General features: G+C 41.3%; 36 protein-coding genes and 1 other RNA gene (1 of these 37 running past the window's edge). 17 read left to right on the forward strand and 20 right to left on the reverse strand.

Annotation, left to right across the window (positions count from 1 at the left end):
• Both RMX69_RS03755 and RMX69_RS03760 read right to left on the reverse strand, forming a co-directional pair.
• A partial coding sequence (locus RMX69_RS03755) for a leucine-rich repeat domain-containing protein (RefSeq protein WP_322636551.1) occupies positions 1-301 on the reverse strand: 301 nt, incomplete at its 3' end.
• A 139-nt stretch (positions 302-440) separates the two neighbouring features.
• A complete protein-coding gene (locus RMX69_RS03760; protein WP_322636552.1) occupies positions 441-596 on the reverse strand; it encodes a hypothetical protein in 156 nt (51 codons plus the stop codon).
• Between the two features lie 139 nt (positions 597-735).
• Between RMX69_RS03760 and RMX69_RS03765 the strand changes: the two genes are divergently transcribed.
• The 3 genes from RMX69_RS03765 to RMX69_RS03775 all read left to right on the forward strand — a co-directional run bounded on the left by RMX69_RS03765 (position 736) and on the right by RMX69_RS03775 (position 9491).
• A complete protein-coding gene (locus RMX69_RS03765) occupies positions 736-3573 on the forward strand; it encodes an ATP-binding protein (RefSeq protein WP_322636553.1) in 2838 nt (945 codons plus the stop codon).
• A gap of 152 nt (positions 3574-3725) precedes the next feature.
• Positions 3726-7340 (forward strand): leucine-rich repeat domain-containing protein, encoded by a 3615-nt coding sequence (locus RMX69_RS03770; protein ID WP_322636554.1) that lies wholly within the window; start codon positions 3726-3728, stop codon positions 7338-7340.
• A gap of 60 nt (positions 7341-7400) precedes the next feature.
• Positions 7401-9491, forward strand: a complete 2091-nt coding sequence (locus tag RMX69_RS03775) for a hydantoinase/oxoprolinase family protein (RefSeq protein ID WP_322636555.1) — start codon at positions 7401-7403, stop codon at positions 9489-9491.
• 5 nt (positions 9492-9496) lie between these two features.
• Here RMX69_RS03775 and RMX69_RS03780 read toward each other — a convergent pair whose 3' ends face one another.
• Positions 9497-9979, reverse strand: coding sequence for a GNAT family N-acetyltransferase (locus RMX69_RS03780; RefSeq protein WP_289795582.1), 483 nt, complete (start codon positions 9977-9979; stop codon positions 9497-9499).
• Positions 9980-10034: 55 nt separating this feature from the next.
• Here RMX69_RS03780 and RMX69_RS03785 point away from each other — a divergent pair, with 55 nt between their 5' ends.
• Positions 10035-11600, forward strand: a complete 1566-nt coding sequence (locus RMX69_RS03785; protein ID WP_322636556.1) for a hydantoinase B/oxoprolinase family protein — start codon at positions 10035-10037, stop codon at positions 11598-11600.
• A gap of 3 nt (positions 11601-11603) precedes the next feature.
• Here the strand turns inward: RMX69_RS03785 and RMX69_RS03790 are convergent, their stop codons facing one another.
• Together RMX69_RS03790 and RMX69_RS03795 are read right to left on the reverse strand one after the other, a co-directional pair.
• Positions 11604-12419 carry an alpha/beta fold hydrolase gene (locus tag RMX69_RS03790; RefSeq protein WP_289795584.1) on the reverse strand — a complete coding sequence of 272 codons (816 nt, stop codon included), beginning with the start codon at positions 12417-12419 and terminating at the stop codon, positions 11604-11606.
• A 55-nt stretch (positions 12420-12474) separates the two neighbouring features.
• Positions 12475-12867, reverse strand: a complete 393-nt coding sequence (locus RMX69_RS03795; protein WP_322636557.1) for a carboxymuconolactone decarboxylase family protein — start codon at positions 12865-12867, stop codon at positions 12475-12477.
• A 222-nt stretch (positions 12868-13089) separates the two neighbouring features.
• Here RMX69_RS03795 and RMX69_RS03800 point away from each other — a divergent pair, with 222 nt between their 5' ends.
• The gene (locus tag RMX69_RS03800; RefSeq protein ID WP_322636558.1) at positions 13090-13506 is read left to right on the forward strand and encodes a (2Fe-2S) ferredoxin domain-containing protein; all 417 of its coding nucleotides are present in this window, start codon (positions 13090-13092) and stop codon (positions 13504-13506) included.
• A gap of 148 nt (positions 13507-13654) precedes the next feature.
• On the opposite strand, the gene RMX69_RS03805 is transcribed toward RMX69_RS03800, so the two are convergent.
• The 3 genes from RMX69_RS03805 to RMX69_RS03815 form a co-directional block, all read right to left on the reverse strand.
• Positions 13655-14317, reverse strand: coding sequence for a nuclear transport factor 2 family protein (locus tag RMX69_RS03805; RefSeq protein ID WP_099102184.1), 663 nt, complete (start codon positions 14315-14317; stop codon positions 13655-13657).
• A gap of 432 nt (positions 14318-14749) precedes the next feature.
• Positions 14750-20176, reverse strand: coding sequence for an AAA family ATPase (locus RMX69_RS03810; protein WP_322636559.1), 5427 nt, complete (start codon positions 20174-20176; stop codon positions 14750-14752).
• Between the two features lie 185 nt (positions 20177-20361).
• Entirely contained in the window at positions 20362-20898 is a 537-nt protein-coding gene (locus tag RMX69_RS03815) for a nucleotidyltransferase family protein (RefSeq protein WP_289795588.1), read from the reverse strand.
• A 193-nt stretch (positions 20899-21091) separates the two neighbouring features.
• Between RMX69_RS03815 and RMX69_RS03820 the strand changes: the two genes are divergently transcribed.
• The 3 genes from RMX69_RS03820 to cobO all read left to right on the forward strand — a co-directional run bounded on the left by RMX69_RS03820 (position 21092) and on the right by cobO (position 23975).
• Positions 21092-22360, forward strand: coding sequence for a plasmid pRiA4b ORF-3 family protein (locus RMX69_RS03820; protein ID WP_322636560.1), 1269 nt, complete (start codon positions 21092-21094; stop codon positions 22358-22360).
• 138 nt (positions 22361-22498) lie between these two features.
• Positions 22499-22942: a GFA family protein gene (locus RMX69_RS03825; protein WP_322636561.1), complete on the forward strand. Its 444-nt coding sequence runs from the start codon at positions 22499-22501 to the stop codon at positions 22940-22942.
• A 355-nt stretch (positions 22943-23297) separates the two neighbouring features.
• Positions 23298-23975: a cob(I)yrinic acid a,c-diamide adenosyltransferase gene (gene cobO / locus RMX69_RS03830; RefSeq protein WP_322636562.1), complete on the forward strand. Its 678-nt coding sequence runs from the start codon at positions 23298-23300 to the stop codon at positions 23973-23975.
• A gap of 321 nt (positions 23976-24296) precedes the next feature.
• Here cobO and RMX69_RS03835 read toward each other — a convergent pair whose 3' ends face one another.
• Together RMX69_RS03835 and RMX69_RS03840 are read right to left on the reverse strand one after the other, a co-directional pair.
• Positions 24297-25127, reverse strand: a complete 831-nt coding sequence (locus tag RMX69_RS03835; protein WP_322636563.1) for a peptidoglycan-binding domain-containing protein — start codon at positions 25125-25127, stop codon at positions 24297-24299.
• Between the two features lie 386 nt (positions 25128-25513).
• Positions 25514-26065, reverse strand: a complete 552-nt coding sequence (locus RMX69_RS03840) for a 2'-5' RNA ligase family protein (RefSeq protein WP_322636564.1) — start codon at positions 26063-26065, stop codon at positions 25514-25516.
• Between the two features lie 113 nt (positions 26066-26178).
• Between RMX69_RS03840 and RMX69_RS03845 the strand changes: the two genes are divergently transcribed.
• The 5 genes from RMX69_RS03845 (at position 26179) to queF (ending at position 28038) form a co-directional block, all read left to right on the forward strand.
• Complete coding sequence (locus RMX69_RS03845) at positions 26179-26445, forward strand: YciI family protein (RefSeq protein WP_289795594.1); 267 nt, start codon at positions 26179-26181, stop codon at positions 26443-26445.
• Positions 26446-26482: 37 nt separating this feature from the next.
• An RNA gene (gene ffs / locus RMX69_RS03850) (signal recognition particle sRNA small type) lies at positions 26483-26579 on the forward strand.
• 25 nt (positions 26580-26604) lie between these two features.
• Positions 26605-26991, forward strand: coding sequence for a phasin family protein (locus RMX69_RS03855; protein ID WP_322636565.1), 387 nt, complete (start codon positions 26605-26607; stop codon positions 26989-26991).
• A 157-nt stretch (positions 26992-27148) separates the two neighbouring features.
• Entirely contained in the window at positions 27149-27550 is a 402-nt protein-coding gene (locus RMX69_RS03860; protein ID WP_322636566.1) for a hypothetical protein, read from the forward strand.
• A gap of 107 nt (positions 27551-27657) precedes the next feature.
• Positions 27658-28038, forward strand: a complete 381-nt coding sequence (gene queF, locus RMX69_RS03865; RefSeq protein WP_322636567.1) for a preQ(1) synthase — start codon at positions 27658-27660, stop codon at positions 28036-28038.
• 37 nt (positions 28039-28075) lie between these two features.
• On the opposite strand, the gene pstS is transcribed toward queF, so the two are convergent.
• The 3 genes from pstS to RMX69_RS03880 form a co-directional block, all read right to left on the reverse strand.
• Positions 28076-29155 carry a phosphate ABC transporter substrate-binding protein PstS gene (gene pstS / locus RMX69_RS03870; RefSeq protein WP_322636568.1) on the reverse strand — a complete coding sequence of 360 codons (1080 nt, stop codon included), beginning with the start codon at positions 29153-29155 and terminating at the stop codon, positions 28076-28078.
• A gap of 209 nt (positions 29156-29364) precedes the next feature.
• On the reverse strand, positions 29365-30762 hold the full coding sequence (locus RMX69_RS03875; RefSeq protein ID WP_322636569.1) for a cytochrome c biogenesis protein: 1398 nt from the start codon (positions 30760-30762) through the stop codon (positions 29365-29367).
• A gap of 30 nt (positions 30763-30792) precedes the next feature.
• Positions 30793-31533 (reverse strand): cytochrome c biogenesis protein CcdA, encoded by a 741-nt coding sequence (locus tag RMX69_RS03880; RefSeq protein ID WP_322636570.1) that lies wholly within the window; start codon positions 31531-31533, stop codon positions 30793-30795.
• Positions 31534-31715: 182 nt separating this feature from the next.
• Between RMX69_RS03880 and RMX69_RS03885 the strand changes: the two genes are divergently transcribed.
• The 3 genes from RMX69_RS03885 (at position 31716) to RMX69_RS03895 (ending at position 39410) form a co-directional block, all read left to right on the forward strand.
• Positions 31716-38828: an AAA family ATPase gene (locus RMX69_RS03885; protein WP_322636571.1), complete on the forward strand. Its 7113-nt coding sequence runs from the start codon at positions 31716-31718 to the stop codon at positions 38826-38828.
• Positions 38829-38965: 137 nt separating this feature from the next.
• Positions 38966-39178, forward strand: a complete 213-nt coding sequence (locus RMX69_RS03890; RefSeq protein WP_322636572.1) for a hypothetical protein — start codon at positions 38966-38968, stop codon at positions 39176-39178.
• Positions 39171-39410 carry a hypothetical protein gene (locus RMX69_RS03895; RefSeq protein ID WP_099101018.1) on the forward strand — a complete coding sequence of 80 codons (240 nt, stop codon included), beginning with the start codon at positions 39171-39173 and terminating at the stop codon, positions 39408-39410. The genes RMX69_RS03890 and RMX69_RS03895 overlap by 8 nt, the downstream gene beginning before the upstream one ends.
• Here the strand turns inward: RMX69_RS03895 and RMX69_RS03900 are convergent.
• The 5 genes from RMX69_RS03900 to bchH form a co-directional block, all read right to left on the reverse strand.
• Positions 39399-46058, reverse strand: a complete 6660-nt coding sequence (locus RMX69_RS03900) for a HAMP domain-containing protein (protein WP_322636573.1) — start codon at positions 46056-46058, stop codon at positions 39399-39401. The genes RMX69_RS03895 and RMX69_RS03900 overlap by 12 nt on opposite strands.
• 451 nt (positions 46059-46509) lie before the next feature.
• Positions 46510-46734 (reverse strand): hypothetical protein, encoded by a 225-nt coding sequence (locus RMX69_RS03905; protein WP_289799914.1) that lies wholly within the window; start codon positions 46732-46734, stop codon positions 46510-46512.
• A gap of 7 nt (positions 46735-46741) precedes the next feature.
• Entirely contained in the window at positions 46742-46981 is a 240-nt protein-coding gene (locus tag RMX69_RS03910) for a PIN domain-containing protein (RefSeq protein ID WP_322636665.1), read from the reverse strand.
• Between the two features lie 132 nt (positions 46982-47113).
• Positions 47114-47875, reverse strand: a complete 762-nt coding sequence (locus RMX69_RS03915) for a hypothetical protein (protein WP_322636574.1) — start codon at positions 47873-47875, stop codon at positions 47114-47116.
• Positions 47876-48165: 290 nt separating this feature from the next.
• Positions 48166-51873, reverse strand: coding sequence for a magnesium chelatase subunit H (bchH, locus tag RMX69_RS03920; RefSeq protein WP_322636575.1), 3708 nt, complete (start codon positions 51871-51873; stop codon positions 48166-48168).
• Between the two features lie 582 nt (positions 51874-52455).
• On the opposite strand from bchH, the gene RMX69_RS03925 reads away from it, so the two are divergent.
• A complete protein-coding gene (locus tag RMX69_RS03925) occupies positions 52456-53397 on the forward strand; it encodes an N-acetylmuramoyl-L-alanine amidase (RefSeq protein ID WP_289795603.1) in 942 nt (313 codons plus the stop codon).
• Positions 53398-53963: 566 nt separating this feature from the next.
• On the opposite strand, the gene RMX69_RS03930 is transcribed toward RMX69_RS03925, so the two are convergent.
• Together RMX69_RS03930 and RMX69_RS03935 are read right to left on the reverse strand one after the other, a co-directional pair.
• Positions 53964-55547 (reverse strand): mechanosensitive ion channel family protein, encoded by a 1584-nt coding sequence (locus tag RMX69_RS03930; protein ID WP_322636576.1) that lies wholly within the window; start codon positions 55545-55547, stop codon positions 53964-53966.
• 429 nt (positions 55548-55976) lie between these two features.
• Positions 55977-57671, reverse strand: the 3' portion of a protein-coding gene (locus RMX69_RS03935; protein ID WP_289795605.1) for an EAL domain-containing protein. 525 nt of this gene lie beyond the right edge of the window; only the last 1695 of its 2220 coding nucleotides appear in the window; its start codon lies beyond the right edge, outside the window — the gene reads right to left on this strand; it ends in the stop codon at positions 55977-55979.

Here is a 57671-nt window from a genome sequence, read left to right on the forward strand (position 1 = left end):
GCAGACTGCTCAGTTGATTACTGCCCAGGTCGAGGGTTTGCAGGTTGGTGAGTTGGCCAATTTTCGATGGCAGACTGCTCAGTTGATTGTAGCGGAGGTCGAGGGTTTGCAGGTTGGTGAGTTGGCCAATTGCCGGTGGCAGACTGCTCAGTTGATTACTGCGGAGGTAGAGCGATCGCAGGTTGGTGAGTTTGACAATTTCCGGTGGCAGGGTTGTTAAGCCTTTGCCAGAAAGGTTTAATTTTGTCAGCTTTTCTCTGGCAGCTTGTTCAATAATTTCCAGCAGTTTTTCGTTAGTCATTTCAGGTTTTACAGAGGCGATGCCTGACGACGAGTTGCTGCTTAGACGCGCAGCAGGAAAATTAAACTAATTAATAATTTAGCCTGTATCAAGGATTGGATTGTGGCGATCGCAGGTTCCCACGCTTCTAGACTCGACCTCAAAACTTCACCATTCCACCTTTGAACACCAACTGTCGAGCAAAAACAGCGATCGTTCCACCTTTGAACACCAACTGTCGAGTAAAAACAGCGATCGCTCCACCTGTGAACACCAACTGTCGAGTAAAAACAGCGACCGCTCCACCTGTGAACATTAACTAAGGTAATTTTCTCTGGTGATATACTAAACACCTAAGTATGATTCCTTACAAAAAGTTTTTGTGCAGAAGATTTAGTAGATGGGAACTCTAGCTAATAAGCTTAATTACAGTATCCCACCGAACACTGCTAATCATGTCCAACTTTGCTCATTCCACATTGGGCCAATCTTCTTACCCTCGCTTAACTAGAAGCTTGAGTGCTGTTGAAAGTTGGGGCTTTGGTTTGACAGCTCATATTTCTTGGACAGCATTGGTTCCAGCGATTCATGCTGCTCTAGGTTCCCAAGCTATTTTTGTTTGGATACCTGCGGTGATTTTTGGAATGCTGCTTAATTATCAGGTAAAACGCTTAGGTATGCATTTCATCAATGTAGCTGGAGGAACACCTAACTATGCTACCAAGCTACTGCAAAATTACCCAGGACTAGCTCGTTATGCAGCAATTGGATATCTCCTCAATTGGGTTTCCTACCTCTCAGTTAATACAATCGTACTCAGAGACTTAATTAAAGTAAATTTGGAGCCGCTGGGTATTGCCTGTCCAGAGATATTTCTAGATATTAGCTTTACACTGTTACCCTTTATCGTGGCGTTTAGTGGGACTCGCGCCCTGAGTATTTTACATTTGTTTTTTGTCATTCCAGCCTTTGGATTGCTAATGACCTTCTGTGTGCAAGGTCTTGGCTGGTTAACATTTTCTCCCGTTAGTCCTGGGTTTTTTCCTAGCAGTTGGTCATCTTTGAGCTTCGTGGATTGGGCAAAGTGGTTCTTTTTTGTCACTTATGCAACCTACAGCTGTGAAACAGCTTCTTCCTTTGTTGCCGATAGCCGCAACCCAACTCAAACGCTGCGCTTTCTAGACATTGCCGCTTGGATGATGCCACCCATCTTTTTGGGGGGTTCTTGGGTAGTAATGCGATTAGCAACAAATCCGAATCTTAAAGACAATGCTTTTTTGAATCTTGTGGCTGCTTCCCAGCCCTTTTGGGGAAGATTCGCTGGTATCAGTATTTCTTTTTTGCTAGTAGCAGCTTGTCTACTCGGTTCGGCAACGGTGGTTTCTAATTGCCCGCGAATTTTGTATCAACTGGCTTTAGATAACCATATTTCGCCAGTATTTTCCGTTGTCTCCCATCGGGGTGTGTTTGTCCCAGCATTGACATTGACACTGGTATTGTGCTTAATCTATCTGATTTGGGGAGATGTGGCGCGAATCGTCGCTGTTGGTAACATCGGTTGGTTTGTCTCATTTATGTTACTGCATCTGGGGCTTTGGCTGCGGCGCGATCGCCCGGAAGTTTTGTTCCCCCGCATATCTCTAGCCATTCTGCTGTTAGAAGTTGTAGTGCTGTTGGTAGGCGGATTTGCCTGGGGTTGGCTTAACTTGCTAATTGGGTTATTATCTCCCATTGCTGTCATGGGCATAGATGCAGTGATTCGCCGTGTAGACTTCCCTGCATTCCATCCTAGTTGGTGGATGCGACGATATCGTACCCGCCCTGTAGTCATTATCAAAGATTCAGTAATTCTTCAAGTGAGCATCCTGATTTTTTTACTGTGCAGCGCCGTGGGAGTTGGCTGGTTATTTGGCGTCAAACTTAATAATGTGGGAACTGCGGGCGGTGAGAATATATTTGTAGTGCTACTGATGAGCGTGGCATTTGTGGGAGTAGCGATCGCTTGTTGGACAAGTTTACCGCAAGTGGTGGCGATCGCAGAAGCCAGAGAAGCTGCCGAACACTTGTTTACTGTTGCCCAAGATGGGATTTTAGTCGTAGATAATCAAGGCATTATCCGGCAAGCTAACCCAGCCACCGAATCGTTTTTTGGTGTTAACCCATCTGAGTTGCGGGGAAATCACCTTAACAAATGGCTACCTGCATTAGTATCCTATCCAGAGCAGTGGACAAAGCGTAGCGAACAAATTTTAATCGGCAATGGGAAAAACAGAACTCTGGAAGTTTCCATCTCAGATAGACCTCATCAAGATTTTCAGGAATATGTCGTCATTCTCCACGATATTACCCAGCGCAAACAAGCAGAGCAGATATTGCGATATTCAGAAGCACAATTGCGTCAAGAAGCAAAGCAGCTAGTATCTCAATTGGTGCATAGTGAAAAAATGTCGAGTTTGGGGCAGTTAGTAGCAGGTGTAGCGCACGAAATCAACAACCCAATCAATTTTATTTCTGGCAATGTCGGCTATGCCAATCAATATATCCAAGACTTGTTGAGACTGTTGCAACTATACCAGCAAAACTATCCTAATCCAGTAACGGAAATTCAAAAACAAACAGAAGCAATCGACTTAGATTTTCTGATTGCAGACTTGCCCAACTTGCTAACTTCTATGAAAGTTGGTGCGGAACGAATCACAGAAATTGTCTTATCTCTGCGAAACTTTTCCCGCTTAGATGATACAGAGATGAAAGCTGTGAATATCCATGAGGGTATAGATAATACATTAATGATTTTGGAACATCGCCTCAAACCTAAATCTTCTACCAATCTAGCAATTGAGGTGATTAAAGAATATGGCGACCTGCCATTAGTAGAATGTTATGCTGGACAACTGAATCAAGTATTTATGAATCTTTTAGCAAATGCGATCGATGCTTTAGAAGAGGCTGTAGAAAATGGGCTTGCCGTGAGCGAAGCCGAACGGGAGCGGGAAGTAGGGGAAAAAGCGCTTTCTACTCCCCAGATACACATTCAGACTAAACTTACTAACGACAATCAGGTAGTTATTTGCATTGGCGACAATGGGATAGGCATTCCCGAAAAGGTACAAAAACAATTATTTGAACCATTTTTTACTACTAAACCAGTTAATAAAGGTACTGGGTTAGGTTTATCTATTAGTCATCAGATTATCACTCAAAAACATCAGGGAAAATTAGAATGTATTTCTGCTCTTGGAAAAGGAACAGAATTTGTAATTGTAATTCCGTTAAATCAACAACCTATCTAATTGTCAATATTATTTGACGTGGTTAAATTTTCACCCTTAGCGTTGCTAGAATGTTAGGCTGAGATTTTCTGGCTAAACCACCTGTATAGGCTGTTACCTAGAAAAAGTCTGGCTATTACTCCGATTTTGGTAGTGAGAAAAAGGATTTGGTCATGGCAAGAGATAGAGCTTATTGGGAAGCAGAACAGTGTATTGAACAGGCACGGCAAGAGGGAGCAATAGAACTTGATCTCAGCAACATGGAACTGACAGCACTGCCAGAGGCGATCGCATCCCTGACTCAGTTGCAAAAGCTTAATCTCTCCCACAACCAACTGAGCGAACTACCAGAGGCGATCGCATCCCTGACTCAGTTGCAACGGCTTTACCTCGACAACAACCAATTGACGGAACTGCCAGAAGTGATCGCATCCCTGACTCAGTTGCAAAAGCTTAACCTCTCCCACAACCAACTGAGCGAACTACCAGAGGCGATCGCATCCCTGACTCAGTTGCAACGGCTTTACCTCGACAACAACCAATTGACGGAACTGCCAGAAGCGATCGCATCCCTGACGCAGTTGCAACAGCTTAATCTCTCCAACAACCGACTGACCCAATTGCCAGAAGCGATCGCATCCCTGACTCAGTTGCAACAGCTTTACCTCGACAACAACCAATTAACGACATTGCCAGAAGCGATCGCATCCCTGACTCAGTTGCAAAAGCTTAACCTTTCGGATAACCAACTGAGCGAACTGCCAGAGGCGATCGCATCCCTGACTCAGTTGCAAACGCTTAACCTCTCCAATAATCAATTGACGGCATTGCCAGAGGCGATCGCATCTCTGACTCAGTTGCAACAGCTTTACCTTTCCAACAACGAACTGACCCAACTGCCAAAAGCGATCGCATCCCTGACTCAGTTGCAAAATCTTGACCTTTCCAGTAACAATTTGACGGTATTACCAGAGGCGCTCGCATCCCTGACCCAGTTGCAAAATCTTGACCTTTCCAGTAACAATTTGACGGTATTACCAGAGGCGATCGCATTTCTGAACCAGTTGTACGAGCTTAACCTTTCCAGCAACCAATTGACGGAACTGCCAGAATCAATCAAGAATCTAACAAAACTAACTTCACTATCATTTTCTGAAAATAAATTTGTCTCGTTTCCAAACGTAATCACGAGCTTAGAAGGTTTGAGAGAACTCTATGCGATCAACAATAAAATTGAGCAGCTTCCCAATGAAATCGGTAATTTAACACAGTTAAGAAAACTCTACTTAGGAGGAAAGCGAATTTCCTCTTACCAAATTTTTATAGCAAACATTCATGGAAATCATCTGACATCACTGCCTCACAGTTTTACTAAACTAACTCAGTTAGTTGAACTTAATCTTGACCAAAATCCCTTGAACGCTGAACTAGCTGCGGCATATGAACAGGGACTTGATGCTGTCTTGCAATACCTGCGGGCAAAAGCAGAGGAGCAGTTAACGCTAAATGAAGCCAAGCTGATTTTAATCGGTGAGGGTGAGGTCGGCAAGAGTTGTCTGTTAGGAGCGTTGCGGGAGGATAAATGGGTGGACGATCGCCCCACGACTCACGGAATTGAGATTAAGCCTGTAACCGTCACTGCTCCTGACAGTGGCATAGAAATCACGTTGAATGGTTGGGATTTTGGCGGTCAACGAGTTTATCGACCGACGCACCAGTTGTTTTTCAGTGCGCCAGCCGTGTATCTAGTGGTGTGGAAACCACGAGAAGGCCCCCAGCAGGGCTTCGTCAAAGAGTGGATTACGCTGATCAAAAATCGAGAACCAGATGCAAAGGTGTTGGTCGTCGCAACCCACGGCGGCCCCGGACAGCGACAACCGGATATTAACAGACAAGAAATTCTCGATCAATTCGGCAAAGATACGGTAATTGATTTCTTCCATATAGACAGCAAACCCAACCAAGATACGACACATTGCACTGGGCTTGCAGAATTAAAAGATACTATTGCTCGTGTCGCTGCATCTCTTCCCGAAATGGGGCGTTCCGTTCCAGCAAAGTGGCAACGGGTGCGGGAAACCTTACAGACAAGTGACAAAGCCTATCTTCCCTACGATGATGTTATTGCCATCTGCGCTGAACAGGGAATCGATGATGAGCAAGCAGAACTGTTCCTTCGCATCTCCCATATATTAGGGCATTTCATCCATTACCATTACGACCCAACACTACGCGATATCGTCATCCTCAAACCCGACTGGTTGGCAAAAGCGATCAGCTTCGTGCTAGATGATGAAACGACACGCAAACGCAACGGTTTGGTGGAATTTGAGCATCTGGGCCAGTTGTGGAGCCATCCCCCATTTGCAGGCGAAGAAGGCTACCCCTCAAAATTGCATCCAATCTTTCTGCGGCTGATGAAACGCTTTGATCTATCCTACAAAGTGGTTTTCGATCCATCAGAAACTAGCAATACCAGCCTCATTGCTCAACTCGTTCCCGACACACGCCCGGAGCGATTACCCAATTGGGAAGAACAACCGGAAGCGGGAGACAGACAACAGGTGCAAATCTGCCGCATTGTGGATAGTCGTGGACAGTTTGCAGTTGCAGAAGGATTATTTTACCAGTTGATTGTCCGGTTGCACAAATACTCACTGGGGCGGGCTAATTACGAAAACAGCATCCACTGGCAACGGGGCTTAATGCTTGACAACGATTACAACGGTCGGGCATTGCTGGAGTATGTTGGCACTGATGTAAAAATTACAGTACGGGCAGCTTATCCCGAAAGGTTTCTGTCCTATCTTACAGAAGAGATTAAATGGCTAGTCGAGAATTTCTGGGAAGGATTGCGTTGTAACGTCATGGTTCCCTGCATTGAAACTTGCGGTATGAATGCCCCTGGAAACGGACTGTTTGAGGTACAAAAACTAATTGAAAGCAAAAAGAAAAATCGCCATGAGTTCCCGTGTCCCATTTCCGGGTGTGGCGAATGGCAAAACATCGATCAATTGCTGAATAATGCGCCAACTGCTCAACCCCCATCCCAAGAAATTGGCATTGAGCAGTTCCGATACATTGTGAAAGACGAGTTAAACGTCATCCGCAAAGATTTGGTTATGTACGATCGCCTAGATCAAGCACGTTTTCAGGTATTATCTCAAGAGCAACGTACCATTTTAAGCCAGGTCGATCAGCAGTTTGCAGAACTAATGCAGATGCTCACCGATGAAGCAAAAGACGGCCCGCGCCTGTTTAGCTTTAAGCCTATCGATCCGAAATTTTTCGATCGCCCCAAATGGATGAGTGCTAAGTTTCAACTCACCCTTTGGTGCGAACACGCACGTCAGCCACTTCCAGCCTTAAATCCCAATGACAAGAAAAAGGGAGTCTATGAATTGGACTTGCCGCGTGAGTGGTTCACCAAGGCAGTCCCCTATCTCAGAATTTTGACCGGAACTTTGAGCTTAGTTTTACCTGTGGCAGGTTCGGCAACTAAATTTATACTGGATGATACTACCTACAAAGCCATTGAAGAACAACTCGATTTGGGACAAAAAAGCATCGAGTCTACTTTGAAGGGAAGTGATATGGCTTTGGCTGGAAAGTCCAAGAGCGATGCCTCATTCTTGGAAGGCGATGCAATCCGCGCCCAAGGCTCGATTTTGCGAGAATTACACGCCTTATTGAAAGAAAAAGATCCTAGTTTTGGTGGTCTAGTGCGGGTGCAGAACAAACGCCGTGAATTTCTCTGGGTTCATCCTCAATTTGTAGATGAATATTAATTGACAACAGATATTTAGAGCTATTTCCTAATTTTTTATGATTATACAGGAAACAGAGTAATGTTGAAAATTTTTGCTGACCGTGGTGGTACATTCACAGATATTGTTGCTGTTACTAATAATCAAGCAATTATCGATAGACTTTCAAAACATACCGAACGTTTTTTAATTGTCCCTCTGCCTAATCAGCAATGGATTATAGTCTACAAACTACTTTCAGAAAATCCCGAACAATATCAAGATCCAGCTATCCAAGGTATTCGAGATATCATGGGTATTGCTAGCAACGAACCCATTCCTACTGAAGCCATAGAAGTGGTAAAAATGGGGACAACAGTAGCAACAAATGCGCTATTAGAAAGGAAAGGAGACAGAGTTGTTCTTCTGATAACTAAAGGATTTAAAGATGCACTGCGAATTGGCTACCAAAACCGTCCTAACATCTTTGCCCGTCATATAGTTTTACCAACCATGCTTTATGAGCAGGTTGTTGAGATAAACGAACGCTACGATGCTTATGGAAATGAATTAATACCGATAAATATTGAACAAGCCAAAAGTGACTTACAAGCAGTTTACCATACAGGAATTCGGAGTTGTGCTATTGTTTTTATGCACAGCGATCGCTATCCTAAACACGAACAACAAATAGCCCAGCTTGCCCAAGAAATCGGCTTTACCCAAATATCTGTATCCCATCAAGTTAGTCCCTTAATGAAGTTGGTTAGCCGGGGAGATACAACAGTAGTCGATGCTTATTTAACTCCTATTCTGCGCCGCTATGTAAACCAAGTAGCGAGCCAGTTACCCAACGTCAAATTAATGTTTATGAAATCTGACGGGGGGTTAGTTGCAGCTGAACAATTTCAAGGCAAAGATAGTATTTTAAGCGGCCCGGCTGGCGGGATTGTCGGCGCAGTACAAACTAGTAAAAGGGCAGGTTTTGAGTTAGTTATTACCTTTGATATGGGAGGGACAAGTACAGATGTTGCCCACTTTAAAGGAGAGTACGAACGACAACTAGATTCGGAAATCGCTGGGGCGCGAATGCGAGTTCCTGTATTAGCAATTAATACTATTGCTGCTGGTGGTGGTTCAGTTCTCTTTTTTGATGGTTCTAGTTATCGTGTTGGCCCTAAATCTGCTGGTTCAAATCCTGGCCCTGCTTGTTATCAACGTGGCGGGCCATTAACGGTTACTGATGCCAATGTAATGTTAGGTAAAATTCACCCACAATATTTTCCCTCAGTTTTTGGCATTGATGGCAATTTACCTTTAGATAAAGATATTGTTATTCAAAAATTTACCCAATTAACCCAAGACATTCAAGCCGCTACATTAAATCATTGTACTCCCGAACAAGTAGCCGCAGGATTTATTGCGATCGCAGTGGAAAATATGGCAAACGCAATTAAAAAAATCAGTCTGCAACGGGGTTATGATGTCAGCCAATATGTGCTTTGTTGTTTTGGCGGTGCAGGTGGGCAAGTTGCTTGTTTAATTGCCGATACTTTGGGAATGAAAACAATATTTTTACATCCTTATGCGGGAGTTCTCTCTGCTTACGGAATGGGATTAGCTGATGTGCGAGCAATTAGAGAAGGAGGAGTTGAACAACCTTTAACTCAAGCATTAATTCCTAAATTACACCAGTTAATGGAATATTTAGAAACTCAAGCTAGAAGTGAAATAAATGAAGCTAATACTCAAACAGAAATAGTCCAAAAAGTCAACTTGAAATATGAAGGGACTAACTCTACTTTGACCATTAGCTTTGCCGATAATGTGGGACTTATGCGACAAGAATTTGAGGTTGAACATAAATCCCGTTATGGTTTCATTCAATTAGAGAAAACTTTAATTGTCGAATCCGCTTCAGTGGAAGTAATTCAGAAGATGGAAACTCCCGAAGAATCCTTAATTACTCGTACACGTTCTATAGATGAAGCGCCCGAAGCTGTTGAGATAGTAAAGATGTTTACTGCTGACAGATGGTATGATACGCCTGTTTATCGGCGAGAAGATTTACAACCAGAAGATAGTATTAATGGGCCTGCGATCGTTGTCGAAAAAATTAGTACAATTGTAGTTGAGCCTAACTGGCAAGCGAGATTAACTGAGGACAATCATTTAATTCTACAGCATCTATAAACCGCTTATACAATAAGTATTTGTGGTGTCCATGTTAAAAAACAGCGATTACCTTTTTGCTCCGTAATTTTTGCACCTAGCTTATTATAAAAACAAAGTCCGCGGATGTTGCGAACATCAGCATTCCAAGCAAGATGAGTGCAGTTAAGATCCTTTGCAACTTGAGCTAAATAACTCATTAACGCGGCTCCTGCTCCCTGACTTCTCATATCTTCATCCACATATAAATCATCAAGCCAGATACTTGGTTGTCCTACAAAAGAGGAGTATCTAAATCCATATAAAGCGAACCCAACCACACGCTCTGAGGTTTCTGCAAATAAAACGTAAGAGAAAGGTACTGTTCCAAAAATTGTTTTACGTATTTTATCTTCAGTAACTTGAAGTACACCAGAATAAGCACCAATGTTTCTATCAAACTCAGACTTTTTTTGGATAAAGGAAAAAATTAGTAATACGTCATCAGGTGTAGCAGAGCGAATCTTCATTGGACTACTTGAAATCACTTTGGTAGATAATGATAGCAAAGAATAAGAGTAAAATATGTACACAGCAATGCAACCAGATCCCGTCCGTTTAGAAATATTCAAAAATCTCTATCAATTTATCGCCGAACAAATGGGTATTGTGTTACAAAACACAGCCACATCCGTGAATATCAAAGAGAGACTGGATTTCTCCTGTGCTATTTTTGACTCTTCTGGGTTATTAGTAGCAAATGCCCCCCATATTCCTGTACATTTAGGCTCAATGAGTGAAAGTGTTCGCAGTTTAATTAATGATAAAGGCGAGACTCTAAAATCAGGAAATGTCTATCTATCTAATAACCCCTATAATGGCGGAACCCACCTTCCTGATGTAACTGCAATTACTCCTGTATTTTTGGAAAGTAGTGAAAATACTCTATTCCCTACCCCCCTATTTTTTGTTGCTTCTCGCGGACACCAAGCAGATATTGGTGGAATTACTCCCGGTTCTATGCCTCCACACAGTACCACAGTAGAAGAGGAAGGAATTCTCTTTGATAATTTTCTCTTAGTTGAAGAGGGAAATTTTCGAGAATCAGCAGTCAAACAGCATCTCTCAAATCATACTTATCCGGCTCGGAACCCTGACCAAAATCTATCTGATTTAAAAGCACAAATTGCCGCCAATGAACGAGGAGTTCAAGAACTGCGGAAAATGGTTTCACAATACAGCCTTGATACTGTTCAAGCTTATATGAAATTTGTGCAAGCTAATGCTGAGGAGTCGGTTAGACGTGCGATCGCAGTTCTCAAGGATGGCTCGTTTACTTATAAAATGGACGATGATGCACAAATTCAAGTTAAAGTAACGATTCACCCAGAAAACCGCAGTGCTACCATCGATTTTACAGGAACTTCTCTACAACTAAATAGTAATTTCAATGCTCCCAAAGCTGTAACTCAAGCAGCAGTCTTATATGTATTTCGTACTTTAGTTGATGATAATATTCCTCTCAATGCCGGGTGTCTTAATCCTTTAGAAATTATTATCCCGGTTGGCTGTATGCTCAACCCAACCTATCCAGCCGCAGTAGTCGCGGGTAATGTAGAGACTTCTCAAACTATTGTTGATGCTTTATATGGTGCTTTGGGTGTTATGGCTGCTTCTCAAGGAACTATGAATAATTTTACTTTTGGTAATCAGCAATATCAATATTATGAAACTATCTGCGGCGGCTCTGGTGCAGGAATTAATTTTGATGGTACTGATGGTGTTCATTCTCACATGACTAACTCCCGCTTGACCGATCCAGAAGTTTTAGAAACCCGTTATCCTGTACTATTAGAAAGCTTTAGTCTTCGCCCTGACAGCGGTGGCAAAGGAAAATATTCGGGTGGTAATGGAGTTGTCCGCCGCATTCGATTTCTAGAACCGATGACAGCTAATATTCTCTCTGGTCATCGGCTTGTTCCTCCCTTTGGATTAAATGGCGGGGAAGCAGGAAAAGTAGGACGAAACTGGATACAACGTCAGAATGGAATTGAAGAGAATTTAAACAGCACAGCAACAGTAGAGATGAAAACGGGAGATATTTTTGTCATAGAAACTCCTGGCGGTGGAGGCTTTGGTAAATTCTCTTAAGAATCAAAAATTGCTATAAGCTGGCTTCAATTTCCCCAGAAAATTGAGCATGGCTGCAACCACAGCATCCGGCGACTCAATCAAGAAGCCGTGACCACCACGTTCGATGACTACAAGTTCGGCATTGGGAATACCTTGAGCAAGTTGTTGAGAAAACTTTAGCGGAGTGAGAATATCTTGTTTACCAACCATAACTAAGGTAGGACAATGAATTTGTTGGAGGCGGTTTATTGTGTCACTACTAAGGATGGCTTGGCTGTGATGATAGAGTGAATGAGTTGCAGGTGGGAAAGGATATCTGATCGCAAATTCAATCAGACCTTCAATCATGTCAGGAATTGAGTAGAACGCATCTGTAAATATCCAGGGCAATATGACTTTTTCATAAAGTTTTAGGTCTACATTACTAGGAAGTTCGCCCCAAGTCTCGATGATGCTGTTGAATAATGCATCACCTTTTGCTAAAGATGAGAGTAGCATCAGACTTTTTACCTTTTCAGGGTGTGCTAACACTAGTTCTTGGGCTATCTGACTACCCATTGAATGACCTGCTAGATGCACCCGATCAATTCCGATGCGATCGAGCAATGCTGCAACGTCACTAGCCATCTGCTTCAGACTATAGGGGTTTTCGGGAGCAGAACTTCTCCCCATACCTCGGTTATCCAAGCGAATGACTTGATACTGCGAAACCAGCGATGGCATAATCAGCGACCAATAAGCATGATCGCAAAGAAAGCCAGCTATTAATAGTAAAGGCTCACCCGTTCCCTTAATATCGTAGAACAAATCAATCCCGTTAATCTGAACCTTGGGCATAGTAAATGATTCTGCTAAACCTTATTTTTAAGTAGGGATAGACAAGACTAAACTCCTACGTCTTGAATTTCTCGTCCACCGGAATCTGATAGCCATTGGCGAGGCGATTGGTCATATTGGCAGTAGCTGCGATCGCCATTAGTTCCCCGAACATAGTATCATTCATACCCTTGGCACGCGCTGCTGCTGTGTGCGAGGCAACGCAATATTCACAGCCATTCGTCGCACTCACAGCAATATAAATCAGTTCGCGCATCAGTGGATCGATCTCACCAGGGCTAACCATCACTTCTTTTAACGCTTGCCACGTTCGTTGCAGAGTGGGAGGATGGTTGGCTATGGCTTTCCAAAAGTTATTAATGTAGTCATTCTGACGTGTAACGCGGATGTCGTCATACACTGCACGTACTTCGTCGCTGGCTTCTTCGTATTCAATCAGCTTAGTCATATTTTAATTCCATGTAGTTTCCCCAGCGAGTGGGAACCCCTAGATTGTAATACTGAGTTGCAATTAAAGATAGTAAGATCATGTCCCCTTGGCGTCTATAGGTGAAAATTCTACATCCCCTACAAACGACTTGGCATAGACTAGCATTTCTTGGGCGATCTACTAGAACAGACTAAACAGGAAATTTACACTATCTTGTCAGATAAATAGGTAGGGTAGTCCATGAAAAAATTCCTACAGCGTATTAAAGCATTATTCAAACGTATCCTTAAGAGGTCTGCATCCAATTCTCAGCAACCATCGCCTCTAATAAATACTCGATTAGAAACTTCTATTCCAACCGTTTCTCCCCGATGGAAGTCTGGTTTGGTGCTTGTGTGTTCGCAATGTGCAAACGAGCAGTTAGGCTCAACTGCTTCCGAAGCCTTAGAGAATTGGTTGAAATCTCGTTTAAAGTTTGAGGGATTATGGGGTGATTTTCGAGTAGTTAGCACCAGTTGTTTAGGAGTTTGTCCCCGTATGGGCATTACTGTAGTTATTGTAAGTAATCGAAGTCACGGGAATAGTCCATGCTTAATTGTAAATCCTCGGAGCGATCGCGAACTTCTCTATTCATATATCAAGCAGAATAAAGACTGACTGCAAAGGTTGTTTATCTTGCACTATATTTTACTCAAGTGGCAAATAAAAAAGGGTGTGAATATTTTAATTCACCCCTTTTTTCCGGTCATAAGGGAGGTAAAGAATACTTATCCAACCCGTATTAGTGTTATTCCAATCTCAAGAATTATTCTTTTAAACGAGGTATATTTGGTCTGACAAAGGTAGCTGAGGAGTTAGCACTTCGGGCATTAGTGCTTGAAGAAGCAGTAGTTGGCGAACTGAGATTCAAGAAATCGATGAGTTTAAGGGTACGATTACGAATTTTCCAGCGTCCATTTCTATTGACGACTTGATCTTCATAAGTGCCATTAGCAACATCAATGCTGGTTTCCGAGCGTTTGTGAGTCGCATGGAGGTAAGAAGTCATCGTTGCTTGATTATTTTGAACTGAAATGTTTATTGTACCCATCAAGTGTTGAGTAGCTGTATAACCATTTCCTTGAAATACTGAATAGACAAAATCTGCCCAAGAATCTGTCCCATAATTTGTTTGAGTTGCCCCATCAGGAAAAATGGCGGTGAGGACTGAATCTTGAGTAAAACAATCCCGATAAATATTTTTTCCTTCTTGGAGATTTCCTCTACCAATAGCGTCAGTTCCCAGAGCGTAACAGGATGTTAATTTTTGAATTTCTAGTTCTGCGTTAGGTTGAGCCGCACTTGCTAGTTCAAACTTACCTCCAACAAACAACACAAGAGTGACTGCAAGCACAATCAAGGTTATACGATTTAACAGGAACGAAATAGCCTTTGAAACTATTCCCCCATTTTCTCTTCTTTTTTCCACAAGATGACTTCCTTAATTATTTATGATTTTCGCATCTTGTACTTTCCCACAAACTAAAGTTTAGGCTAATAATTTTTAGCTTATGAAAACTGGCAATATGCTTGCATATTTTGCTAGCAATTATGTTTTATATCTGCTAGAAAAGCTCTTTTCTAGTAAATTACAAAGCTAGTATGTACAAGAATTGATGTATACAATTAGTTATAACAGTTAATCAATGAGATACAAGTGTTAATTGTAACTAAGTTTGTGTTGATTTGATTAAGTAATAAAGTTAGCACTTACATACTTCGATTAACAGCAAAATGAATTTCAGTTTGCCAATTTTCAGAAATTAAATAAAATTACTCTAGCAATCCTACAAAATTTGTGATATGCTCCTCAACTGCTTGGAGAAGGTGAGATTCTGCGGCTACAACTATCAAAAGTTCCTTATTCTCCCAAAATGGGAATAGAAATTATAAATTGTGTCCCTTGTCCCAAAACTGATTCACAAGTCAAATTTCCACCATGATTTTCAACTATAATTTGCCGACTAATAGATAATCCTAATCCCGTACCTTTTCCTACACATTTGGTAGTAAATAAATTCTCAAAAATACAGGATTTTACTTCTTCAGGCATTCCTTTGGCATTATCTTGAATCTTAATTACCACCATGTCATTATCTACTTGTAGATAAGTCTCAATAGTAATAATATTAGGATGCTTTTCTTCAATTTCTAAAAAATCACGGCCGATATTTGCTTCTTCTAAAGCATCGATTGCATTAGCAATAATATTCATAAATACCTGATTTAATTGTCCCAAATAGCATTTTACTAATGGGATATCTGCATAATTCTTAATAATTTTAATTGCTGGACGATTATGATCAGCTTTCAGACGATGTTGTAAAATCATCAAAGTACTATCAATACCTTCATGGATATTAGCTAACACTTTAGAGGTAGTATCAGCACGAGAAAAAGTACGGAGAGAGGTACTAATATTACGAATGCGCTGTGTCCCCACTGTCATACCATCAATCATTTTAGGTAAATCTTTTATCAGGAAATCTATATCTATCTCTTCGGCTTTTTCTTCAATTTCAGCGCCAGGATTGGGGAATTTTTCTCGGTACAGTTGCAGATAGTCTATTAAATCTTTAACAATATCTTTTGCTTGGGCAATACTACCTGTAATAAAACTGATGGGGTTATTTATTTCATGTGCTACACCTGCAACTAAATTACCCAGAGAAGACATTTTTTCACTTTGGATAAGTTGTAGTTGTGCCTCTTGTAAATCTTTTATCGATTCTTCTAATTCCTTAGATTTGTCTTGCGACTTTGTGTACAAGCTGGCATTTTCTATGGCAATAGCCATTTGAGAAACTAAGACTTTTAATACCTCTACCCTTTCTAGAACAAAAGCTCCTGATGATAACTGGTTTTCTAAATAAATAATACCAGTCAGCTGTGATTGGTACATAATGGGCAAACAAAAGATTGATTTTGTTTGAGATTTTTGGATATAGATGTCAAAATTAAAAGGCTCTGTAACTATTGCATCATTTAACACAATATATTGCTGAGTTCTAAGAACATAATTAATTACAGACAGCGGTAAATCTTGATAGGTTTCAACAGGAATAGAATGTAAAACCGTCACTACATCGTCAGTAGCATTTCCAGAAGCTTCAATATACAGGTGATTCTCTTTAAGTAAGAGTAGCACTGCTTTTTGTGCGGCAGCATTTTCTAGTAAAATTTGGATCAACTTACCCAGTAGATTTTCTAAAACAATTTCATTAGTAATCGCTTGTGAAAACTTGATGAATGCATTAAAATCTAGAAAATCGCTCAAGCTGCTATTGGTAGTAGTGTTAGTGGTAATATGAGTTGTATCAATTTTTGAGCTAGTGTTTTCTATGGTAGTAGTTTGTCCTACTAGAAAAACATACTTTGATTCTAAGTGTTTAACTTTAGCGATCGCACCCCAACGAATATAGGCATAATAGGCTTTAGTTATATAAGTTTGATGAATTAATTCTTTACCTAAAGACTGATAGAATTTTCCAGCTAACTCATAGGCTAAAGCTTCTTCTTGGAGAAAACCGTTTGCTTGAGATTTGGCAATCGAGTTTTCATAATAGTCCATTGCTTCAAGCTTTTGACCCAAAACCTGATACCGTTCTGCCTCGACGAGATAAAATCTGTGTAAGTGATTGGTGGGAGCATGAATAGCCCAGAGTTCCATCTTTTGCTGATTAGCTTGGACTTTTTCTAGAATAGCTTGCTTCTCAGACTCTTTAGCAGTATGATATACTGCTAAGTGGGCTAAAGAATCGTAAAAATAAAACACTGGAACAACAAACAAGCCTGTAACACCACCTAAAGATTTTTCTGCGATCGCAGCATTTTCCACAGCTTTAAAATACTCCCCAAATATGTAAGAGAGCATTAGCTTATTAACAAATAAGTGGTTAATTGTGTAAAGGTCATTTACTTGCTGATGAATTGGCAGCATACTTTCCTCGTCGTAAGCTTCTCCAATTAAACAGTCCACATTTTCAAAACTTCCTTTCAAGTTCAGAACTGTTTGCAAATACACTGAGTTCCAAGTGAAAGCTACTTGTTGCTTGATTTTTTTCAGCGAATCACAATAAGCTATCAGTTCTTTTTCTAGAACCCAAAGTTCCTTACCCAGCCAAAATGAATGATAGGGATAAATGTAACCACAATAACCAGCATATTCTAAATCTCCAGTCTCCAGACCACTAGAATATCCTGACATTGATGATGTTAATGTCTCTCTAATATGCTCTTTCCAATGCATAACATGGGCACTAACAACCGTCAGAATTTTCGCCTTGAGTTCTTCAGCATTAAATTGTGACACCAGACGTGAAGCTAATTTTCCAAATTTATAGCCAGAATCAATTTCTCCTTGAACTCCACAAAGAAGTAATCCATAAAGACTATAACCATAAGCAGATACAGCTGTATTTCCATACCTTAAGGACAAATTGACCATTTTACAAACAATAATTGGCATCATTGCCGGAGCAGTTTGAAAAGCCGCAGGGAGAACTCCCATTAATATTCTCATAGCTGCAATCTTGTTAGGATCGGTCATTAATGGTAAATTAATTAAATCTGCGATGGCTTTCCCTTTCAAAGAAACAGCAATTTCATCCATCCCCTGTTGAATATCAGTTGATGTCGGTTCGTCTGGAAAACTTATTCCTAACAATTGCAGAATTGATACTGCGGTTTGAATAGCTTTCAATTGCTTGCTTTGAATGATAGAAGCGATAATCTGTACTTCATAGACTTTCACTTTATCTAAAAGAATTTTTGCTTCTTGCTGCACCACCTCAGCCCATTTTTGCATCTGCTCAAAATCACCGCCCAGATAGGCTGCCTCTGCGGCTCCTTCATATAAACCAATGGTTAAGGTATATTCCGTTTGCCAAGCGTCTATATTTAAAAGCTCTATCCCATTTGTGAAGTATTTAAGAGCAGCTTCGTAAGCTGTAGAAGCTTTAGCTTTTCGCCCTGCAATTAAATTTAATCGTGCCAATTCAGTTTTTTCAGACTGCTCTATCAGGTTAACAATACCTACATTTAACTGATTGACGATATCAAAAATATTAGCTTCTATTTCCTCTTTAGGTATATTTTTAAGAAGCAATTGCCCAATTCTCAGGTGAGTAGATTTCTTAAGTTCTTCTGGAATTAAGGAATATGCTGCTTGCTGTACTCTATCATGCAAGAACTTGTAACCCACCCGTGAAGTGTCGAAATTTAAATTAACCGCTTCTTCTTGATTAAAAACTAAAGGAATGCGGTAAGCTTCACTTAAAGGCAGAATTAATCCCGCTTGCAAAGCTGAGTGTAAATCATTTGCTGTCAAAGAAGGTGATTTTTCATTGACTATCGATAAAACATCCAAACTAAATCTGTCACCCACACAAGCTGCTAATTTTAAAACATCTTGAGTGAACTGTGGTAGTTTTTCAACTCGGCTGGCAACTAATTCAACTACATTCTTATCGGTGATTCCAATTGCTTGAATATCCTCTAGACTCCATTGCCATTTAGCATTAGCAAAGTCAAACGTTAACAGTTTTTCTTGATGAAGTGCCTGAATTAGTTGTGTTATGAAAAATGGATTTCCACCTGTTTTATTACAAATTAACTCAGCTAGTTTAATAATTTCTTGATTAAAGACTTCTGTTTGTTCATCCTGCTTCACCTCTATTTTTTGAAGAGTTTCGGCAACTAGCTGAGTTACATTGCCTAAATTTAAGGGTTGCAATACAAGATTATTAACAACCATGCCACTATTCTTAATCTCTTCTATCTTTTGGATTAAAGGATGTGCTGAACTAACTTCATTATCCCTATATGCCCCAATAAATAAAAAATATTTGCTGTCTGTATCAGTTATGAGCAGTTGAATTAGATTTAAAGTAGCTGAATCTGCCCATTGCAAATCATCTAAAAAGATGACTAATGGGTGTTCTTTTTGAGTAAAAACTTGGATAAATTCTTTAAAAACATGATTGAAACGATTTTGTGATTCTGTTGCCCCAATTTGGGCAACTTCCGGCTGTGTCCCGATGATCAATTCTACTTCTGGAATTACGTCAGTAATAACTTTTCCATTTGTCCCTAAAGCTGATAATATTTTACTACGCCATATTTCTATTTTTTCATTATTCTCGGTCAGCAAATACCGCATTAAATATGCAAAGGCTTGAATTAAAGAAGCATAAGGTATATTCCGTTTTAACTGGTCAAATTTACCAGAAATAAAGTACCCTTGTCTGCGAGTAATGGGTTTATTAACTTCATTGACTAGAACTGATTTGCCAATCCCAGAATAGCCAGAAACTAGCATCATTTCACTAGTTCCAGATGTCACTCGCTCAAATGCAGCTAAAAGTTCATTAACTTGTTCTTCACGACCATATAATTTTTGAGGTATTAATAACTGGCTCAATATATCCAAACGACCTGGCACAAAATCAGTGATAATTCCCTTAGTTTCTAACTGCTTAATACATAATTCTAAATCTGCTAATAATCCTGTAGCACTTTGATATCTGTCTTCCGCATTTTTTGCCATCAGCTTCATCACAATCTCAGAGATGGCGGTAGGAATTTGTGAATTTAATGATTGTGGGTTTCTCGCTTGAACTGCAATGTGACTATAAACTACTTCTAGGGGGTCTTGGCTAACAAATGGTGTTTTATCAGTGAGCATTTCATATAAAGTCACACCAAGAGAATAAAAGTCAGTACGATAATCAAGAATGCGATTCATTCTCCCAGTTTGTTCAGGAGACATATAGGCAAGTGTGCCTTCAACGCAGTTCGGGTTATTAAATTGGGGATTTTCCTTATTGAGACGGGAGGCTATACCAAAGTCAGCGAGTTTAACAATACCTGTCTGGGAGTTAATTATGATGTTATTAGGTTTGATATCTTTATGAATAATCTGATTATTATGCAAATAATCTAAAGCTTTAGTCAGTTGAATAGCAATCTTTAAATGGTTAATTAAGTCAAGTTTTTTTGTTTGAAGCAGTTGAGATAAAGACTGACCACCAAAGTCTTCTAACAATAATCCCACACGGTTTTCAAAGGTTTCTAGACTGATAGCTTTAACTATATTGGGATGGTCTAAACCTTGCTGAATTTGATACTCATTTTTAAGGCGAGTAAAGGCTTCAAGAGTCGGATATTCATTTTTAAGCAGCTTGAGGATAACTCGCTGTTGCGTCTTTGGCGTTTGTGCTTGATAAATAATTGTTTGGATTCCTTCGTGGAGAGTCGAGTTGATTTGGTATCCAGTAAGATTTGGCATTGATTTTTGCCTGTAAAGTTATAAAATTAGCATCATCCCTGTTCTATCGTGAAAGGGGTTCTAGTTTAATTATTCCCAGTACTTAGAAAATTATTAACATTGCGCTTCAGTATCAAAGGGTTGTAAATTAAAAAGCGATTATTTCCTGGTAATGGAAACTAGCGGTTAAAATCTGACTGTAACTTTTACGCCAACCGCAGATAAGGACACTTCTGTAAAAATCCAGATGCCTTATTATGGGCATCCAAATTATGAGTATGCGTTGGCGTAGGTCGAATAATGCCACCAAATAGGTCATCCAACCCGTAAGGTGTGAAAAATTGCCATTGTCCTTGAGCATTTAGTCGAACTCCCACAGCAGTAGCGGTGTGCAGCCAATCTGCGATGCCATCCTCTGTACTAGTATAAGGTCTGCTACCAAGACGCCAACGAGCAAAACTGGCTTGATTTTTGACATCAAACTCGTCATCAGGAAATTGTTCTGTGAGAGTCGCCTTTGCCACTAGTTCTTGAGAACGGTTCCCCTCTATATCAAAGAATGCAATATCGAAATCTTTAATAATTAATCCACAGTCATTGCCAAAAATTGAAGACCAAACGGTGTTTCGGACTGCACCCCCGGCTAACCACCAGTTAGGTAGATTTAGTTGAGCGATCGCAGGTAATACTGTATTAATACGTGTATCAGCTAAAATCATCTGTAGGCGAGTGTTACTATTCATATCAAATTTCTGGGATTGTCAAGTAGAAGGTGAAAATATTATCATTCACATTTCATTAAACTTACGGTGTTAATAGTCCTGTTGTGACACTTGGCAGGTCAATGTTTATCAGGAGAACTTCGTAGTCATAGTATAAAGAAAACAGGTTAAACAGAAGGTTAAATTGTGAATTGAGAATTTAGAATTTTTATTTATGGAAGATTTATTTGCGCGACTAGAACGCACACTCAATCCTGAACTGCCTTCCTTAACAGAGTCACAACAAAAACTCCTACAAGAACTCAGTATTGATGAAAATCAACCCGGTACGATTTTGCATGACTTTCAAACTCTGATAGATTTCTTGCAACCAAACGGAGTGGAAGTTAGTAGTATTAATAACCTTCTACCGCTAAAAGTCCTATCAGAAGTTAATTCTCGGTTAAGTCACCCAATTGAAACTAAACTCAAACGCCCCCTACAGAAATCATACCCCTACATTAATGGACTATATCTGTTATTACGCAGTTCTGGAATAGCCCAAATTAGATCCCAAGGGAAGAAGCAGGTTTTAGTTTTAGATGCAGCAACTTTGCAATCATGGTCAAGCCTCAATCTAACAGAACGTTATTTCAACTTATTAGAAGCTTGGTTGATTTGGGGAAATAACGAAGTTTTGGGTGAACATCAAGATTCATTAGGTAATTTATTTAGATGTATTCAACTTTGGCCCCGCGTTCCAGATAAAGGTTTAAAATTTCCTAAATATGAAGATCAAAACAATATTAGTTATTACCCCGGACTGCATAATGTTGCCCTGTTAGAGTTATTTGGATTTTTATTTATCAAACATGGTAAACCACAAGAAGGCAAGGGGTGGCGTATTACTAGTTTACAACGCTTACCCTTTGGTGATGCTCTGTTGCAATTCCTTTTTCCATTGGGGATACGAGGAGAATTACAGGATGATGTGAATGTGAGTTTTGGAAAATTACAGTCACATTTTCAACCATTTTTTCCAGAATGGAAGCATAATTTACTTGTTCCTAAGCAAGGCTTCACCGATGGTATTTATATTTTCAAAGTATCTCTTTTTAAGGCTTGGCGACGCATTGCCATACCAGCAAAAAAACCATTAAGCTGGCTAGCAGAGATAATTCTTGATGCTTTTGACTTTGATTACGATCACCTGTATGAGTTTAGTTATAAAGACCATTTTGGGCGCATCATAAAAATCGGTCATGCCTACATGGAAACACCCCCATTTGCCGACCAAGTGCAGATTGGTGATTTATCTCTAGAACCGGGTGGTAAAATGACCTATCTTTATGATTTTGGCGACAATTGGAAATTTGATGTGCAGTTAGAAGCAATTAATCCACCTGATAACAAAATCAAAAAACCGAAGATTTTAGAAGTTCACGGAAATGCACCTCAACAGTATTGGAGTGAGGATGATGAATCGGATGAATATGAAGAATGAGAAAGATTTAGGAAAGTTTAGATAATGAAAAGTTTCTCGTATTCTCATATTTTCTGTTTCTGTCTATTAAAACCCGCTTTAAGATTGAGATAGTTTTAGTTACAATAAGGTGATACAAATTGTTAGGAGATAAAACCTGTGAGCCTTCCATATACTGGAGGTTGTCAATGTGGACAGATTCGTTATGAAATTAATGCTGAACCGTTAACACTTTACCTATGTCACTGTCAGGAGTGTCAAAAACAATCCTCTAGTGCCTTTGGTATGTCTCTTACAGTACTACGAGATGCTGTTGTAATTGTTCAGGGAAAACCGAAATCTTGGACTCGGAAAAATGATAGCGGACGTGAGGTAAATAACCTATTCTGTGGCGACTGCGGAACGCGATTGTTCCATGAAAGGACTTACAATCCAAATACTATCAATGTCAAAGCTGGAACCTTAGATGATACCAGTTGGTTACGCCCAGTAGGTAACATTTGGACACGCAGTGCCCAGTCATGGGTGATAATTTCAGACCAATTGCTCAACTATGACGGGCAACCAGAAGATACGCAGGCTTTATGGGAAAAATGGAAATAACAACATCCATAAATGCATAACTCATGATATTAGACATCATACTTATGATACTTAAAGTATCTAACTCATTACTGTACTAAAGAAGATAATAATCATAAAATTTTACTGGTAAAATGCTTTAATGAACATATTAGATTATTTAAAACAGTAATAGTAAACTCAAATTATAAGTTCAGTTTGTGTATCATATATAGTTCCACTTGTCTGCAAATCATTAATAAAGCTAACACACTATTAATATTTCACATGAAAAATTACTGGATATTTTCAATCAAGTAATGTAAGTGAAATTGGATAAGTAAGGCGATTTTGGTTCATTTTCAACACTTTTAACAGTTATTTCTAGACAAGCTTGATGAAAAACGATACACCGCGAGAATTGAACCCAGACCAAGAAATTGGACGCTTGATTGATGAGGTAATGTCTTCATCTCTGACTGATGAACAGTACCGCAAAAAAATGCAGCGACGCAAAGAAGTGCAAGACAGGCGCATAGCAGAAGCTGTACCAGAAAAAGGATTAATTATTGTAAATACTGGTAACGGTAAGGGTAAAACCACTGCGGCTTTGGGGATGGTGTTGCGATCGCTCGGTCATGGGTATAAAGTAGCGATCGTTCAATTCATCAAAGGTAGCTGGGAACCTTCCGAAAAAAGGGTTTTCAGCTATTGGGAAGACCAGATAGAATTTCACGCAATGGGCGAAGGCTTTACTTGGGAGACTCAAGACCGCGATCGCGATCTTGACAAAGCTAGCGCCGCTTGGGAAAAATCATTAGAATACATCCGCAACCCAGACTTTCATCTAGTGTTGTTAGACGAAATCAATATCGCCCTTAAAATGGCTTACTTACCTGTAGAAGACGTTTTAGCCGGTTTGGCACAAAAACCCGCTAACAAACACGTTATTCTCACAGGTAGAGGCGCACCACCTGCTTTAATTGAGCGTGCTGATTTAGTAACTGAAATGACCCTAGTTAAGCACCCTTTCCGCGATCAAGGTGTCAAAGCACAACCGGGAATTGAATATTAAATCAGAATTCAGAATTCAGAATTCAGAACTCAGAACTCAGAATTGTTAAAAAACCAGGTTTCCGACTCAGCAGAGATTCAGAAACCTGGTTTTTAATTCTCGTATGTCATACCAATTTGAAAAAAGAATGCAACAGATAATAGATATCACCAACCCTGCTGCCTTACTAAGGGGTGCGCTATCAGCGCAGGTGAGCTTATGTGTCGTAAACATTTTTTGAATTGGTATCAGATGTGGAAAAGCAGATTACGCCTATACACAGCAGATTTCAAGTTGGAGATACAAAGTTTTAGTTCTGAATTCTGCTGTAAGTCCCATTTGTTACTTCTTATTCCAAAGACTTAAAAATGCTTGAGATATGGCTGGGGTAATCTGACTTTGTAAGTGATTTAGTGCATCACGATGGTTTGCATTATTGTCATCATAATAAGTAAAAAGATTCGTCAGCTTAACAATCTCAGGATTTTGATCGTTTGTCCCCCTCCATTTGTTAGTAACTTTGTGTAAAACGTCCTTGGGTAAATTTTGTTGTAAGTTATTTAACGCTGCAATGAAAGAAGGATTTTGAGGATTTTTTTTGAATTGAAAGCACAAATCTATCAGCTTTAGTTGTGACTGAGGCGGAGTCTGGGGTTTATCTGTGAGACTTGGTTGCTGTAGAATTTGCCGCTGTTCAATAGTAGCAATCCCATTTTCAGTTAAACCCTGAGATTTCTGAAATTTCTTGACTGCTGTATAAGTAGCTGGTCCATAAAAAGGCTTGTTTGGAGGAATTTCGGCATTGGTTGCAAAACCGTGAAACTTCAATCTATTCTGAAGCCCTTTGACTGTTTCTTCCATGACAGTTCGAGTCTCTGCATCAGCATTACCATTAACCACAAGTTTTTGTGAATACTGTTTCTGAAACTTTTTAATAGCTTCTTCAGTAGGATCGTCTGTCAAAGAGTTGTTATTCCGCTTCCAGGGAGCAAATTTAGTGAGATCCGGCTTAGGATCAATCTCAGGAGCTAAATATCCCAATCCGATCAATATATGACGGATGACTTCAGGGCTACTAACGGCCATACTTTTTGGTTCCTTTGCGATTAAACTACCATTTAATGTATCTGGTTTTACAAAAATTAGGTAAGTAGAAATAAATAAATCTAACATTTCTTATTTGCAAGGCGTTCTAAAAGTTAAGCGATGTGTGACGACAAGCTGCAACTCTTTGAGACGTTCGATGTATGCGACTACAGAGAGTGAAAAAGAAAGAGATGCGATCGCTTATTCTCAACTATTAATGATACTACGTGTTACGGACACACAGATGTGCGCAGACAATTTTACAAAAGGCTTCAGGTAAATATTAGACCTCTTGCAAAAGTGCTTTTTGCAAGAGGGGGAAAAGGGTAAAGGTTAAAGGGGAAGGGGACAATACAGAACCTTTTCCCCTTCCCCCTTACCCTTTTCCCGACTTATGCAAGAAGTCTATTGGATATTATCGTCAAGGTAGCTTCAATATCAAACAGCGCCAGCGGCCATCGCAAAAACATCGCTCAATTACTACCAGAGAAAAAAGCAAACTCCCGTTTAATATTCCAGCGCTTCCCGTCGTGAAGCAGCAAGGTTAATTTGTCAGCAGTAAACTCAAAATGCAACTGACGATTTTCAAATTCTGGCCAAGCAGCTTTGAAATTCTGCTTTGTTAAATCCCGAAATGCAACCGTTAAATGGGGTGCAAAAGGGCGGGTTTTAGAAACCTTGTCAACAATTTGCAAGTTGCTTTCTGTATAAGCCATTAAATCAGCTTGCAAAGTTAAAAGCTCTTGACTTCTGATGACATTAATGTATATGACACGAGGTGCAAAGGCATCAAACCCTTTGAGTGTAATTGCTACTGGCTGTTGTCCACTGGCAAACTCCTTCAAGGATGCTTCTAACAATGGTAAGTTAGCATCTGCCCATTCAAAGGGCGGTTGCAGGGTAATATGAGGCGGAGACTTTAGCGCCCCGCTACTAGTATAGCGATCGGCAAAATACTGCTTAATCTCGTTGGCGTAGTCTTGAATATCTTGCGGTGGTATGAGGGCGACAAAAAAACGACTCATATATCTATATTAATTAGTAAATCGTTATAGTTCGTGTATATTGCTACTCAAATGCTACTCAAAAATAGTCATAACTAAAGCAGGATGTTGTTGTAACTGGAGTTAAGAAGCCAATGCCGTGGTTTGTAAAAATTGAAGAAGGGAAAGTTGATAAACCTACCTTTGACCAATATGTACCTGCTCACAAAGCCTACATTCGGGAACTGATTACTAAAGGACACAAAGCGCGAACAGGCTATTGGGTAGAACAAAGAGGTGGAATGTTGCTATTTGAGGCTGCCTCAAAGGAGGAAGCAGAAGCGATTGTAGCTGATGACCCCTTGGTAAAACACGGCTGCGTCAACTATCAGCTTTATGAATGGCGAATTGTTATGGAATGACACACACTTACTGAATTTTAATGTTATGCTTATTGAAGACCTGGATCTATGCGATCGCAACACCCAAATCTTGTCAGAACCGGAAGGTAGCAGCAACACGGGAGGCTTGTGGTAGGCGTAGTCTCCGGGTCGCCCTATTTTTAGGAGCGGTCAGCAACCATGCCTGGTTTTGGAGATATTGTTCAAAAAGCTTTTTACCTCGGTGTTGGGTTAGCTTCTTACGCAGGTGAGAAAGCGGGGGGAAAATTAGCCGAAGTGCGATCGCAAGTCCAAAAACTGGCAGATGAAATGGTGGCAAAGGGCGAAATGAACACAGAAGAAGCCCGCCGCTTCGTTGAGGACATGATGAAGCAAGCCCAACAAGCCCAACCATCTGTTGAAACCTCGTCAGAAACGCCCCCTTCTCAACCTCGCCGCATTGAAATTTTAGAGGAAGATGAAGAGCCAACGGTAAAAGAGGCGTCAAATGATCAGAATGTAGATAAATTGCGCGATGAAGTGCTAAAGCTGCAAGACGAGTTAAAACGATTGCAACGCGATCGATAAAAAGCATTGTTTGAGCGCAATATTAAGTAATAAGTGGCATTTTGACATGACACTTCGGATAAAAACTTGATAAGATACATTGCCTAGTGTGTATTTTAGTGCTTCAAGCCAGATAACACAAAGCGTCCTGTTTATAGCCTGCAAAGGTGTCAAGTTTATGGAACAGTGGCAAAAAGATTTAGTAGAAATCGTCGAAACGGTGGCTGATGAAGTAGAGCGCTTCTTCCTGGGAATGAGTGAAGTAGTAGACGCATTTTTTGAGCTAACGGAAGAAGTCAGCGAGCAAGTACACAATAATATTGTTACGGAAGTCGATCAGTATCTACAGGATTTGGCTGAACCGATGTTAGAAGCTTACTGGGAACTGGAAGACATTGTAGCAGATGTAGATCCGGGTTTTCCTTATTCAGTTGAACCTACATCTGAAAAAAATCCTGCCTGTATCGGTTGTAGTCACTACCACGGTCAAGTTTATGGTGGTAATTTATTAGTTTGTGCTATGCATCCCCACGGTTGTGAAGATGAGAATTGTCCAGACTGGCAGAAGGAAGAGTATTGAGGGGGAGTTAGGAGTTAGGAGTTAGGAGTTAACAAGCTACAAAATTACTAAAAGGACGTAAAGATAAGTAGAATAACTAATGACAAATGACAAATGACAAATGACAAATGACAAACCAAGAAATGAAGTATGGCGAACGCGACATTGCAGAAGGTAAACTAATTACCTTTCTGAATCCGCGCGTGGGGAGGCGATATAACATTAACATTACTTTGCCGGAATTTACTTGTAAATGTCCCTTTTCCGGTTATCCTGACTTTGCGACAATTTATGTTAGCTATGTGCCTGATGAACGGGTAGTGGAATTGAAGGCACTCAAACTTTATATTAATAGTTACCGCGATCGCTATATTTCCCACGAAGAATCTGCCAATCAAATTTTAGATGATTTTGTGGCTGCTTGCGATCCGTTGGAAGTCACGGTGAAAGCAGATTTCACGCCTCGCGGTAATGTACATACTGTAGTTGAAGTGCGTCACCAAAAGTAACATCATTGCTGATGAGTGCAGATGGCATTAATCGGCTTCATTCAGCAATTTTCTTCACGGCAGATTGCACTTGAAGCACAACTTTTTTTGATAAAGGAATATATCCAAGTTCCAAACTGGATTTTTGCCCGTCAATCACAGCCCAATTCACAAAGTTTTTCAGTGCTTGAGCTTTGACTCGGTTGGGATATTGGTGATAAGTTAAAAGCCAGCTGTAAGTGACAATGGGATAGGACTCGGCACCTGTAGGATCGGTGATAAAAGCAATCAAGTTATCACCTGGTAATTTCACTGCTTCTAAAGTTTGTGCTACAGATTCTGGTGTCGGCGCAATATAATTACCAGATTTATTTTCTAAAGTAGCCACAGGAAGCTTATTTTGTTTGGCGTAAATGTATTCTACATAGCCAATAGCTCCTGGTATCTGTTGAATCAGGGCGGTAACACCTTCGTTACCCTTTCCACCAACTCCCACTTGCCATGCTATCGATTTACCAGCCCCAATTTTGCTTTTCCATTCTGGACTTATGGCGCTTAGGTGTTGCGTAAACACGCTTGTAGTTCCACTACCATCAGTTCGGTGTACAACCTGAATTGGTAAATCGGGCAAACTTACACCTGGATTAGCTGCGGCTATTCTAGGATGATTCCAATTCGTAATTTTTCCGAGAAAGATATCTACGTAAACTTGGCGTGGTAGCCTGAGAGCAGGTGGCACATTGACTTGAGGCGACTGCTGTGAAACTGTTGTGAGGTTATAAGCCAGCACAATAGAACCGGCAGTTATTGGCAAAGCGATTACTCCCCGTTTTATCTTGGCTGCTTGTTCCTTTGTAATTCCCACATCACTAGCTGCAAAATCTACAGTACCGTCGATGAGCTGTTGCACTCCAGCGCTGCTTCCTATAGCTTGATAGTTAATTTCTATATTGGGATTTTGCTGGTTGTAATCTGAAAGCCAGCGCTCATACAAAGGTGCGGGAAAACTTGCCCCAGTACCAACAAGGGAAACACGCTTTACGTTTTTCTGCTCGCCAGCGCAAGAAGCAATAGTCAACAAGATAGCGATTAAAGGTAGAAGGCAAACCCGTCCCTGAGATTGAAGTTTAGCAGACATAGAAATTTTTTGTTCCAATTTTTAATAAATACCTCTAGTAATTTCCTAATTTGTAGGCGTGTGGACGTAATTAATTGTAAATAACTTTGAAACGCAGAGGGACGCGGAGGTTAACGCAAAGTTACGCAAAGTAATCTTCTGCGTTCCTCTGCGATTTCCTTCTCTGCGAGACGCTGCGCGAACGCTAATGCGAATGTGCCCCTTTGCGTTTAAACTTCAATCGCTGCCTCTTTCTCTTCACCTTTTGGCTGTGAACTCAGCCGATCTAAAATCTCTAAAACCTCTTGTTCAAAGGCAACTTGAGCGCGATTAGTTTTGCCACCTACATACAAGCGATCGCCTTTTTGCAATGCCCATATTTGCGAATGAGAAAAGTAACTCATCACCACACCCAACATGAGCAAGCCAAACCCTGTGTAAACAATTGGGATGCCTGGATCGGCTTTAATTTGTAAGCCAGTGCTACCAATGACATCCAAAATTTTCAGCTTCACGCCATTAACTTCGGTGAACATCCCCGCGCGGACTGTATCAACAAGTTTGCCAGTGGCATCATAAATTAATACCATCCCTTGCAAATCTTTCGCTAACAGGGAGACACCTTCACTCAAATCTGGTTTAGTCGGAACCCAGGTTCCCCAAATCCGCCCGTTACCGTTGGTGTTCAATTGCGCCATTGGAAGCTGAAAAATCGGGCTGTTGTTAAATTGGACGCGAACACCTGCAATTCCCCAATCAGTTTGATAGAAAGTTATGCCATGATAGCGCAGAGGCTCGTTGACAAAAATCTTCTTGTGGTCAACTTCCTTTCCCTGATTATTCAAGACAGACATATCTGAATAAAATTGATTGATGCCACCAGATGGAGTGTAATCAATCCAAAAACGATTGACGCGCACAGACCAATCTTTCGGGATTTTTGCAGCTAAAGGGCCAGCATCGACAATATTTGTCACTTGAAATGTATCGCCACTGGCAACCATTTCCTGAGCCAGAAACCCAGTCATTGCCCCCCAAATTCCCCCTAGCAAAATACCGACAATGCCAATATGAACGATAATTGGGCCGATGCGTCCAACTATTCCCTTACGGGCGTAAAGGAGATTTTCTTTTTCTTGATTTGGAAAAATTTTATAACGGTGTTTCTGTAATATTTCGCTGAGAGAATTTAGGGAACCAGTATCTAGTTCTGCACTTAAAGCTAATTTTTGAAATTGTCGTGGTTCTTCGTAATATTTCCAGCGCTGGGCAGCTTTTAAGGCTGGCAACTGACGGGTAAATGAACAAGCAGTTAAGCTAGTACCAAATAAGATGAGTAATGCTAGGAACCACCAGGTACGATATACGTGGTCTAATCCAACTACTTGAATTACCTTCCAAGTTAAGAAACCAAATAAAGCTGGATGTTCTGGGTAGTTGGCTTGGTAAAATGCAGGTGACTGACCTTGCTCAATGACAGTACCGGTGGAGCTAAAGATTGCAATCAATAGCAGTAGTGCGATCGCTAGTCGTAAGTTAGTCAGTACGGGCAAAAGCTCTTGACGTAAGAACTGCCCAGGTATCGCCCACCATTTTAATTCTTTGGACGCTGAATCTTCTAAAGTCATTAGGTGTAAAAGCTAACAAAGGTATTGATATTAAAAACTGCCAAGGGGAATCCGAGAAATTAAGGAAAATACACCGAATCCTACCAATAGTGCCCCACTAACTGGATTAATCCAGCCAGACCAGCGACGCAATTCTAGTAATTTTTTAATGGAAGCTGTAAAAGTACCCGCCAAAATCAATGGTGCTACATAACCGGCTGTATAAGAAAGTAGCAAAACAGCACCTAAAATTAAGTCTTGTGTATTGGCAATCCAACCCAGTAAACTAGCTAAAACAGGTGTGCTACAAGGGGATGCGACTAAGCCGAAAGTCAGTCCCAGTAAATAGGAACGCAATCCTGTTGGCAAATCTGGCGAAATCCAATTCGTTTCATTCAAGGATGGAAATTGTATAGGCAGTGCTTCTAATAAGTTCAGCCCCATGAGAATGGCGATAATGCTGACGATAATCGGCAAACCAATTCCCACTTGACCGTAGACTTTTCCAACTAAACCTGCTATGATTCCTAGCCCTGCTAGTGTAGTTGCTAAACCTAAAGCAAACCAAGTTGATTGGGCAGCTGCTTGCAAGCGGCTTTTGGCTTCATAACCACCGATGTAACCAATGGTAATAGGTAACATCGAAAGCATACAGGGTGTGAGACTGGTGAACAAACCAGCGGCAAAGATGATACCAACGCTTACCACGCTAAGGTGTGTTAGTTGGTTAGAAACGACGATGTTGGCAAATTGTTCTAGTTGGTAAATTTGGGTTTGCAGGTTATCAAACATGGGGAGTCTCTGAGCGGGAAATGCTTACTCTGCTTGAATTTTAGCTTACTTTTGGTTTTTGAGTCAGGATAACCAAATTATCCAAACCTAATATCATCTAAATTTCATCTGCCCAAGGAAATGTATTTAAAATACAATTAAGCTCGGATTATCCCTGAAGAAGCACGGCTGGAGTGTTTGGCATGATGATTGCATTACCCGGATTTCAAATTGTCACTTTGTTAAAAGCAGGGGTAAAAGCAGTCATATACCGTGGAATTAAGGTTAAGGATCGGTGTCCGGTAATTATCAAAGGGCTACGTCCAGAACAGTGTACACCCAATAATATCGAACAACTCAAACATGAGTATGCGATCGCACAAAGGTTAAATACCGCAGCAGCAGTCAAAGCCTACGCCTTAGAGATACACCAGGGAATCCCTTATTTAATTATGGAGGATTTTCAGGCGCGATCGCTCGATCAATTGCTAGACCAATTTCAACAGCCTGTGCCGTTTTTGAAGATTGCGATTGAAATTACTAGCAAACTTGCACAAATCCACACTCATCACATTGTCCACAAGGATATTAAGCCGCAAAATATTTTAATTAACCTCGAAACTAATCAGGTCAAAATTGCCGATTTTGGAATTGCTGCCTTCATTCCATACCAACAGCAAATAGTTAGCAGTTCCAGTCGAATTGAAGGCAGTCTACCTTATTTATCACCTGAGCAAACTGGGCGGATGAATCGAGGAATTGACCATCGCAGCGATTTGTATTCTCTGGGAATCACCTTTTATGAGATGCTCACAGGTCAGCTACCATTTCAAGGTAAAGACCCCTTAGAGTGGGTGCATTGTCACATTGCCAAATCTCCACTATTCCCAAGCAAGCTCAACTCTGATATTCCCCAAATGCTATGTGAGATTATCATGAAGTTGCTGTCGAAGGTTGCAGAACAGAGATATCAGAGCGCTTTAGGTTTGCAATTTGATTTGGAAAAATGCTTAAAGCAATTGGAGATAACTGGAGAAATTCCATCCTTTGTTTTGGGTGAGCAAGATATCTCAGAACGCTTTCAAATTCCTCAAAAATTGTATGGGCGAGAACCAGAGATTGCCAAGCTTTTACAAGCATTTGAGCGAGTTGTTAATCAAGGTAAACCAGAAATTGTGTTAGTTTCTGGCTATGCTGGCGTTGGTAAATCAACTCTTGTGAAGGAGATTCACAAGCCCATTGTTAGAGAACGTGGGGTTTTTATCTCTGGTAAGTTTGATCAGTATAAACGAGATATTCCTTATTCCACAATTGTTCAAGCTTTTCAAACACTCGCGCGCCAAATTTTAACTGAGCCGAAAGATCAACTTGCTACCTGGAAAAAGCGCATACAAGCAGCATTAGGGAACAATGGTAAGCTAATCACAGATGTAATTACAGAAGTTGAACTAATTGTTGGAGAACAGTCTCATATACCAGAGTTGGGGCCTGCCGAATCTCAAAATCGCTTTAACTTGGTGTTTCAAAACTTTATTAGCGTCTTTGCTCAAAAAGAGCATCCACTCACTGTTTTCTTAGATGATATGCAGTGGGCAGACACCGCTACTTTGAATTTAATTCAAACTATTATTGCTGGCTCTAATATCCAATATCTCTGCTTCATCTTAGCCTATCGAAATAACGAAGTGGATATTGTACATCCCTTCAATTTGATGATAGAGAAGGTTCGTCAGTATGGAGCAAGAACGACTGAAATTTTGCTTACACCGTTGAATCTTGTCTATGTCAATCAGTTAATTGCTGATACCTTACATAGTTCAGCAGAGCAAGTAGAATCCCTTGCGAAATTAGTTAGCCAAAAAACTGATGGTAATCCTTTCTTTGTCAATGAATTTCTCAAAACGCTGCATCAAGAGAATCTACTGAATTTTGACCATCTTCAATCCCTTAGCAATGGTGGAAGTAAGAGGGGGTGGCAATGGGATATAGCTGAGATTGAAGCCCAAGGTATTACAGATAATATTGTCAATCTAATAATTGAGCGGATGCAAAAACTGCCACTTGCAACTCAACAGGTGCTTAAATTAGCCTCCTGCATCGGTAATCGCTTTGATTTAGAAGTTTTGGCGCTGGTTGGCGAACAATCTATTGAAGAAACGGCAAATGCACTTGTTGAAGCAATTTTAAGAGGATTAATTATTTCTATCGAGTCAGATGAAAGTGTTGATAAAAACTATCGTTTTTACCATGACCGAGTTCAACAAGCGGCTTATGCCTTAATTGCCGATGAATCCAAATCGGCTGTTCATCTGAAGATTGGGCAGCTTTTGCTGAAGAATGCGAATGCTGAACAAGTGAACGAGCAAATTTTTGATCTAGTCAATCAACTAAATCTCGCCGTGGATCTGATTATTGAACAAACAGAAAAAGATCAATTAGTACGATTAAATTTAATCGCTGGCAAAAAGGCAAAAGCTTCCACAGCTTACACTCCTGCGAAAAGATTTTTTAGCGTTGCCATAAATCTTTTGGCTGAAAATGCCTGGATGGAACAATATGACCAAACATTTACTTTATTTAGGGAACAGGCTGAGTGTGAATTTTTAACAGGGAATTTAGAACAAGCGGAAGAATTATTTGAGTTACTATTGCTGAAAGCAAAATCTCATGTAGAAAAATCAAATATTTATATGCTGCAAATCAGACTCTACCAAGTTGCAGGTAGATATGAAGAGGCACTGATATTAGGATTAAAAGCTTTAAAACTTTTTGGGGTGACATTACCTAATACAAATGAGGAAGTGCAAAGTGCGATCGCGATTGAGAAAAACCAGATATTAATAAATTTAAATGATAGACAAGTCTCTGATTTAATTAATGCTCCAGTTATCCAAGATCAAAATATTAAGACACTGATTAGTCTATTAACCACTTTGGGCCCACCTACCTATCTTGGTAAACCCCATATCTTTCCGTTAGTTGTACTTAAAGCTGTTAACTACTCACTCAAGTTTGGGAATACGGAAGATTCCTGTTTTGCTTACAGCATGTACGCCATGTTGTTAGTTTCCATCTTCCATGATATTCCTACAGGTTATGCATTTTCCGAGATGACAATTCAATTGAATGAAAAGTTGCATGACTTGAAACTTCAAGGAGTTGTTCTACACATTCATGGAAGTCATATCAACGTTTGGTGTAAGCATATTGCTAGTGATATTACCTTTTTAGAGCGCGGATTTATCGGCTGTGTAGAAGCAGGTGATGTGACGATGGCAAACTATAACGGCTATCAAGGCTCGTGGCAAATTATCCAGTTAGGCTATCCACTTACAGATACATATAAATCTCTAGAAAAATACACTGCATTCGCTCGTCAGTCTAAACATGATGCCGTCTATCAGACAATCAGGCTAGAGCAAATGCTACTGATGAATCTGCGGGGATTGACTCACCATAATCTGACTCTGAGTAGTGATTATTTTGATGAATCACAGGCGTTGTCTATTATTACAGATGCAGGTTTTGTCAGTGGGATTATTTTTTATCACATTATCAAGTTAATCATATTTTTTACATATCGACAGTATACAGAGGCGCTGAATTGTGCCTTAGAATTAACAAATTTTCCAGTTACGACACTAGCGTTACCAATTGAAACAGATTATGTTTTGTATTACTCACTAAGTCTAACGGCTCTTTATCCAACAGTATCTTTTCAAGAGCAAGAAAAGTTTTTGCAAACCCTAGAATCTCATCAGCAGCAATTGCAATATTGGGCTAATCACTGCCCTGAAAACTTTTTACATAAGTCTCAGTTAGTAGCTGCCGAAATAGCTTGCATCGAAGGTAGAGAATTGGCAGCAATGCGTCTGTATGAACAATCAATTGCTTCAGCCCGTGAGCAGGGATTTGTACAATATGAAGCTTTAGCTAATGAACTAGCTGCTAAGTTTTACTTGGAGCGAGATTTTGAACTAATTGCCAAAACCTACTTGGAAGCAGCTAAAAATGCCTATATGCGTTGGGAGGCATTTGCTAAAGTCAAGCACTTAGAAGAATCCTATCCTCAGCTATTGCTACAACAACAGCTTGTCTCTAACGGAACGTTTATTACCACAGGTGAGCATTTAGACTTTTTGTCAGTAGTTAAAGCCTCTCAAACTATATCTAGTGAAATTGTATTTTCGCGTTTATTGAAGACATTAATGCAAATTGTCATTGAGCAAGCAGGAGCAGAAATTGGTTATTTGTTGCTGGAACACGATCAAAATCTGGTGATTGAAGTAGAAGCTAAAGTTAATCCCCAAGCAGAAAAGCTCAATGTTTCTCGACTTGTATTAGAGGGTGAAATTTCACAGGTAATTCCTCAATCAATGCTGAATTATGTCCAGCGAACTCACGAGATAGTGATTTTGCACAATGCCACTGAGCAAAATTTGTTTTCTAAAGACGAATATGTAATTCAAAAGCAACCTAAATCTGTACTTTGTTTGCCGATTGCCCGTCAGTCAAAATTACTTGGTATTTTATATTTAGAAAACAATCTGATCTCCAGTGCCTTTACAAAAGAAAAACTTTCTGTACTGGAAATATTGACAGTTCAAATTGCCATCTCTCTAGAAAATGCTCGTCTTTATCAAGGTTTAGAAGACAGCCAAGCACAACTCAGCTTGGCATTGAAATCTGCCCAAATTGGTGTTTGGAGTTGGGATATTGCCAGCGATCGCTTTGATTGGGATGAGCAGATTTATCAACTATTTGGGTTAACACCGGAAACCTTTGCTGGCACTTCTGAAGCACTTTTAGCTCGTCTGTATCCAGACGATCGCGGATTGCTGGCTCAATCATTGAGTCGGGCAATTAACGAAGGCGTGGAGCATAATTTAGAATATCGAATTATTCAAGATGACGGCAGTATTCGCTACGCAGCCTGTCGGGGAAAAGCCTTTTTCAATGAAGCGGGTATTGCCACACACATGAGTGGTGTTGTGCTTGATGTCACCGATCGCAAACAATCTGAAGCTGAACGTATTCAACTGATTCAAGAGCAAACCGCCCGGCTCGAAGCAGAAGCCGATCAGCAACGAGCCGGGTTTTTGGCTCAAGTCAGTGCAACCCTCGCCTCTTCCCTGGATTACGAAAGTACATTGGCAAGTGTGGCTAATTTGGTTGTGCCTTACTTTGCCGATTGGTGCGGCGTTGATCTGCTGCAAGACAACCAATCAATTAATCGGGTAGCAGTTGCTCACCGCGATCCAGAGAAAGTGAGACTAGGCTGGGAACTTTATCAACGTTATCCCAGAGATTTAAATGCACAGGAAGGCGTGCCGAAAGTTTTGCGTACTGGACAAGCTGAAATGATAACTGAAATCTCAGATGCATTGCTAGCAAGAGCCATCCCCGATCCAGAACATCTGCATATTATACGTGAACTTGGTTTAAATTCCTGTATAGTTTTACCATTAATGGCACGTGGAAGAATTTTTGGTGCCATTTCCTTTGTAAACGCTGAATCAGAACGTCGTTATGGCACGGCTGACTTGTCATTAGCGGAGGATATTGCCCATCGAGCGGCGATCGCCATTGATAATGCCCGCCTTTACCAAGAAGCGCAACAAGCACAAAAAACCGCAGAAAGAGCATTGGAGCGCATTGCCCGTCTTCAATCCATCACGGCTGCTCTTTCAGAATCCCTAACACCAGCCCAAGTCTCTGATGTGATTGTAGAGCAGAGCATGGCTGCCTTGGGAGCCAGTTCTGCCCTTGTCGCCTTGGTGAATGAAAGTAAAACTAAACTAGAAATTGTGCGGGCGGTTGGCTATAAGCAGGATTTGATAGACGCTTGGCGTACTTTTGCCATCGATTCACCCTCTCCCTTAGCAGAAGCGGTGCGAACTGGGAAACCTATTTGGGCACAACCAACAGAAAATCGAGTAGCTTGTTACCCACATTTAGCAGAAATTTACGCCCAATATGATTTTAATGCCTGGATTTCTATTCCACTGATGGTAGAAGGTTGGGCAGTTGGCGGTATAAGTTTGGGATTTACCCAGCCTCAACAACTCAGTGAAGAAGATCAAGCATTTATTTTGGCTGTTGCTCAACAATGCGCCCAAGCGATCGCTCGTGCCCATCTTTATGAAGCCGAACTAACGGCACGAAACGCTGCTGAATCAGCAAACCGCATCAAAGATGAATTTCTCGCTGTGCTATCTCATGAATTGAGAACACCACTCAACCCGATTCTGGGTTGGACAAAACTAATGCGAACCCGCAAGCTCGATCAAGCAACAAGCGATCGCGCCCTCGAAACCATTGAGCGTAATGCCAAGTTACAAACTCAATTAATTGAAGATTTGCTGGATGTTTCCCGCATCCTTCAGGGTAAACTTAACCTCAACTTCGGCCGGATTAATTTGGTATCAGTAATTGAAGCTGCCATTGAGACAGTGCGTTTATCAGCGGAAGCTAAGTCTATCCAGATTCAGGCAAGTCTTGAATCTGGTGCTGGGGAAGTTTTAGGTGATGCCAATCGACTACAACAAGTCATTTGGAATATCCTTTCTAATGCGATTAAGTTTACTCCCATCGGTGGACAGGTAAAAATTAAATTAGAGCAAGTTGGTTCACAGGCACAAGTCTGCGTCACTGACACAGGGAAAGGAATTGCACCTGAGTTCTTACCTTATGTCTTTGATTATTTCCGTCAAGCAGATGGGGCGACAACTCGAAAATTTGGCGGTTTAGGTTTAGGATTAGCGATCGTCCGCCATCTCGTAGAACTTCACGGGGGGACTGTGCAAGCAGAAAGTCTGGGCGAAGCACAAGGAGCAACTTTCATCGTCAGACTTCCATACTTACAGGATGAAAGCAAAAAAATCAAGGATGCAAAAGATAACTCCTCACTGGTGGCGGATCAGTCCTCGCCCCTGTCTGGCTTAGAGATTCTGGTGGTGGATGATGATGCAGATATGCGAGAATTTTTGCCCTTCATGCTGGAGCAATATGGTGCAACTGTTACCGTTGTCGCCTCAGCCATTGAAGCTTTAACTGCCTTGAGTCAATCCCAGCCAAATCTAATTATCAGCGATATTGGGATGCCAGAAATGGATGGCTATATGCTGATGCGACAGATCAGAAGTCTGGAACCAGAGCAAGGAGGGACAATTCCCGCGATCGCTTTAACTGCTTATGCTGGTGAGATGGATCATCAGCAAGCGATCGCTGTGGGATTTCAACAGCATATTTCTAAGCCTGTAGATCCAGAAGAATTGGTGAGGGCGATCGCATCATTGGTTCCCGATTTGGCATGATGGTGGAATATAGCAGGTTACAATTTTGGCAGAGTCAATTCCTTCACTCTAACCGATTAAAAGTCAATAAGGTTCAGTTAGGGCTTGATCCTGCTAGAGGAGGTCAGTGATCATGTACAACAAAATAAGGAGGTAATTTGACCCAAGAAAAACAGCCAAACGAGGGTATAAGGCGCTCTCAGGGTAAATTTGACCCCTTCCAAGAAACTAGGCAATGGTCAGCAGCAGCATCCGAGGAACGCTGTAAAAGAATAGCCAGAAACACAGGTAAACGATTAGTCGAAATAATCGACACAGAAGACGAACCTCTACCAATAATTTGTATTTTTGAGGACTACCCAGATGACTGAGACAGCAACCCAAATACCGTTAACCGCCTTACTTCCTATGCTGACAGCGATTGGCGAACGGGACTACCCACGTTTTAAAGAGCTTGAGATTGATTTTGCCTCTACTCACGGCGTAGAAGTGTGGGAGGATGTTTTTAATTTTCGTCTCAAGCCAGCACTGGACAAAGACTCTGACCGTTGGCTGTTAATTCAAAAATGCAGTAAAGGTTTTACAGTAGTATCAACGATATAGCCAAACACGCAACAGCGACAGCAATTGCTCAGTATCTACGGGTTTAGTAATGTAGTCTGATGCGCCGGCTTCAATACACTTCTCGCGATCGCCTTGCATGGCTTTAGCGGTCAGTGCAATAATCGGCAAAGATTTAAATCGCTCGTTTTGGCGGATCATGCGTGTTGTTTCGTAACCATCCATTTCTGGCATCATTACGTCCATCAAAACGACATCAATATCTGGTGTATTTTCTAACAGACTGATTCCCTCTCTGCCGTTTTCAGCATATAAAACCTGGATTTGATAACGCTCTAGCATACTGGTGAGGGCGAAGATATTCCGCATATCGTCGTCTACAATTAGCGCTGTTTTACCAGTGAGTAAGTAGTCTTGTGAATGGAGTTGTTCAAGTATTTGGCGCTTCGGTTCAGGTAAATTTGCTTGGACTCGGTGTAAAAATAATGCTGTTTCATCGAGGAGACGTTCGGGCGATCGCACATCTTTAATAATGATTGTCTCGGCAATTCGTCTGAGTTCTGTTTCTTGAGCTTTGCTAATTTCTCTACCTGTGTAAACAATAATTGGTAAAGTTTTACCGTTAGGTAAAAGCTTTATCTGCTCAATCAGTTCAAAGCCGGTCATGTCGGGTAGGCCTAAATCGAGGACGAGGCAATCAAAATGCTGGGTGCGAATAGCTTCTAGAGCAGTTGCACCGTCAGCCACAGCAGTGGTTGAAACATCGCTGTTACCAATCAACTCAACAATACTCAGCCGTTGAGCGTCGTCGTCTTCCACTACCAATAAATTTTTCACTTGGCGCTCAACAAAACCTTTGATTTTGGTCAACGCCTCGGATATTGTCTCGCTGGTTAAAGGTTTTTGCAGATATGCGATCGCACCTAGTTGCAAACCGCGTTGTCTGCCTTCCTCAACAGTCATGATATGTACGGGTATGTGACGGGTATTCGGGTCATGTTTCAGACGATCCAATACCGTCCAACCATCCATTTCTGGCAGCCGGATATCTAGTAAAACGGCTGAAGGCTGGAATTGCTGCGCTAGCATCAAACCTGTACTGCCAGTTTGGGCAGTTATCACCTTAAATCCTTGTTGTTGCGCCATATCTAGCAGGATACGGGCAAAATTAACGTCATCTTCGACAATTAGTAAGACGCGATCGCCTCTTTCTATAGTAGTGCGATCGTCTATGAGTGCTGAGTGCTGAGTGCTGTTAGCGGTAGTGGGGCGTTCAGCCCATGCTGAGTGAGGAGTGGGGAGTGGGGAGTAGGGAGTGGGGAGTGTCGATCTAGACTCAGCACTCAGCACTCGTGACGGGAGCAACGCCCCGCTATCGCTAATAGCACTCAATTGTGGTAAGTAGAATGTAAAGGTGCTACCTTCACCGGGTTGACTGATGAGTTTAATTTCGCCGCCGAAGAGACGGGCGATTTCGCGGCTAATTGATAAGCCCAATCCGGTACCGCCGTATCTGCGACTGGTAGAGCCATCGGCTTGTTGAAATGCTTCAAAAATCACTTTCTGTTTTTCGGGGGCAATACCAATGCCTGTATCGCTGACTGAGAAGGCAATTACAAGCTGGGCACGATTTAAGGTTTCGTTGTCGTTGCTCCACCCTAGCTTCGCCACCGCAATCCGTAAGCGTACCTCCCCTTGCTCTGTAAATTTAAAAGCGTTGGAGAGAAGATTTTTTAATACCTGTTGTAAGCGTTTGACATCTGAATAGATGGTGTTTGGCAATTCGGGAGTGAATTCAATTGTAAAGGCAAGTCCTTTGCTCTGAGCAATTTGCCGGAAGGTGCGCTCAATTACATCACCCAACTCTGCCAATGGCATTGGGATCATGTCAATGGACATCGTTCCAGATTCAATTTTAGCGAGATCCAGAATGTCATTGATTAACGTCAACAAATCATTACCGGCTGAATAAATTGTTTGGCTGTATTCGACTTGCTTGCTGGTGAGGTTGCGATCGATGTTATCTGTCAACAATTTCGCCAAAATCAACAAGCTATTCAGTGGTGTCCGCAGTTCATGGGACATGTTGGCGAGAAATTCTGATTTGTATTTTGAGGAAAGGGCGAGTTGTTCAGCCTTGTCTTCTAAAGACAGTCTTGCTTGTTCAATTTCGCGATTTTTGCGCTCGACTTCTTTTTTCTGCATCGCCAATAACTCTGCCTTTTCTTCTAATTCGGCGTTGGTTTGTTGCAGTTCCTCTTGCTGTCCTTTGAGTAAATCCTCAGAGGTTTTGAGTGATTGGGCTTGTTGTTCTAAGCGCTTGTTGGTTTCGCGGAGTTCGCTTTGTTGGGTTTGGAGTTCTTCAGCTAAAGATTGCGACTGCTTGAGTAATTCTTCAGTTCGCATCGATGCTGCGATCGTGTTGAGAACGATCGCGATACTTTCGGTAAGCTGGTCGAAGAATGTCAGATGAATTTCGCTAAAGCGGCGGAAGGATGCTAATTCAATCACTGCTGTCACCTGTCCTTCAAAAAGTACAGGTAACACCACGGCATTCAGGGGCGTGGCTTCTCCTAAACCAGAGGCAATTTTGACATAATCGTTCGGTACATCCGTCAGCAGAATTCGCTCTTTTTCTAAAGCGCATTGTCCCACCAAACCTTCACCCAAGTGGAAGTGGTTAGCTAGATGTCTGCGTTCGCGGTAAGCGTAGCTACTAATTAGTTTCAAATACGGTGTATTTTCCCCAGACTCCATTAGGAAGAATACGCCGTGTTGCGCTCCTACCAAGGGTGCGAGTTCTGAGAGAATTAGTTTAGATACGGTTTCTAAGTCTCGCTGTCCTTGCAGCATTCGGGTAAACTTGGCTAAATTAGTTTTCAACCAGTCTTGTTCGGTGTTTTTCTGCGTTGTCTCCCGCAGGTTGGCAATCATCTGGTTGATGTTGTCTTTGAGTATCGCCACTTCGCCTAATGCTTCGACGGCGATTGAACGAGTTAAATCACCTTTAGTTACAGCTGTAGCAACTTCTGCGATCGCTCGCAACTGAGTTGTCAATGTAGCAGCAAGTTCATTCACATTATCTGTCAAATCTTTCCAAGTCCCAGCCGCGCCAGGGACTCTCGCTTGTCCGCCTAACTTCCCTTCAATTCCCACTTCCCGCGCTACTGTGGTTACTTGATTGGCAAATGTCGCTAGGGTATCAATCATCTCGTTGATTGTCTCTGCCAAGGTTTCAATTTCTCCTTTGGCATCTAACATTAGTTTCCGTTTCAAGTCACCGTTAGCAACCGCCGTTACAACTCTGGCAATACCGCGTACTTGTGCCGTTAAGTTACCCGCCATCGAGTTAACGTTATCTGTTAAATCTTTCCAAGTCCCCGCCACACCTTGGACTTGCGCTTGTCCGCCCAACTTCCCTTCAGTTCCCACTTCCCGCGCCACCCGCGTTACTTCCGATGCAAAAGAACTGAGTTGATCTACCATCGTGTTGGTAGTGTTCTTCAAATCCAAAATTTCGCCTTTGGCATCGACGGTAATTTTCTTAGATAAGTCGCCATTCGCTACCGCCTTGGTAACTTCCGCGATGTTGCGAACTTGTCCGGTGAGGTTCCCTGCCATCGAGTTAACGTTGTCAGTTAAATCTTTCCAAGTTCCAGCAACTCCTCTGACGTAAGCTTGCACGCCTAATTTACCCTCCGTTCCCACTTCACGGGCAACCCTGGTAACTTCCGATGCAAAAGAATTTAGTTGATCCACCATTGTATTAATGGTGTTTTTAAGTTCTTGAATTTCACCTTTCACATCAACGGTGATTTTCTTGGATAAGTCGCCGTTTGCTACTGCCGTAGTAACTTCGGCAATGTTCCGCACTTGTGCCGTCAAACTTCCTGCCATGAAGTTTACGCTGTCGGTTAAATCCTTCCAAGTGCCGGCTACACCTTTAACTTCTGCTTGTACGCCCAGCTTACCTTCAGTTCCTACCTCACGCGCAACTCTTGTGACTTCACTTGCAAAGGAATTGAGTTGATCCACCATTGTATTAACAGTGTTTTTCAACTCTAAAATTTCACCTTTGACATCAACGGAGATTTTTTTCGATAAGTCGCCATTAGCTACGGCGGTAGTGACGGCGGCAATGTTTCGCACCTGTGCCGTTAAACTTCCCGCCATGAAGTTCACGCTGTCAGTTAAATCTTTCCAAGTTCCAGCTACGCCGCGCACATCTGCTTGTACGCCGAGTTTACCTTCGCTTCCCACTTCCCGCGCCACCCGCGTCACTTCCGATGCAAAGGAGTTGAGTTGATCCACCATTATATTGATGGTATTCTTGAGTTCGAGAATTTCGCCTTTGACAGCAACAGTAATTTTCTTAGATAAGTCACCATTTGCGATCGCAGTTGTCACTTCGGCAATGTTCCGCACCTGTGCCGTCAAGCTTCCCGCCATGAAGTTTACGCTATCGGTTAAATCTTTCCAAGTCCCGGCAACGTCTTTTACTTCCGCTTGTACGCCCAATTTCCCTTCAGTTCCCACTTCACGGGCAACTCGCGTCACTTCACTTGCAAAGGAACTGAGTTGATCCACCATTGTATTAATGGTATTTTTCAACTCCAGAATTTCACCTTTCACATCCACAGTGATTTTCTTGGATAAGTCGCCTGTTGCAACCGCCGTAGTCACTTCCGCGATATTCCGCACCTGCGCTGTTAAACTTCCCGCCATGAAGTTCACGCTATCAGTTAAATCCTTCCAAGTCCCAGCTACGCCGCGCACTTCTGCTTGCACGCCCAACTTCCCTTCACTTCCCACCTCACGGGCAACCCTTGTTACTTCTGAGGCAAAGGAATTCAGTTGATCCACCATTGTATTAATGGTATTTTTCAACTCCAGAATTTCACCTTTGACATCCACAGTGATTTTCTTGGATAAATCGCCTGTTGCAACCGCCGTAGTCACTTCGGCAATATTCCGCACCTGCGCCGTTAAGCTTCCCGCCATGAAATTCACGCTGTCAGTCAAATCTTTCCAAGTACCAGCGACACCGCGCACATCAGCTTGCACGCCCAGTTTTCCTTCACTTCCCACCTCACGCGCAACTCGTGTTACTTCACTCGCAAAGGAACTAAGTTGATCCACCATGATATTGATGGTATTCTTGAGTTCAAAAATTTCACCTCTAACATCGACGGTGATTTTTTTAGATAGATCGCCATTTGCGATCGCAGTGGCAACTTCAGCAATATTTCGCACCTGTCCGGTAAGATTACCCGCCATTAAGTTAACGTTATCAGTTAAATCTTTCCAAGTCCCCGCAACTCCCCGCACTTCTGCTTGTACGCCCAACTTCCCTTCAGTTCCCACTTCCCGCGCAACTCTTGTTACTTCTGATGCAAAGGAATTCAGTTGATCCACCATCGTGTTGATGGTATTTTTCAACTCCAGAATTTCGCCTTTCACATCCACAGTGATTTTCTTAGATAGGTCGCCATTTGCAACCGCCGTAGTCACTTCGGCAATATTCCGCACCTGTGCCGTCAAGCTTCCCGCCATAAAATTCACGCTATCGGTAAGGTCTTTCCACGTACCCGCTACGCCGCGAACTTCTGCTTGACCGCCCAATTTTCCTTCAGCACCCACCTCACGGGCAACCCTTGTTACTTCCGATGCAAAGGAATTAAGTTGATCCACCATGATGTTAACGGTGTTTTTCAACTCTAAAATTTCGCCTTTCACATCAACAGTGATTTTCTTGGATAAATCGCCATTCGCTACCGCCGTTGTTACTTCTGCAATATTACGGACTTGTGCTGTTAAATTCCCTGCCATCAAATTAACGTTGTCAGTCAAATCCTTCCAAGTACCTGCTACTCCTTTAACTTCTGCTTGTACGCCCAACTTCCCTTCAGTTCCCACTTCACGGGCAACTCGCGTTACTTCACTAGCAAAAGAATTCAGCTGATCCACCATCGTGTTGACGGTGTTTTTTAGTTCCAGAATTTCGCCTTTGACATTAACGGTGATTTTTTTGGATAAGTCACCATTTGCGATCGCAGTTGCAACTTCAGCAATGTTGCGAACTTGTCCTGTGAGATTACCAGCCATCAAGTTAACGTTATCAGTCAAATCTTTCCAAGTGCCAGCTACACCTTGGACTTCGGCTTGGACACCCAACTTACCCTCAGTTCCAACTTCACGCGCAACCCTGGTAACTTCACTCGCAAAGGAACCAAGCCGTTCTACCATCGTGTTGACAATATTAGCAGTTTGGAGAAACTCACCTTGGAGGGGTCTGCCGTCGATTTCTGTGGCGATCGTTTGGGATAAGTCACCATTGGCAACTGACCGAATTACACGAGTAGTTTCAGCTGTTGGTTGAACTAAATCTGTTATCAGAGTATTGACAGAAGTCACACAATCTGACCAAGATCCGCGAACATCTCCAAGAGAGGCGCGATCGGCAATTTTGCCTTCTTTGCCGACAACATTACCAATCCGTTGTAGTTCGGCCGCCATCCGCTCATTCTGGTCAATAATATCATTGAGCGTGTCAGCGATTTTCCCTGCTACACCAGTATGGTCTATGGGCATCCGAGCAGAAAAGTCACCCTGTTTAACAGCATTCAGCGTTCTTAGTAGCTGATTTAAATCTAGATTGTCGCTGTCTCTAGTTAACTGTTCGGTTGCCATAGCCTGATCTCTAAAAAATTTAGTAGGTTTTTGTGTTTAAAGAAGACTTTCTCAAAGCAGAAAGTTGATTTTAACTCTCATTAGTGTTTTTAAGTTTTCTGGTACTCACCATAGCAACAAATCTTTGGTAATTTGATTAGCTTGAAGTACGTAGTTATTTAAATGTCGAATCTCCCTGGTAGTTACTGATACTGAGGTTTGCACCAGTAAGACGTACTCATTCTAATGATAACGGGGGAAATTAAAATTTCTCAACGGACAAGGCAAGAGGGCTTGGTTAGGAAATACCTCAATCTACACGTAGTGATGCGTCCCAAACTATCAAAGGCATAAAATTACTGGGTGAAGTGATCGCGATTCGCGATTAAATAAAGATTTAATATTATAAGGGATGCGTTATTGTCCGCCGACTTGACTCATTACAATCTTAATTAAAATATTCTCTAAGTCGCTATTCAATAATTTCGTCATATTGATTAGCGTCGTCTTCGGGTAATTCTTTAATTTCCAACAATACATCCGCCAAAGTTTTTTCATCTAGCCATTGATGACGTTCTTTGGTGTAGTCTCCTTTACCCAGACTGAAATATTGAATAAACCGAATAGTATCAGCAACTCCTAGAGAATTGATTAAGGCATCGTAGCCCTGTTTAATAATTTCATTTTGGGTTTTCATCATTACTTTACTCGGCTTGTATTACTTCAGCCAGCCATTGAACGGGATTATTAATCAATACGTTAATTAATTGAAAGTTTTTTTGAGCTTTTTTGAAGAGTCTGTCATCTGTTGTGAGAAATACATCAGCCTGACTTCTTTCCGCACTGGCAATGTGAGTGGCATCATAGCTGGAGAATCCTAATTTTTGAAGTTCAGCGGCTCTATGTTCAATGAAGGTGCTATTAATAACTTTAATTTTAGCAATGTCGAGTAATTTTTTGACTTAGAAGTTAAAAGGGTTTGGCGTAGCCTCCCAAAGAAATGGTATAACTGTTCATATACAGCAGTAAAAGAATTTTCCATACCTAACCCCAAAGACCTTACTTCAAGTCTATAACTATATTAGCTTTTGCATTCCAGCCACAACAATTTCTGCCAGGTTATCTGATAAAGTTAGAAGCGGCTTTTGGAGTCCCCATTCCTTAACTTTAGTTGCGGAAAGAGCGCCATGAGCCGTTGCATTCCGCAGTGCTTTCGCGAGTCTTACAGCTTCAACCCAATTAGAAACAGGTTGAGATTTCACTATCCAATTTTCGATGATTTCTTGATCTCCATTTCCAAGGCTGAGAAAATCTGCAAGTGCGCTCTTTCCTTGAATTGATGGATTTTTATTAAGCCACTTCTCAAGATTGACTTTTTTTAAATCGGGTGAATTTAATGGATTATAATTGTTTGCTAAATCACATTTAACCGTGAAATCTTTAATATTTTTTGTCTCCAGACCTCCATTACTTTTTTTCAATAGCAATGTTTTTGTAATTGTTTCAAATCCACCCCAGGTCATCACAAGTCGCCACTGAATACCACGTGCTTTATGTGTATCATTGGGTTTGTCAACTGAGCTATGACCAACAGATGGCTCGTGCCATTCTAAGCCAGATTTAATCAGATAAAATCCTTTTGATAAGCCTTGGATAACATCATAGATATGGTCTGAGTTGTCTGAATGAGCCTGGTTGAAGTGTGAAAGCCTCTGGTGTATGTGCTTGCACTTGGCTGGATCGTTTATACAAGATTCATAGGAACCAAGAAATTGCCATAGTTCGCGCGAGACATCTTCAAGACGTGTAGATATATTCAGAGAATTTTGGATAATCATAATTATGAATAATATTTGTTTGGTGTCATATCATGTCCACTTGATTGCTTATTAAACCCGAAGAACCCCACCCCCGCCAAAGCTACGCTTTGTCTCCCCTCCCCGCTTGCGGGGAGGGGATTAAGGGGTGGGGTGCAATGACTGTGGGTAGCATAACTAATTATGCGGACATGATATCATTACAAAAATATAGACAGAAACAGCCTATCTTTAGGGAAGTATTCTGCATATAAATTGGTTTAATTATTCTATTTAGATAATTTAAATATTAATTCAGTATTTATACTGGATTAAACCACAACCCCTTCCAACTCTTCATCTGTCAACTCATACAATTGGCGCAACTTATTTAACTTATCACCATCAGCTTCCCAGAAACCCCGCCCATGCGCTTCTAACATTCGGCCTAAAATATTGCGAAAAGCTTCAGGATTTGCCTTACGCAATTTATCCGCCATCTCTGCATCTAACGCATAAGTATCAGCCGCTTGGTCATAAACCCAATCATCGGTAAAATCGGCAGTACCACCCCAGCCAATCAACGCCGTCATCCGTTGAGAAATTTCAAAAGCACCACCAGAACCTTGATTCGCCATTGCTTGCGCCCATTTGGGATTTACCAACTTGGTGCGATACTCCATTCGCAGCAAATCATCTAAATTGCGGGGTGTAGTATCTTTCGAGAAACTTTCTACAAAGCTGGTTGTAACCTTCTTACCGCCTTGTTTTTCTGCTGCCTTTTTCAAACCGCCGGTATTAGCGTAATATTCTTGAATATCCGTTAAACCATATTCTACCGAATCGATTTCTTGGACAATGCGATCGCTAGTTTTTAACAACGTATTCAAAACTTCTGGTCTAGCTTGACCTTTATCTTCTCTCCCATAGCTAAACACATTGCGACTTTGCCAAGTATTGCCTAACTCTTCACCAGATTCCCAGTTACCATCAACCACTCTATCATTCACCAAAGAACCAAAATCACCCGCCGGGTTAGAAAACAATCTCGCCGAGGCATTTTCCACACCTTGGGCTTTTAAAGCCAAAGCGTGTTTCCTAATAAAATTCCGATCTTCCGGTTCATCAGCATTAGCCGCCCGTTGAAACAAATCATCCAACAATTCGATGATATTTACAAAACTATCTCGGAAAATCCCAGACAAATTACCCAAAACATCAATGCGGGGATGTCCAACCTCAGCCAACGGCTTCAACTCATAACGAACAACCCTACCAGTTCCTTCCTTAACAGGTTCAGCCCCCACCAATTCCAACAGAATCCCCAAAGATTCGCCCTTAGTTTTAATTGCATCCAATCCCCAAAGCATCACCGCCACCGTTTCAGGATATTTACCATATTCATCCAAATGCTGGGCGATAATTTTTTGAGCAATTTCCCGTCCCCGTTCATACGCCGCAGGTGAAGGCATCCGATAAGGATCTAAAGCATGAATATTCCTCCCAGTCGGTAGCACACCAACGCCATCCCGCAACAAATCTCCACCAGGCGCAGGCGGAATATATTCCCCATTCAACCCCCTTAACAAATTCGTTAACTCATCCGTAGATTGCATCAACAAGTCTTTGATTAGTTTTTCTTCTTCTCTTTCTCCTTCATCCTCCCCAAAATATGCCTCCAAATAAGAAGCCAATTCCTCTTCATTTGGTGCTTCCCCCAAAGTATGCAACCCCGAAGAAAACAACCGATTTTCTAAAACCTGTAAATATCCATACAACTCCACCAAATAATCATCAAAAGCATGACTGCTAAACATCCGCACATTTTCGGGAGTAAACGCAATACCCAACCGTTTAGCATCCTCAAACGGACAATCTGCATCCAAACCAGAGTCCACAATTTTTTTACAAATCCCTTCCTTCAAAACATAATTCTTTTGTGGATCTTCACGATACTCCGAAATCAAATCACGCAACGCCACCAATTCCTTATATAAACCTGCACGACCATAAGGCGGTACATTATGAGAAATCAACACACCATAACCGCGACGTTTTGCCAACATCGATTCAGAAGGATTATTCGCAGCATATATATATAGATTAGGCAAATTTCCTAACAGGATATCCGACCAAGAATAACCCGTATTACCCAACGGAGAACCAGGCAACCATTCCACCGTCCCATGCATTCCAAAATGAACTACAGCATCAGCTTGAAACTCATTTTGCAACCATTTATAGTAAGCAGCATATTGCGGATGTGGCGTTAAATCTCGTTCAAACATTAAGCGCATCGGGTCGCCTTGTATACCCAAAGGTGGTTGTACACCTATCCAGACATTGCCTAATTGCACGCCACCAATCTGAAAATCATCGCCATAGGTTTTAATACCAGTTCCCGTCAGAGATTTCCATTGTTTTTCGATGCGGGAAGTTTGCAAATATCCCAGCCATTTTTCTAGAGTGCGAACATTAACGCTTCTTGTGGGGTGGGCATCTTTCTCTAGGGGCGGGCAAGATGCCCACCCCACAAGAGGATTAGATTCATCCGCCTCTTTTAAAGAGCGAATCAATTCTTCGCCATCATCTGGTAAATCTCCCACGGTGTAACCTTGTTCTTTAAGTGCGTGGAGAAACTTCAGCAAACTACGCGGCACATTTAATAATGCAGCTGTGCCTACAGCACCATAACCTGGAGGAAACCCATATAAAATGATGGCAATTTTGCGTTCAGATGCAGTTTTTTGCCGCAAACTCACCCAAGTTTTTACCCTACCAATTAATCGCTGCACCCGTTCGGGAACTAGATAAATATTTTCGCCTACCAAACCACCAAGGGGAACGGTATCAATAGCCCCATCCAATTCTGGTAAGGCGTACAATACTACACTTTGCAATCCGCCGATACCTTGACGCGTCCACGAGGAAATATCTTGAATTAATAGTGGTGCAGCAACAATATAAGGTACATTTTTGGCAGTGAGGATGCGTTTTGCTACTTCTATTTGACGGCCAGCTTCCATTGAACCAGCAGGGCCACCCACCAGAGGAAAGCCAATTGTAGAGACGATCGCATCTACTTTAACTGCTTCACTAGATAGTGAGGGAGTTTCTATATTACCTAGTTGTCGTTGCTGAATTTCATGGTCGGTTGTCATTAAATCTCGTACCGCTACGTGTCCTTCTACGCCGTTGATGAAGATGGGCAAAGGAGTTAAGCCGGCTTTTTCAAAACTGCGAATTAGTTGGGGAATGTAGGGTTGTTTGGTGATGACGTGTTTTCTGTAAAGTAAAATACCCACAATAGGTTTTGTGGGGTGGGCATCTTGCGCGCCCTTTGACAATGGCAGGCGAGACGACTGCCCCACAAGATACCATTCTAAGTATGCTTTTGGCGATTCAAAAAACCCTTGATAGTCGGGGTGGAGTAATCCGATGTTGGGGGTTTCAATTAGCGGGGGAATGTCGCCGACTTTTAAATTTAAGTATTTTTCTGCTAGTGTCCAGAATAATGAAGCGACGTTTTCTGAACCGCCAGCATTCCAGTAACCATAGATAATTAACCAGTTGCGTAAGTCTTGGACTTTTTGCACTGGGACGTATTTTAGTAGTTTGGGGCCAATTTTTAAGAAGCTGATGTAACCAGCGAGTTTATCTTCTTCTCGTCCGTTGCTAAATTTATCGAGGATGAATTTAACTGGTTTGGGCATTCCTTTGGGTTTGTCGCCAATGGCAAAATCACCCAATTTGGTTAAACTCATCAATTCCAAGGCTGATTCAAAGACTAAACGGATGGGAATTTGGGAAATGCGATCGCGCAACCACACAACTTGGTCATAATCAAATAGTAGGCTACCGAAAAACACGTCAGCGTTATCAAGTGCTGCTTCTACCTCGGTGCGAATGCTGGTAAGATCGCGATCGCTAAATACCCGAATATCCAACTCAGGACAGCGAGAGTTAGCCAAAAAGGCTGCTTTTCTGTACAAGTCAGCGTTGAATGATTCAAACCCAGCAATCAAGACGATGCGTTTCATGCCTGTAAGCTACGAAATATTTCTTTACTTAAATTTTAAACGTGCTTTCAGGCTGATTGTTAAATATCTACCCACAGATTCCGGTCAGTAGTTCCTTGAAGGAGTTAGAACTTCACTATCACCACTGCCTTTAAGCGTGGTTCTTTCTGCCTTCTCCCTCGTGCCTCTGAAGACTTTATAAGCCCACAGTCGCATCAAGAGGTGTGTTCTGTTTAGAGATTTGGGCATCTAACTAAGTATATTTCTCATGGCTTTCCACTTTTACAAAGCGTTATTATCTGAATCATGAAGGCAATTGCTGCATTTCAATTTATTGCAAAAATTAACTGGTTATTCCCGATATTGATAAATTATAATGGTTGTGTTTTTGGTTACAATATACCTTTGAATTAGTGGATTTTATCACATATAATTTACTGTTCAGTTTCGCACAAAAATTTATTTGGTCTAACAGCGTGGTCATGCTTAAAAGAAGACGGATATTGCTAACCAGTAATTCAAAAAAATTATTATCCAAGCTTTGTCTCTATAATTAGAAGAGTTTTGAACTAGTGTAAAAACGAGTAAATTGAGGATGAAATCATGAAATTTGGAATTGATAGCGGGCACAATTGTCCACCAGATACAGGAGCTAGAGGTATTAAATTCGAGGATAATTTAACTATAGATGTAGGTAATAGAGTTATAGCCAAATTAAGAGCTTTAGGAAATGAAGTCGTAGTATGTAGACCAAGTAGTGCTAATACAGTCCGTGACTCACTCTCAAAAAGATGCTCTACAGCTAATGCCAGTAAAGTAGATATTTTCGTCTCGATTCATTTTAATGCTTTTAACAAGCAAGCTAATGGCACAGAAGTATTTGCAACTAGCGAAAATGGGAGAAAAATCGCTAAACCTGTATTAGATGAAATCGTCAAGTTAGGATTTTTTAATCGCGGCGTTAAGAGTGGTTCCCACTTGTTTGTTCTGAAAAATACAGATATGCCTGCTATCTTGATAGAATGTTGCTTCCTCGATTCGCAAAAAGATATGAATCTTTTTAATCCTGAAGCAATGGCTAATGCAATTGTCAAAGGTTTAACTGGTAAACTGCCAAGTGCCCCTATTAACCCTGTACCAGATGAAGAGGAGAATATAGATGCGACTATTCTCAGACTGCAAAAATCCTTAAATAGACTAAAAATAACCGATAGAAATAGTAAGGCTTTAGTGGAAGATGGCTTCACGGGGGCTAACACCAAATCTGCCGTAGAAAAATTTCAGACTATTGTCGGAGTTAAGCCGACTGGAATTGCTGACGCAACTACATGGAATGCCATAAATCTAATTTTGGCAAAACGAATTATCAGACCAAACCATGCTGGTGGTGCAGTTGTCAGATACTTACAATACCGTTTAGGTGTTGAGAATGATGGCGTCTACGGGCCGCAAACAGAGGTTGTAGTTAAAAACTTTCAAAAGCAAAATGGTTTAGATGCCGATGGCATTATCGGGCCTGCTAGCTGGCAGAAATTAATTGGTTAGGCTGATGAGGACTAGAGACTAAAGACTGGGGTAGTAGTGCTGAGTAAAGAAGTTGGGAATCTGACTTTTTTACTCAGAACTGAAAATGGGCTAAACGCACCACTACCGCTAACAGAACTGTTTTGTCTAATTAATAAGTGAAGGGGTTAATTTTAGCAACTTACAACCATATTTTGTTCATAACATCTTTGGCAAATGCACAAACTGCCAAAGCATTTAAGATAACATTGATATCGCTTCAAGCCATTGAGCTAAAATAATTAAAAGAAATAAGCAGGGCGTAGGAAATCACCTATTCTGCTGACAAGAATCTGTTCAACTTAACCAGATTTGCATTTGATGAGTATCAATCGCATTTGGTAACAAGTAATTTCCTATCGCTCTGGTGCTTTTTTGGCGGTGAAGTTTCGCCAAAGTATAAAAGTAAAGGGCTTTTCAAGCCTATAACAATCATTACTGATTTTTTGTATAAATCAACACATTTTAACTAGGCTTAAAATTTATTTTCTATATCATATTAATAACTATAAATCTGCCTAATCTAATGTATAAAAGAAAGTGCCAAATTAACCTTCGGCACTTTCAGCGCGCACGGTAATTACAATTCCTTCCCGTAGCAATGCATTCGTAAAAATCTTCCGAAGAACGCGCTGAATCTGAAGATGCTTTCCTGGCTTTACTTTCGTCAATGTCCGCAGCAACAAGTTAGACTCTCCCAGGCTTTCAACTCCATCCACTTGTGTGGCTTCGAGTACATCTGGGTAGTCTGCTTTTAACTGCTGTCCCGCTTCCTCAATGACTTTGTACACATGGGCTAAGTTGGAATCATAAGGCACGCCAACTTCTACTACTGCAAAAATATACTGTTTGGAGTAATTAGTAATTGAGCCAATATCGCCATTGCGAATAATCTGCAATTGACCATTAGGATGTCTAATACGAGTGGTTCTGAGTTCAATGGCCTCGACAATACCTTCGACAACTTTTTCTTCAACTTTCCCAGCTTCAATATAGTCACCTACTAAGTAGTAGTTTTCAAACAAAATAAAGAAGCCGCAGACAATATCATTAATTAGTGTTTGTGCCCCTAAACCTACAGCGATGCCGACAATACCAGCACCCGCAAGTATGGGAGTTGGATCGATACTCAGGGCATAGAGAATGAAAACTGTAGCACCAAAGTAAATTAAGTATTGTAAGAAACTACGAAACAGAGGAACGAGGGTCAGGCGTCTACTTGTTTGAATATCAGTTAGATTCTGCTCTTTGAACAGCACCTCTTCAATAAGTAAGTAAACGACCTCAAACAACACGCGACTAATGAAGATGATACCGATTATCTTGATCATTCGCGGGCCAAAAGTTGCGATATTAGCTATTAACTGCACCTGCTGAATTACCAATGTTGCCATGCAGACATAAATCACAAGTTCCAAGCAGCGCTTGAAAAAAGGTATCAGGTGTCGGAGGCGATCGTAAAATCTGAGCAGGTTATCAGGATTGGAGTATCTGATGCTGAGAGCATCTAGGCTATCAACGATCGCAGCAACTGCTTTGAGTATAAGCAAGCCAACGGCAATTATTAGATAGATTCGCAACGCAATGTACAAATATTCCGAAACCGTTGCTGGCAATTTGAGAAACTGGGCACACAAGATGGTAGTCCACAGCCAAATTCCACTGCTGATTCTGTCATGGAAGGCGTTAAAGAAAGCATCAATACTTTCATCATCAGCAGTATTTTTTTCTAAGTTCTTCGTGCGAGTGCTGGCTACCTTCAGCCAATATTTGAGAAATTTCAGAGCGATCGCCGCTAAAATCAAAGTGCCAATACTCTGAGCTATGCCAATTCCTAGTGTCACCCAAAATCCTGATGGGATACGCTCAATCAACAAGAGTGTGTATTGCTGAAGGTTTTCGCCCCGATAAACTAGATAACCATTAGCACCCACAATCAGAATGCACGACACCACACAAGCAAGTAACAATAACCCTGTGATATTTCGGCGGAGGGTTTTGATACTTCTATTGTCGCTTTTAGGTATAAAGGTTTTAGTAAATAGCTTGAATAATTTGCTGAAAACCCAGTTCAGCAATAGAAAAATAAAGATTATCAGGCTGACTTCAGCCAAAATAATTAATACATTCATATATAAGCATAAAACTGAATTAATTTAACAGTTGTATATGAAAATATATTGATAGCATCAAGGTATTTCTATACATAGATGATTATTATTTCATATAATCATAACTTGTCAAGCCATTAACATTTTATTCACATATTCACTTTTGGTTTTATCTTCACCAACTCTAAGTAAGTGAGAATAAATTGAAGTAAATTAAGTAATGTAAAAAATCTTGATATTATTTTTTAGTATTCGCGTAGCGTCTCGAAGAGAGGGCTTCAGCCCTCATTTGATCTCACTACAAACCTTTAATTATTGATGCCGCTTTACTTAAGCGATGCTGATATAGCAATCCTAAATCATTCGTGAAAAATTAGATCCCCGACTTCTTCAAGAAGTCGGGGATCTGGACATCGCGCATTTTCACAACTCATTTAGGATCGCTGAGGATTATTTAGCATCAGCATTCTTACAATCCATCTGTACCACACAATTTCTCCCTTGTGCTTTTGCCTGGTAGAGTCCTTGGTCAGCAGCAGCAATTAAGGTTGCAGGAGATAATTGGCTATGAGGAGTGATGGTTGCCACACCAAGACTTAGGGTAATGAATTCACTGACCTGAGAATGGGGATGAGGCATTTGTAATGCACTAACATTGATCTGAATATCTCTTGCAACTGCAATGGCCCCTTCAATATCAGTATTCGGCAAAATGACTGCAAACTCTTCTCCACCATAACGAGCCACTAAATCAGCAGGGTGTTTAACTGTTTGAGAGATTGCCTTAGCAACCTGTCTGAGTGCATCATCTCCTGCCAGATGTCCATGCGTATCGTTGTAAAGCTTAAAGTAATCGACATCACACAAAATCAAAGATAGCGAACTTTGCTCTCGTGCCAACCATTGCCACTGCGTGTTTAACGTGTCATCAAAGCAGCGTCGATTTCCCACTTGGGTTAGACCATCGGAACAGGCAAGGCGCTGTAATTCCTGGTTTGCTTGTTGTAATTGATGGTAAAGTTCTGATTGCTGAATAGCGATTGCAGCTTGACCTGCTAACTGGTTAAACAAGTTAATTTCCGATTGCTGCCATTGTCTGGGCTGACGGCATTGGTGAGCAATCAATAATCCCCACAAACGCTCTTGCTGCAAAATTGGTACGACAAGGTTTGCCCGAATTTGCAGACTTCTAAGGAGGTCAATATGACACGGTGATAGACCTGCATTTTCAATGTCTGCGATCGCTCTGGTGTTACCTTGTTGATAGTAAGCTGCACGCGTGGATTTAAAGCACGTGTCCATGACGTGAAATCCAAAAATCGACATACACCCTGCTGCTAAGGATTCTACAGCGACTAATCCACTCCAGTCTGGCTCAAACTGGTAAATCAGCACTCGGTCTACCTCAAACAGTTGTCGCACTTCGGCTGCTGTGGTTTGCAAAATCTCGTCTAACTCCAATGATTGGCGAATGCGCTGCGTTACAGCCGCAACAATTCGCTCAGACTCGCTTTGGTGTTGGACACGCTGCTCAACTTCCTGAGAGTGTGCCGATGCTACAGTTAACAAGATTTGCTCAAAGTAAGGGGTTGTAGTCACAGGCGCTGCACTGGGTTTAGCAATCAAATAGCCTTGAGCAAAATTTGCACCTCTTTCTCGCAGCCAGTTCAGTTCCTCAATGCACTCAATTCCTTCAGCAACAGTTTGAATATTTAACTTTTGAGTAATCTCTAAAAGCTTCTCGGTAATCGAAGCTTTGTAAAGGTCTTGATGCACATCTCGAATTAACTCCATATCCAGCTTGATAAAATCTGGACGTAACTGATGTAGCAAGTTTAGGCTGGAATAACCAGAGCCAAGGTCATCAAGAGCGATTAAAAACCCTTCACTCCGGTAGTATTGAAGCACTGCCTTGAGGTGGGCTAAATCTTGAGGATTGTCTGATTCTACAACTTCAAAAACAACGCGATCGTGGGGAATTCCAGCAGTATCAATGGCCTCTACCGTACTACGTAGGCAAAAAGCTGGGTCATAAAGTGACGTTGGTGTAAAATTGATAAAGATGTGACCATTCACTTGATGGCGGCTGAATTGAGTGATTGTGCTGAGTCGAGCAACTTGGTCGAGTTGTGGTAGAAGTCCGGC

Origin of the sequence: Nostoc sp. EspVER01, from assembly GCF_034530635.1 — a bacterium.
In the GTDB taxonomy this organism is placed as follows: Bacteria; Cyanobacteriota; Cyanobacteriia; order Cyanobacteriales; family Nostocaceae; genus Nostoc.

Bases quoted from the DNA above. Each gene is read 5' to 3' on its own strand.
- RMX69_RS03760 (WP_322636552.1), bottom strand. From the start codon at position 596: ATGTTCACAGGTGGAGCGGTCGCTGTTTTTACTCGACAGTTGGTGTTC.
- RMX69_RS03765 (WP_322636553.1), top strand. From the start codon at position 736: ATGTCCAACTTTGCTCATTCCACATTGGGCCAATCTTCTTACCCTCGC.
- RMX69_RS03770 (WP_322636554.1), top strand. From the start codon at position 3,726: ATGGCAAGAGATAGAGCTTATTGGGAAGCAGAACAGTGTATTGAACAG.
- RMX69_RS03775 (WP_322636555.1), top strand. From the start codon at position 7,401: ATGTTGAAAATTTTTGCTGACCGTGGTGGTACATTCACAGATATTGTT.
- RMX69_RS03780 (WP_289795582.1), bottom strand. From the start codon at position 9,979: ATGAAGATTCGCTCTGCTACACCTGATGACGTATTACTAATTTTTTCC.
- RMX69_RS03785 (WP_322636556.1), top strand. From the start codon at position 10,035: ATGTACACAGCAATGCAACCAGATCCCGTCCGTTTAGAAATATTCAAA.
- RMX69_RS03790 (WP_289795584.1), bottom strand. From the start codon at position 12,419: ATGCCCAAGGTTCAGATTAACGGGATTGATTTGTTCTACGATATTAAG.
- RMX69_RS03795 (WP_322636557.1), bottom strand. From the start codon at position 12,867: ATGACTAAGCTGATTGAATACGAAGAAGCCAGCGACGAAGTACGTGCA.
- RMX69_RS03800 (WP_322636558.1), top strand. From the start codon at position 13,090: ATGAAAAAATTCCTACAGCGTATTAAAGCATTATTCAAACGTATCCTT.
- RMX69_RS03810 (WP_322636559.1), bottom strand. From the start codon at position 20,176: ATGCCAAATCTTACTGGATACCAAATCAACTCGACTCTCCACGAAGGA.
- RMX69_RS03815 (WP_289795588.1), bottom strand. From the start codon at position 20,898: ATGAATAGTAACACTCGCCTACAGATGATTTTAGCTGATACACGTATT.
- RMX69_RS03820 (WP_322636560.1), top strand. From the start codon at position 21,092: ATGGAAGATTTATTTGCGCGACTAGAACGCACACTCAATCCTGAACTG.
- cobO (WP_322636562.1), top strand. From the start codon at position 23,298: ATGAAAAACGATACACCGCGAGAATTGAACCCAGACCAAGAAATTGGA.
- RMX69_RS03835 (WP_322636563.1), bottom strand. From the start codon at position 25,127: ATGTTAGATTTATTTATTTCTACTTACCTAATTTTTGTAAAACCAGAT.
- RMX69_RS03840 (WP_322636564.1), bottom strand. From the start codon at position 26,065: ATGAGTCGTTTTTTTGTCGCCCTCATACCACCGCAAGATATTCAAGAC.
- RMX69_RS03845 (WP_289795594.1), top strand. From the start codon at position 26,179: ATGCCGTGGTTTGTAAAAATTGAAGAAGGGAAAGTTGATAAACCTACC.
- RMX69_RS03855 (WP_322636565.1), top strand. From the start codon at position 26,605: ATGCCTGGTTTTGGAGATATTGTTCAAAAAGCTTTTTACCTCGGTGTT.
- RMX69_RS03860 (WP_322636566.1), top strand. From the start codon at position 27,149: ATGGAACAGTGGCAAAAAGATTTAGTAGAAATCGTCGAAACGGTGGCT.
- queF (WP_322636567.1), top strand. From the start codon at position 27,658: ATGACAAACCAAGAAATGAAGTATGGCGAACGCGACATTGCAGAAGGT.
- pstS (WP_322636568.1), bottom strand. From the start codon at position 29,155: ATGTCTGCTAAACTTCAATCTCAGGGACGGGTTTGCCTTCTACCTTTA.
- RMX69_RS03875 (WP_322636569.1), bottom strand. From the start codon at position 30,762: ATGACTTTAGAAGATTCAGCGTCCAAAGAATTAAAATGGTGGGCGATA.
- RMX69_RS03880 (WP_322636570.1), bottom strand. From the start codon at position 31,533: ATGTTTGATAACCTGCAAACCCAAATTTACCAACTAGAACAATTTGCC.
- RMX69_RS03885 (WP_322636571.1), top strand. From the start codon at position 31,716: ATGATGATTGCATTACCCGGATTTCAAATTGTCACTTTGTTAAAAGCA.
- RMX69_RS03895 (WP_099101018.1), top strand. From the start codon at position 39,171: ATGACTGAGACAGCAACCCAAATACCGTTAACCGCCTTACTTCCTATG.
- RMX69_RS03900 (WP_322636573.1), bottom strand. From the start codon at position 46,058: ATGGCAACCGAACAGTTAACTAGAGACAGCGACAATCTAGATTTAAAT.
- RMX69_RS03905 (WP_289799914.1), bottom strand. From the start codon at position 46,734: ATGAAAACCCAAAATGAAATTATTAAACAGGGCTACGATGCCTTAATC.
- RMX69_RS03915 (WP_322636574.1), bottom strand. From the start codon at position 47,875: ATGATTATCCAAAATTCTCTGAATATATCTACACGTCTTGAAGATGTC.
- bchH (WP_322636575.1), bottom strand. From the start codon at position 51,873: ATGAAACGCATCGTCTTGATTGCTGGGTTTGAATCATTCAACGCTGAC.
- RMX69_RS03925 (WP_289795603.1), top strand. From the start codon at position 52,456: ATGAAATTTGGAATTGATAGCGGGCACAATTGTCCACCAGATACAGGA.
- RMX69_RS03930 (WP_322636576.1), bottom strand. From the start codon at position 55,547: ATGAATGTATTAATTATTTTGGCTGAAGTCAGCCTGATAATCTTTATT.